The sequence below is a fragment of the Methanobrevibacter thaueri genome, from assembly GCF_015062915.1.
In the GTDB taxonomy this organism is placed as follows: domain Archaea; phylum Methanobacteriota; class Methanobacteria; order Methanobacteriales; family Methanobacteriaceae; genus Methanocatella; species Methanocatella thaueri_B.
On sequence record NZ_SUTJ01000005.1, the window covers coordinates 57,672 to 115,342 of the forward strand.

At 37.5% G+C, this 57,671-nt stretch carries 58 protein-coding genes, 1 pseudogene and 1 riboswitch (2 of these 60 cut by a window edge); of the genes and pseudogenes, 26 read left to right on the forward strand and 33 right to left on the reverse strand.

Annotated features, from left to right (window positions below; genetic code table 11):
• Positions 1–305, reverse strand: partial view of a histidinol dehydrogenase gene (hisD, locus tag E7Z78_RS04805; RefSeq protein ID WP_303724043.1) — the 5' end (the start) only. Its footprint begins 973 nt before the window's first position; 305 of the gene's 1,278 nt are visible here — the first part of the coding sequence; its start codon is at positions 303–305; the stop codon falls past the left edge of the window.
• A 7-nt stretch (positions 306–312) separates the two neighbouring features.
• On the reverse strand, positions 313–1,962 hold the full coding sequence (gene ilvD / locus E7Z78_RS04810; protein WP_303724044.1) for a dihydroxy-acid dehydratase: 1,650 nt from the start codon (positions 1,960–1,962) through the stop codon (positions 313–315).
• Between the two features lie 87 nt (positions 1,963–2,049).
• Between ilvD and E7Z78_RS04815 the strand changes: the two genes are divergently transcribed.
• Positions 2,050–3,162, forward strand: coding sequence for a radical SAM protein (locus E7Z78_RS04815; protein WP_303724045.1), 1,113 nt, complete (start codon positions 2,050–2,052; stop codon positions 3,160–3,162).
• 145 nt (positions 3,163–3,307) lie between these two features.
• Here E7Z78_RS04815 and E7Z78_RS04820 read toward each other — a convergent pair whose 3' ends face one another.
• From E7Z78_RS04820 to E7Z78_RS04830, 3 genes are all read right to left on the reverse strand, one after another.
• Positions 3,308–3,844 carry an AAA family ATPase gene (locus E7Z78_RS04820; protein WP_303724046.1) on the reverse strand — a complete coding sequence of 179 codons (537 nt, stop codon included), beginning with the start codon at positions 3,842–3,844 and terminating at the stop codon, positions 3,308–3,310.
• On the reverse strand, positions 3,844–4,623 hold the full coding sequence (locus tag E7Z78_RS04825; RefSeq protein ID WP_303724047.1) for a ParA family protein: 780 nt from the start codon (positions 4,621–4,623) through the stop codon (positions 3,844–3,846). The genes E7Z78_RS04820 and E7Z78_RS04825 overlap by 1 nt, the downstream gene beginning before the upstream one ends.
• A 397-nt stretch (positions 4,624–5,020) precedes the next feature.
• Complete coding sequence (locus tag E7Z78_RS04830; protein ID WP_303724048.1) at positions 5,021–6,322, reverse strand: TrpB-like pyridoxal phosphate-dependent enzyme; 1,302 nt, start codon at positions 6,320–6,322, stop codon at positions 5,021–5,023.
• A 91-nt stretch (positions 6,323–6,413) separates the two neighbouring features.
• Here E7Z78_RS04830 and E7Z78_RS04835 point away from each other — a divergent pair, with 91 nt between their 5' ends.
• A complete protein-coding gene (locus E7Z78_RS04835) occupies positions 6,414–7,445 on the forward strand; it encodes a DUF1786 domain-containing protein (protein WP_303724049.1) in 1,032 nt (343 codons plus the stop codon).
• 6 nt (positions 7,446–7,451) lie between these two features.
• Positions 7,452–8,111 (forward strand): PHP domain-containing protein, encoded by a 660-nt coding sequence (locus E7Z78_RS04840; RefSeq protein ID WP_303724050.1) that lies wholly within the window; start codon positions 7,452–7,454, stop codon positions 8,109–8,111.
• 6 nt (positions 8,112–8,117) lie between these two features.
• Here the strand turns inward: E7Z78_RS04840 and albA are convergent, their stop codons facing one another.
• From albA to E7Z78_RS04870, 6 genes are all read right to left on the reverse strand, one after another.
• The gene (albA, locus tag E7Z78_RS04845; RefSeq protein ID WP_303724051.1) at positions 8,118–8,393 is read right to left on the reverse strand and encodes a DNA-binding protein Alba; all 276 of its coding nucleotides are present in this window, start codon (positions 8,391–8,393) and stop codon (positions 8,118–8,120) included.
• Positions 8,394–8,591: 198 nt separating this feature from the next.
• Positions 8,592–10,130 carry a 2-isopropylmalate synthase gene (locus E7Z78_RS04850; RefSeq protein ID WP_303724052.1) on the reverse strand — a complete coding sequence of 513 codons (1,539 nt, stop codon included), beginning with the start codon at positions 10,128–10,130 and terminating at the stop codon, positions 8,592–8,594.
• Between the two features lie 76 nt (positions 10,131–10,206).
• A complete protein-coding gene (locus tag E7Z78_RS04855; RefSeq protein ID WP_303724053.1) occupies positions 10,207–11,409 on the reverse strand; it encodes a PQQ-binding-like beta-propeller repeat protein in 1,203 nt (400 codons plus the stop codon).
• A gap of 11 nt (positions 11,410–11,420) precedes the next feature.
• Positions 11,421–12,575 carry an ABC transporter permease gene (locus E7Z78_RS04860; RefSeq protein WP_303724054.1) on the reverse strand — a complete coding sequence of 385 codons (1,155 nt, stop codon included), beginning with the start codon at positions 12,573–12,575 and terminating at the stop codon, positions 11,421–11,423.
• Positions 12,562–13,611, reverse strand: a complete 1,050-nt coding sequence (locus tag E7Z78_RS04865) for an ATP-binding cassette domain-containing protein (protein ID WP_303724055.1) — start codon at positions 13,609–13,611, stop codon at positions 12,562–12,564. Before E7Z78_RS04865 ends, E7Z78_RS04860 begins: the two co-directional genes overlap by 14 nt.
• Positions 13,595–14,008: a PadR family transcriptional regulator gene (locus tag E7Z78_RS04870; RefSeq protein ID WP_303724056.1), complete on the reverse strand. Its 414-nt coding sequence runs from the start codon at positions 14,006–14,008 to the stop codon at positions 13,595–13,597. Before E7Z78_RS04870 ends, E7Z78_RS04865 begins: the two co-directional genes overlap by 17 nt.
• A gap of 67 nt (positions 14,009–14,075) precedes the next feature.
• Between E7Z78_RS04870 and E7Z78_RS04875 the strand changes: the two genes are divergently transcribed.
• Together E7Z78_RS04875 and E7Z78_RS04880 are read left to right on the forward strand one after the other, a co-directional pair.
• The gene (locus E7Z78_RS04875) at positions 14,076–14,789 is read left to right on the forward strand and encodes a sugar phosphate isomerase/epimerase (RefSeq protein WP_303724057.1); all 714 of its coding nucleotides are present in this window, start codon (positions 14,076–14,078) and stop codon (positions 14,787–14,789) included.
• 184 nt (positions 14,790–14,973) lie between these two features.
• On the forward strand, positions 14,974–15,669 hold the full coding sequence (locus E7Z78_RS04880) for a hypothetical protein (RefSeq protein ID WP_303724058.1): 696 nt from the start codon (positions 14,974–14,976) through the stop codon (positions 15,667–15,669).
• Between the two features lie 28 nt (positions 15,670–15,697).
• Here E7Z78_RS04880 and E7Z78_RS04885 read toward each other — a convergent pair whose 3' ends face one another.
• The gene (locus tag E7Z78_RS04885) at positions 15,698–16,492 is read right to left on the reverse strand and encodes an HAD family hydrolase (protein ID WP_303724059.1); all 795 of its coding nucleotides are present in this window, start codon (positions 16,490–16,492) and stop codon (positions 15,698–15,700) included.
• A gap of 110 nt (positions 16,493–16,602) precedes the next feature.
• On the opposite strand from E7Z78_RS04885, the gene gatA reads away from it, so the two are divergent.
• The 3 genes from gatA (at position 16,603) to E7Z78_RS04900 (ending at position 19,971) form a co-directional block, all read left to right on the forward strand.
• Positions 16,603–17,973 (forward strand): Asp-tRNA(Asn)/Glu-tRNA(Gln) amidotransferase subunit GatA, encoded by a 1,371-nt coding sequence (gatA, locus tag E7Z78_RS04890; protein ID WP_303724060.1) that lies wholly within the window; start codon positions 16,603–16,605, stop codon positions 17,971–17,973.
• A gap of 91 nt (positions 17,974–18,064) precedes the next feature.
• Complete coding sequence (locus E7Z78_RS04895) at positions 18,065–19,558, forward strand: DJ-1/PfpI family protein (RefSeq protein WP_303724061.1); 1,494 nt, start codon at positions 18,065–18,067, stop codon at positions 19,556–19,558.
• Positions 19,558–19,971, forward strand: a complete 414-nt coding sequence (locus E7Z78_RS04900) for a hypothetical protein (RefSeq protein WP_303724062.1) — start codon at positions 19,558–19,560, stop codon at positions 19,969–19,971. Before E7Z78_RS04895 ends, E7Z78_RS04900 begins: the two co-directional genes overlap by 1 nt.
• On the opposite strand, the gene ribB is transcribed toward E7Z78_RS04900, so the two are convergent.
• The 3 genes from ribB to E7Z78_RS04915 form a co-directional block, all read right to left on the reverse strand.
• Entirely contained in the window at positions 19,972–20,655 is a 684-nt protein-coding gene (gene ribB, locus E7Z78_RS04905; protein WP_303724063.1) for a 3,4-dihydroxy-2-butanone-4-phosphate synthase, read from the reverse strand.
• Positions 20,656–20,706: 51 nt separating this feature from the next.
• Positions 20,707–20,843, reverse strand: a riboswitch (FMN riboswitch).
• A gap of 92 nt (positions 20,844–20,935) precedes the next feature.
• Positions 20,936–22,174 (reverse strand): RNA-guided endonuclease IscB, encoded by a 1,239-nt coding sequence (gene iscB, locus E7Z78_RS04910; RefSeq protein WP_303724064.1) that lies wholly within the window; start codon positions 22,172–22,174, stop codon positions 20,936–20,938.
• A gap of 427 nt (positions 22,175–22,601) precedes the next feature.
• Complete coding sequence (locus E7Z78_RS04915) at positions 22,602–22,976, reverse strand: DUF120 domain-containing protein (protein WP_303724065.1); 375 nt, start codon at positions 22,974–22,976, stop codon at positions 22,602–22,604.
• A gap of 227 nt (positions 22,977–23,203) precedes the next feature.
• Here E7Z78_RS04915 and tfrA point away from each other — a divergent pair, with 227 nt between their 5' ends.
• Entirely contained in the window at positions 23,204–24,847 is a 1,644-nt protein-coding gene (tfrA, locus tag E7Z78_RS04920; protein WP_303724066.1) for a fumarate reductase (CoM/CoB) subunit TfrA, read from the forward strand.
• On the opposite strand, the gene E7Z78_RS04925 is transcribed toward tfrA, so the two are convergent.
• On the reverse strand, positions 24,840–26,144 hold the full coding sequence (locus E7Z78_RS04925) for an amidohydrolase family protein (protein ID WP_303724067.1): 1,305 nt from the start codon (positions 26,142–26,144) through the stop codon (positions 24,840–24,842). The genes tfrA and E7Z78_RS04925 overlap by 8 nt on opposite strands.
• A gap of 46 nt (positions 26,145–26,190) precedes the next feature.
• Positions 26,191–26,397, reverse strand: a complete 207-nt coding sequence (locus tag E7Z78_RS04930) for a histone family protein (protein ID WP_303724068.1) — start codon at positions 26,395–26,397, stop codon at positions 26,191–26,193.
• 242 nt (positions 26,398–26,639) lie between these two features.
• On the opposite strand from E7Z78_RS04930, the gene hisG reads away from it, so the two are divergent.
• Positions 26,640–27,500, forward strand: a complete 861-nt coding sequence (hisG, locus tag E7Z78_RS04935; RefSeq protein ID WP_303724069.1) for an ATP phosphoribosyltransferase — start codon at positions 26,640–26,642, stop codon at positions 27,498–27,500.
• An 11-nt stretch (positions 27,501–27,511) separates the two neighbouring features.
• Entirely contained in the window at positions 27,512–28,447 is a 936-nt protein-coding gene (pyrB, locus tag E7Z78_RS04940) for an aspartate carbamoyltransferase (RefSeq protein WP_303724070.1), read from the forward strand.
• On the opposite strand, the gene E7Z78_RS04945 is transcribed toward pyrB, so the two are convergent.
• From E7Z78_RS04945 to E7Z78_RS04955, 3 genes are all read right to left on the reverse strand, one after another.
• Positions 28,440–29,606 carry a Cdc6/Cdc18 family protein gene (locus E7Z78_RS04945; RefSeq protein WP_303724071.1) on the reverse strand — a complete coding sequence of 389 codons (1,167 nt, stop codon included), beginning with the start codon at positions 29,604–29,606 and terminating at the stop codon, positions 28,440–28,442. The genes pyrB and E7Z78_RS04945 overlap by 8 nt on opposite strands.
• Positions 29,607–30,265: 659 nt before the next feature.
• On the reverse strand, positions 30,266–30,748 hold the full coding sequence (locus tag E7Z78_RS04950) for a DUF2299 domain-containing protein (RefSeq protein ID WP_303724072.1): 483 nt from the start codon (positions 30,746–30,748) through the stop codon (positions 30,266–30,268).
• A gap of 75 nt (positions 30,749–30,823) precedes the next feature.
• Positions 30,824–31,015, reverse strand: a complete 192-nt coding sequence (locus tag E7Z78_RS04955; protein ID WP_303724135.1) for a hypothetical protein — start codon at positions 31,013–31,015, stop codon at positions 30,824–30,826.
• Between E7Z78_RS04955 and E7Z78_RS04960 the strand changes: the two genes are divergently transcribed.
• A complete protein-coding gene (locus E7Z78_RS04960; RefSeq protein ID WP_303724133.1) occupies positions 30,951–31,844 on the forward strand; it encodes a cobalamin biosynthesis protein in 894 nt (297 codons plus the stop codon). The two genes, E7Z78_RS04955 and E7Z78_RS04960, sit on opposite strands and share 65 nt — an antisense overlap.
• Positions 31,841–32,854: a cobalt-precorrin 5A hydrolase gene (locus E7Z78_RS04965; RefSeq protein WP_303724073.1), complete on the forward strand. Its 1,014-nt coding sequence runs from the start codon at positions 31,841–31,843 to the stop codon at positions 32,852–32,854. The genes E7Z78_RS04960 and E7Z78_RS04965 overlap by 4 nt, the downstream gene beginning before the upstream one ends.
• A gap of 21 nt (positions 32,855–32,875) precedes the next feature.
• Here the strand turns inward: E7Z78_RS04965 and E7Z78_RS04970 are convergent, their stop codons facing one another.
• Positions 32,876–33,124, reverse strand: a complete 249-nt coding sequence (locus E7Z78_RS04970; protein WP_303724074.1) for a UPF0147 family protein — start codon at positions 33,122–33,124, stop codon at positions 32,876–32,878.
• Positions 33,125–33,268: 144 nt separating this feature from the next.
• Here E7Z78_RS04970 and E7Z78_RS04975 point away from each other — a divergent pair, with 144 nt between their 5' ends.
• The gene (locus E7Z78_RS04975) at positions 33,269–33,433 is read left to right on the forward strand and encodes a Met repressor (RefSeq protein WP_303724075.1); all 165 of its coding nucleotides are present in this window, start codon (positions 33,269–33,271) and stop codon (positions 33,431–33,433) included.
• Here the strand turns inward: E7Z78_RS04975 and E7Z78_RS04980 are convergent.
• Both E7Z78_RS04980 and E7Z78_RS04985 read right to left on the reverse strand, forming a co-directional pair.
• Positions 33,430–34,005 carry a class II aldolase/adducin family protein gene (locus tag E7Z78_RS04980; protein ID WP_303724076.1) on the reverse strand — a complete coding sequence of 192 codons (576 nt, stop codon included), beginning with the start codon at positions 34,003–34,005 and terminating at the stop codon, positions 33,430–33,432. The two genes, E7Z78_RS04975 and E7Z78_RS04980, sit on opposite strands and share 4 nt — an antisense overlap.
• 10 nt (positions 34,006–34,015) lie before the next feature.
• Positions 34,016–35,788, reverse strand: a complete 1,773-nt coding sequence (locus E7Z78_RS04985; RefSeq protein WP_303724077.1) for a DNA-directed DNA polymerase II small subunit — start codon at positions 35,786–35,788, stop codon at positions 34,016–34,018.
• Between the two features lie 163 nt (positions 35,789–35,951).
• Between E7Z78_RS04985 and E7Z78_RS04990 the strand changes: the two genes are divergently transcribed.
• The 4 genes from E7Z78_RS04990 to E7Z78_RS05005 are packed head-to-tail and all read left to right on the forward strand — an operon-like array spanning position 35,952 to position 39,442.
• Positions 35,952–36,449, forward strand: coding sequence for a hypothetical protein (locus E7Z78_RS04990; RefSeq protein WP_303724078.1), 498 nt, complete (start codon positions 35,952–35,954; stop codon positions 36,447–36,449).
• Positions 36,450–36,457: 8 nt separating this feature from the next.
• Positions 36,458–37,531 carry a precorrin-3B C(17)-methyltransferase gene (gene cobJ / locus E7Z78_RS04995; RefSeq protein WP_303724079.1) on the forward strand — a complete coding sequence of 358 codons (1,074 nt, stop codon included), beginning with the start codon at positions 36,458–36,460 and terminating at the stop codon, positions 37,529–37,531.
• Between the two features lie 11 nt (positions 37,532–37,542).
• Positions 37,543–38,142 carry a potassium channel family protein gene (locus E7Z78_RS05000; RefSeq protein WP_303724080.1) on the forward strand — a complete coding sequence of 200 codons (600 nt, stop codon included), beginning with the start codon at positions 37,543–37,545 and terminating at the stop codon, positions 38,140–38,142.
• A 34-nt stretch (positions 38,143–38,176) separates the two neighbouring features.
• Positions 38,177–39,442, forward strand: a complete 1,266-nt coding sequence (locus tag E7Z78_RS05005; RefSeq protein WP_303724081.1) for a magnesium transporter — start codon at positions 38,177–38,179, stop codon at positions 39,440–39,442.
• A 6-nt stretch (positions 39,443–39,448) separates the two neighbouring features.
• On the opposite strand, the gene E7Z78_RS05010 is transcribed toward E7Z78_RS05005, so the two are convergent.
• Positions 39,449–40,306, reverse strand: a complete 858-nt coding sequence (locus tag E7Z78_RS05010) for a hypothetical protein (protein WP_303724082.1) — start codon at positions 40,304–40,306, stop codon at positions 39,449–39,451.
• On the reverse strand, positions 40,287–41,246 hold the full coding sequence (locus E7Z78_RS05015) for a hypothetical protein (RefSeq protein WP_303724083.1): 960 nt from the start codon (positions 41,244–41,246) through the stop codon (positions 40,287–40,289). Before E7Z78_RS05015 ends, E7Z78_RS05010 begins: the two co-directional genes overlap by 20 nt.
• 172 nt (positions 41,247–41,418) lie before the next feature.
• Between E7Z78_RS05015 and E7Z78_RS05020 the strand changes: the two genes are divergently transcribed.
• The 5 genes from E7Z78_RS05020 (at position 41,419) to amrS (ending at position 45,153) form a co-directional block, all read left to right on the forward strand.
• On the forward strand, positions 41,419–41,817 hold the full coding sequence (locus tag E7Z78_RS05020; RefSeq protein ID WP_303724084.1) for a Zn-ribbon domain-containing OB-fold protein: 399 nt from the start codon (positions 41,419–41,421) through the stop codon (positions 41,815–41,817).
• Positions 41,789–42,703, forward strand: a complete 915-nt coding sequence (gene cfbA / locus E7Z78_RS05025; RefSeq protein ID WP_303724085.1) for a sirohydrochlorin nickelochelatase — start codon at positions 41,789–41,791, stop codon at positions 42,701–42,703. Before E7Z78_RS05020 ends, cfbA (E7Z78_RS05025) begins: the two co-directional genes overlap by 29 nt.
• A 96-nt stretch (positions 42,704–42,799) precedes the next feature.
• Positions 42,800–43,306 carry a sirohydrochlorin nickelochelatase gene (gene cfbA, locus E7Z78_RS05030; protein ID WP_303724086.1) on the forward strand — a complete coding sequence of 169 codons (507 nt, stop codon included), beginning with the start codon at positions 42,800–42,802 and terminating at the stop codon, positions 43,304–43,306.
• Between the two features lie 64 nt (positions 43,307–43,370).
• Positions 43,371–44,294: a thiamine-phosphate kinase gene (thiL, locus tag E7Z78_RS05035; RefSeq protein ID WP_303724087.1), complete on the forward strand. Its 924-nt coding sequence runs from the start codon at positions 43,371–43,373 to the stop codon at positions 44,292–44,294.
• A complete protein-coding gene (gene amrS, locus E7Z78_RS05040) occupies positions 44,281–45,153 on the forward strand; it encodes an AmmeMemoRadiSam system radical SAM enzyme (RefSeq protein ID WP_303724088.1) in 873 nt (290 codons plus the stop codon). The genes thiL and amrS overlap by 14 nt, the downstream gene beginning before the upstream one ends.
• A gap of 46 nt (positions 45,154–45,199) precedes the next feature.
• Here amrS and E7Z78_RS05045 read toward each other — a convergent pair whose 3' ends face one another.
• From E7Z78_RS05045 to purE, 3 genes are all read right to left on the reverse strand, one after another.
• Entirely contained in the window at positions 45,200–47,719 is a 2,520-nt protein-coding gene (locus E7Z78_RS05045) for a right-handed parallel beta-helix repeat-containing protein (protein WP_303724089.1), read from the reverse strand.
• Positions 47,720–47,842: 123 nt separating this feature from the next.
• Positions 47,843–49,099 (reverse strand): UbiD family decarboxylase, encoded by a 1,257-nt coding sequence (locus E7Z78_RS05050; protein ID WP_303724090.1) that lies wholly within the window; start codon positions 49,097–49,099, stop codon positions 47,843–47,845.
• Between the two features lie 8 nt (positions 49,100–49,107).
• On the reverse strand, positions 49,108–50,130 hold the full coding sequence (gene purE, locus E7Z78_RS05055; RefSeq protein WP_303724091.1) for a 5-(carboxyamino)imidazole ribonucleotide mutase: 1,023 nt from the start codon (positions 50,128–50,130) through the stop codon (positions 49,108–49,110).
• A gap of 186 nt (positions 50,131–50,316) precedes the next feature.
• On the opposite strand from purE, the gene E7Z78_RS05060 reads away from it, so the two are divergent.
• Positions 50,317–50,592 carry a hypothetical protein gene (locus E7Z78_RS05060; protein ID WP_303724092.1) on the forward strand — a complete coding sequence of 92 codons (276 nt, stop codon included), beginning with the start codon at positions 50,317–50,319 and terminating at the stop codon, positions 50,590–50,592.
• Positions 50,589–51,011 (forward strand): MarR family transcriptional regulator, encoded by a 423-nt coding sequence (locus E7Z78_RS05065; RefSeq protein WP_303724093.1) that lies wholly within the window; start codon positions 50,589–50,591, stop codon positions 51,009–51,011. The genes E7Z78_RS05060 and E7Z78_RS05065 overlap by 4 nt, the downstream gene beginning before the upstream one ends.
• Here E7Z78_RS05065 and E7Z78_RS05070 read toward each other — a convergent pair.
• Positions 51,008–53,154: pseudogene (locus E7Z78_RS05070) on the reverse strand (Tex family protein). The gene E7Z78_RS05065 and the pseudogene E7Z78_RS05070 sit on opposite strands and share 4 nt — an antisense overlap.
• A 147-nt stretch (positions 53,155–53,301) precedes the next feature.
• Here E7Z78_RS05070 and E7Z78_RS05075 point away from each other — a divergent pair.
• Positions 53,302–54,993, forward strand: coding sequence for a glycosyltransferase (locus E7Z78_RS05075; RefSeq protein WP_303724094.1), 1,692 nt, complete (start codon positions 53,302–53,304; stop codon positions 54,991–54,993).
• A gap of 32 nt (positions 54,994–55,025) precedes the next feature.
• Here the strand turns inward: E7Z78_RS05075 and mmp11 are convergent, their stop codons facing one another.
• From mmp11 to E7Z78_RS05095, 4 genes are all read right to left on the reverse strand, one after another.
• On the reverse strand, positions 55,026–55,964 hold the full coding sequence (gene mmp11, locus E7Z78_RS05080) for a methanogenesis marker protein 11 (RefSeq protein WP_303724095.1): 939 nt from the start codon (positions 55,962–55,964) through the stop codon (positions 55,026–55,028).
• A gap of 8 nt (positions 55,965–55,972) precedes the next feature.
• On the reverse strand, positions 55,973–56,389 hold the full coding sequence (ribH, locus tag E7Z78_RS05085; protein WP_292802051.1) for a 6,7-dimethyl-8-ribityllumazine synthase: 417 nt from the start codon (positions 56,387–56,389) through the stop codon (positions 55,973–55,975).
• A 142-nt stretch (positions 56,390–56,531) separates the two neighbouring features.
• Positions 56,532–57,548 (reverse strand): isocitrate/isopropylmalate family dehydrogenase, encoded by a 1,017-nt coding sequence (locus E7Z78_RS05090; RefSeq protein ID WP_303724096.1) that lies wholly within the window; start codon positions 57,546–57,548, stop codon positions 56,532–56,534.
• A protein-coding gene (locus E7Z78_RS05095) for a 3-isopropylmalate dehydratase small subunit (protein WP_303724097.1) crosses the window boundary here: on the reverse strand, positions 57,523–57,671 show its 3' portion. It continues 331 nt past the right edge of the window; only the last 149 of its 480 coding nucleotides appear in the window; its start codon lies beyond the right edge, outside the window — the gene reads right to left on this strand; it ends in the stop codon at positions 57,523–57,525. Before E7Z78_RS05095 ends, E7Z78_RS05090 begins: the two co-directional genes overlap by 26 nt.

Sequence of the window (57,671 nt, forward strand, 5' to 3'; positions counted from 1 at the left end):
ATTTCCCAGCTTGAAGGAATTTGCCTTTCATGAAACTTGCGAATGTTACCTGCAGCATTTTTTAAAGCAGTTAACAATTCATCATCCAAAGTGTCATAAGCCTCTTTGATTTCATCTTTGGATACTTGCAGATTTTCTATTGAAACACCGTCAAACTTTTCTGTATATTCGCGTATTGCCTTGTCTTTTTCTATACGGACATTTTCCAAAATCTCAGACACGGTTCCTAAAACATTATTGACGTCCTGTTCTGAGCGTTTAATGGTTTCTTCTAAATCAATTTCAGAGTATTTTAAAATATCCATTATAACACTACCTTAAAATAGCTCCAGTGTCAGCTGAGTGAACCAATTTCTGATATAGGGCCAACCATCCGGACACTTCACTTTCAGGGTGTTTGACATCTTTCAATCTGGATTCGATTTCCTCATCGGATAACTCTACGTTAATGTATCTGTTTTCAATGTCAATTTCAATGATGTCACCGTTTTGGATTGCTGCAATCGGACCGTCTTCCCTTGCTTCAGGAGATACGTGTCCTATGCATGGTCCACGTGTTCCGCCTGAGAATCTTCCATCTGTTATAAGGCCAACATCCTTGATGTTCATTCCTGCAAGAGCTGAAGTTGGGTTGAGCATTTCACGCATTCCAGGACCTCCTTTCGGACCTTCATACCTGATTACGACAATATCGCCCTCTTCGATTTCATGGTCGAATATTGCTTTTGTGACGTCTTCTTCAGAGTCATAAACCTTTGCAGGTCCTTTAAGATGCATCAAGTGGTCTGCAACTGCACCTTTCTTAACTACACTTCCGTTAGGTGCAAGGTTACCCTTAAGTATTGCAATACCTCCATCCTCATGGACAGGACTGTCCAGTGTGTGGATAACGTCAGTGTTCTTGTTTTCAACATCCTCAAGGTTTTCAGCAATTGTCTTTCCGGTTACTGTCAATTGGTCAGTGTTGATTTTATCTCCTAATGTTTTCAATACAGCCTGGATACCTCCGGCCAAGTGTAAATCCATCATTGAATCCTCACCGGCAGGTGAAATCAGTGCAATGTGAGGAACATTTCTTGAAATCTCATCAAATAATTCCAAATCAACATCAACGCCTTCAACTTCACTAGCAATTGCAGGAATATGCAATGCAGTGTTTGAAGATCCACCTAAAGCCATGTCAACAGCGATTGCATTGTTGAATGCTTCCTGTGTCAATATATCTGAAGGTTTGATATCCTCTTCAACAAGCTTTAAAATTTGCTTACCAGACTCGAATGCAATCTGATTGTTTTCTTCAGTCCTTGCATGGGTTGTTGCACAGGTTGGAAGGGACAGACCGAATGTTTCGGTTATGCAAGCCATTGTGTTTGCTGTGAACAATCCTGAACAGCTTCCAGCTCCAGGACAGGCACATCTTTCAAGCTCATAAACTTCCTCATCACTCATTTTTCCAGCGGAATTGGCACCGACTGCCTCAAATACTGTAATCAAATCAGCAGGTTTACCGTTGTATTCACCGGATTGCATTGGTCCGCCTGTTACAACAATGGATGGGACGTTCACTCTGGCCGCACCCATAATCATTCCAGGAACAACCTTGTCACAGCTTGGAATCAATACAAGACCGTCAAAAGCATGTCCTTTGGTCATTGACTCTACGGTAGCTGCAATGATTTCACGGGAAGGAAGGGAGTATTTCATTCCTTCGTGGTTCATGCTTATTCCATCACAAACTGCCATGGTGTCAAATTCAAATGGAACACCGCCTGCAGCGATTATTCCTTCCTTGACGAATTCAACCAATTCCTTCAGGTGAATATGGCCAGGAACAATGTCTGTGAAACTGTTTGCTATACCGATGAACGGTTTTTTAAAGTCATCATCATCAAGCCCACAAGCTCTCAAAAGAGATCTGTGAGGAGCCCTTTGAATTCCTTTTTTTACATTATCACTTTTCATTTAATCACACAATTTAATCAAATCATTAATATATATTTATTTAATAACTTTTATAATATTAGTATAATAAGAAAAAAATTTGATATTATGACCACTTTGGAGAAAATGAAAATCCTGACTGACTCAGCACAGTATGATTTATGTGATTATGTTAGTCATAACAAGAGCTCTCAAATAAACTTGCCCGGAATTTATGAGGCAATAGGTCATAATGGATGTAAGGTTCCTCTTTTCAAGACATTACTTACAAATAAATGCAAAAACGACTGCAAATACTGCATAAACCAATCCAAAAGGAACTTTACCAGATTGGAACTGTCACCTGAAGAACTTGCAAAGGCATTTCTCGGATACTACAACAGGGGACTTGTAAACGGACTGTTTTTAAGCTCAGGAATTTCAGGTGATGTAGACTCTACAATGGAAAAACAGATAGAAACAGTGCATCTATTGAGAAACAAGTACGGCTATGACGATTATATCCATTTGAAAATAGTTCCCGGGGCAAGCAAGGACGACATCAAAAGGGCAATGGCACTGGCAAATAGGGTCAGCATCAATATTGAGGCCGCCACACCTTCCGGACTGGCTGAACTGTCCTCCACCAAGGACTACAACAAGGACATCCTGAAAAGGTTGTCATGGATCAACAGTCTACAGCATAAAAGCACAACATATCCAAATTCTACCCATACCACACAGCTCATTGTCGGTGCAAACGATGAAAGTGATAGGGAAATATTACAGAGAATGGAAAAAATATACAAGAACTCAGAATTGAAAAGGACATACTTTTCAGCATTCACCCCAATTGCGGAAACTGAATTCGGAAATAAGGAAGCCTGTTCAACTGACAGAACCGCTAAACTATATAATGCAGACAGCTTGCTTAATGATTACCATTATAATGTAAAGGAATTGGTTTTTGATGAAAATGACCAGCTTTCACTTGACCAGGATCCAAAAATAATGGCTGCAAAGAACATGGACATTTTCCCTGTAGAAATAAATTCAGCACCATTTGTCGAACTGGTGAGGGTTCCGGGAATAGGTGTGAAATCAGCACGTGAAATAATATCTATTCGTAAAAAAATGCCATTCTCCAATAAAGAGCAACTTAAAAAATTAGGGGTTGTAGTGGATAGGGCAGAGCCTTACATTAAAATAAGTGGAGAATATCAAACCACATTCGATTTTTAGAATGAAATGTCATTATATTGATGATTGAGTGATTTTAATTTAAAATAAATGGTGGGTTATTTCAGTATAATAATAGAAAAAATCTTATAACAAATATATTTTAATAGAATCTATTCACCATAATTTCAAGTGTAAATAGATTATATTATAAATCCTTAAATAGCTCCCAAATTTCAGGATATTTTTTGGCAACGGCTTCTTCAATCAGAACAGAAGCTTCCTTGGAAATACTGAATTCGGGTTCGGTTTTTCTTAAATATCTGAAAACTGCTGAAGATTTTGATGACCATAAAGTGATCCTTGGATTTTTCTCTACAATTTCAATGACTTCATCCACATGTTCCTGGTTCACTTGGATTTCTTGTGATGTTTGTACATCATCTTCAACGCTTTCATCGCTAGGTAGGTCTTCGGATGTGCTATCATCCTCTTCATCTTCTTCCGATTCCTCTTCCTCTGGGACCTCTTCTTGGACTTCTCCACTTCCATTGGAATCTGAATTAACGTCTTCAACATTTTCATCATCTTTAACTTCTTCAATAACTTCTTCCTCAGTTTCTTCAACAGGTTCATTCTCCTTGAGCATATCCTCCAGGGATTGAGGTGAATTGCTGTCGAAATCTTCGTTGTAAAAATCAGGTATTAAAGAATCTAATCCTTTACCGAGTCCTTTCCTAGCCATTATAAATCCTCTCCGTCACGTTTAAGAATTTCTTTAGCTAACTTTAAATAAGCCTTTGTACCTGTACTGTCCGGATCATAGATTAAACATGGTTTACCGAAACTAGGAGCTTCAGCCAATCTAATATTTCTAGGAATGATTGTCTTGAATAATAAGTCTGTTTCGCCAAAGTAATTTTTTAATTCCTTATGAACATCTTTACTAAGTCTGGTTCTTTTATCAAATAGAGTGAGGAGAATTCCTTTAATAGGTGTAGGGCTTCTTAGCCTTTTTTCAACTAATTTTATTGTATTAATTAAATCAGCTACTCCTTCAAGAGCATAATACTCAGCTTGGATAGGTATTAAAACACTATCTGAAGCTACTAATGCATTGACTGTTATGACTCCAAGAGAAGGAGGCAAATCAATGAATATGTAGTCGAATAATGGTACAACATCTTTAAGAGTTTCTTTTAAAATTATGTGGTAATTTTCACGTTTAGAAAGCTCCATTCCGGCGCCACTAAGGGATATATTACTTGGGATAATAAATAAATTTTTAATAAACGTAGGAATTGTTGCTTTTTTTACATTTATATCCCCAATGATAGCATCATATATTGTATTTTCTATCTTGGTCTTGTCAATGCCAAAACTTGTAGTGGCATTGGCCTGAGGATCCATATCCACGACCAAAACAGATTTACCCATTACTGCTAAGGATGTTGCAGTATTCACAACTGTTGTTGTTTTACCACAGCCTCCCTTTTGATTCATCACCGCAATTACTTCACTCATTAAAGAATTCTCCTATATTGATAAGTTTTAAGTTATCAGTTATGATTTATAACTTAAAATCAAAGTACTAAAGAATAACTTTTAAGCTATTCAGTATAAGTTAAAAGAATTAAGTTATATCTTTTAAATTAAAACTTAAAGGAAATAACTTATCAGTTCTAACTTCTAAGGGATAGGAATTAAGTTTTAAGTTAAAACTTCTAAATTATAAAAAATAAGTTTTAAGAAATAACTTATCATAACTAACTTTTAACAAATAAGTTATATTTTATAACTTCTATCTTATAAAGTATTCGTTTTCACAAATAAGTTATTAGTTAACACGTGTAAGTTAAATGTAATAAGTTATAACTTATAACTTATAATAAAAAAATATAAAAAAAATAAAGAAGAAGAATTATTTAGCATTTTGCATTGTTCCTTCAAAATAGCTAGCATATCCTTTTAAGTCCAACATACCATGACCTGAGAAGTTGATGACAATGGTTTTTTCCTCACCGGTTTGTTTGCATTTCAATGCCTCATCAATACCGACTTTGATAGCGTGAGTGGTTTCAGGAGCCGGAACAATACCTTCCTTACGAGCAAAAGTGATTCCTGCTTCGAAACAGTCTTTTTGATGTGCTGATCTTGGTTGGATGTAGCCTTCTTTGGTTAAAAGTGAAACAATAGGTGACATTCCGTGGTATCTTAATCCACCGGCGTGCACGGATGGTGCTACGAAGTCATGTCCTAATGTGAACATCTTAAGCATTGGAGTGAATCCATTGGAGTCTCCGAAGTCGTAATCATAGGTTCCTTCAGTCAATGTAGGACATGCACTAGGCTCTACAGCAATGAATTCTGTTTCGGAGTTTCCTGCAATCTTATCCTTGATGAATGGGAATAATGATCCTGCTAGGTTACTTCCTCCACCGGCACATGCAACCATAACATCAGGGGTTTCATCAGCGATTTCCAATTGTGTCTTGAGTTCCTGACCAATAATTGTCTGGTGAAGCATTACATGGTTCAATACACTACCTAATGAGTATTTAACTTCATCATTTTCTAAAGCTTCTTCCATAGCTTCAGAAATAGCCACTCCTAATGATCCTGGGTGGTCTGGGTTTTCTGCAAGCACTTGACGTCCGACTTTAGTGTTTTCACTAGGTGAAGCGTAAACGTTACTGTCATAGATGTGCATTATGTTTTTCCTGTCAGGTTTTTGGTTGAATGAGACTTTAACCATATATACTGTACATTCAATGTCTAATAGGTTACATGCAAGGGATAATGCAGTACCCCATTGACCTGCACCGGTTTCTGTGGTGAGTCTTTCTACACCTTCTTTTTTAGCAAAATAGGCTTGTGGAATAGCTGAGTTTAACTTATGTGAACCGGTTGGTGAGCTATCTTCTCTTTTGAAGAAGATTTTAGCGGGAGTATTTAAATATTCTTCAAGCTTGTTTGCTCTTACTAATGGAGTTGGCCTTCCCATTTCCATATACAATTCACGTACTTCCTTAGGTATCTTTATATATCTGTCAGTTGCAAACTCCTGTTCTAGACCTGCTTTAGTGAATGCCAGCTGCAATGAGGCTATTTGGTCTTTGCCTTCACTGTTTTTTGGAGCGGGAAGAGGAACCGGTAAATCTGCAAGCATGTTGTACCATTGTTTAGGCACGTCATCTGATGATAATTCTATTTTGTAAGTCATGAATATAATTATAAACAATGTACTATTTAAAGCTTTGTTGTACATAAAAGTACAATCAATATATTAATATTATAAGATACAATCTAAAATTATGAGAATTTTAGCTATTGATGTTGGTACTGGAACACAGGATATAATGATTTATGACACTGAAAAGGAATTGGAGAACTCAATAAAGATAGTTCTGCCGTCCCCACACTTGTATATCTCCCAACAGATAAGGGAAATTGAAAATGACATCTACTTTGAAGGGGAGATAATGGGTGGAGGAAAAATAAAAAGAAGTATCCTGGAGCATATGGAAAAGGGATACAATGTGGTAATGGAACCAACATGCGCTAAAACTATACGTGATGATATCGAACAGGTAAAGGCAATCGGAATAGAGATTGCTGATGATTCAAAGGACTATGATTCATATTCAAGAATAAAGTTAGGCGACATCAACATCACAAAGCTATCAGAATTTCTGTTAGGTTATGATTTGGAATTCGACTTCGATAAAATAGCAATAGCTGTTCAGGATCATGGATACAATGAGAACATGGGCGACAGGGATTTCAGATTTGAAAAGATCAGGGAAAAGGTATGCGAACCCATTTCCCCACTGGAATTCGGTTTTGAAGGCGATGACTTGCCTGATTACTTCACAAGGATGCAGGCCGTAAGAAGACAAGTTGCAGATGAGGGAATTGAGGAATTGCCTCTTGTCATGGACACAAAGTTCGCATCAATAGCTGGAATGTGCTATGACGAGCTAGCAAGCAAACTCAACAGCTACATCGTCATTGACATTGGAAACGGCCACACCACAGCAGCATCAATAGAGGACGGCAAAATCCAGGGAGTCTTTGAGCATCACACATCAAGCCTAACCGGCCAGTCACTTGAAAGATACATAAAAAGGTTGGCTTCAGGTGAAATAACCCATGAGGAAGTCTACAATGACCATGGACATGGAGCTCACGTGTTAAATCCAATATCAAAAATTGAAAAGGTAATTGTCAGCGGACCTAAAAGGGAACTGATTGAAAAGACCAATCTTGACTGGCACCATGCAGCTCCTGGAGGGGACGTGATGATGACCGGTACCGTAGGATTGATAAAAACAATTATGGGATAGATTCAAATGCTTAAGATGGACTCACACATTCACAGCGAATACTCACCAGACTCACAATCAAAAATCGATGACATTCTTGATGTGGCAAGAAGCAGGAACATTGACATCATTGCAATAAGCGACCACAATACCGTGGATGGAACAAGCGAAGTTATGGCAAAAACTAGAAACACAGATATATTAGCAATTCCATCAATAGAGATTTCTTCATCACTAGGCCATATCCTTGGATTTGGGTGTGAGGAAAACATACCTCGTGACCTATCACCTCAAGAAACAATAGATAGAATTCATGATTTAGGGGGTCTTGCAATAGTGCCCCATCCATACTGTTTCTACAGGCATGGCCTTCTTCACAAGACTGACTACAAGGATCTAAAAATCGATGCAATAGAAATAAGAAACGCAAGATTCATCGTTGGATACTGCAACAACAAGGCAAAAAAGCTGTCTGAAAAGGAAAACCTGCCTGCATTGGGTGCAAGCGACGCCCATTACTGGAAATTTGTCGGCGACTGCTACAGTATGATTGATTGTGAAAAAGATATTGACAGTGTTTTAAAGGCAATAAAAAAGAATAAAATAGAGGCTCATGGAAAGGGTACTTCAAACATATTACTTTCAAAATATCTTTTTGAAAAAAATGTTCTAAAGAAATTTGATTAAAAAGAGTTATTCGCTCTTTTCAATTAAAATTTCAATAATAGAAACATTTGTTTTTTCATTGTTATAGTTTTCAATTTCTTCAGTAGAAATCTTAATATCTGTAACGTCTGAATCAGGCACAAACCTATTTCTTACAATTTCAGCTGCATCTACGGCACGGCTTATAGCCTTACCCCTAGCTCTGAGTAATACACTATTTGAACCTTCGTTAAATTGTGTTACAACAGCTAAAACGTAATTCATAACAGGTTTACTACCAACAAAAATTGTATTATTTTCCATATTAACTCACCATTATAAACTTAGGTTATCAATGTATATAAAATTTTACATATTATTTTAATAGAATTTAAACGATACTGAAAAAAAAGATTATATTTAAAAGAATATGGACAATAAACACCTTAAAAAGATAAGATAATAAAATAAAGTAAAATAAAATAAAAAAATAAATAAAAAAAGTGAACAAAACAATAAATTTTATTCAAAATTTCTATTTTTAATCAACAATAATTTATTGATGGAATCCAAAACCGCTAAAATACTGGCCATCACAACGTCTTGATTGGTGGATCTGCCTGTGGACCTGTTGCCCTGTGAATCTGAAGTGATAACGAACACTTCAGCAAGAGCGTCAGTACCGCCAGTAATAGCTTCCAGATTGTATTCCTCAAGCTCCATGTCAATGTCATCATGAAGAAGGTCCTGGATAGCGTTCAATGCAGCATCAATAGGTCCGACACCAATGGCTGCCTTTTCCTTTTCAACACCATCAATCTCTAGCCTTACAGTGGCAGTTGGGGAAACACCATTTCCGGAAGATAATCCCAAACCCTTCAATACTATAGGAGTTTCACGAGCTGAAGCAAGTTCGGTTACCGCAATAGCTACCAAATCATCATCGGTGACGCATTTACCGCTGTCGCCCAATGCCTTGATTTCATCAAAAACCTTGCAGAACTGTTTCTCATCCAGGTCAATGTGATAATCCTTGAGCTTTGCCTTAAGCGCATTTGCACCGGTGTGCTTTCCTAAAACAATTCTTCTTGAATGTCCAACCATTTCAGGAGACATCGGCTCATAGGTTGAGGCATTATTCAAAATACCGTGAACATGAATACCGGATTCATGGGCAAATGCATTGTCTCCAACAATTGGCTTGTTGACAGGCATTTTAACCCCAGTCAGGCGTCCAACCAATGTAGACAAACTGTATAGTCTTGTAGTGTCAAGTCCCAAGTCAATTCCATATGATGCCTTAAGTGTCATCACCAGCTCCTCCAGGGAGCAGTTACCTGTTCTCTCACCAAGACCGTTTACTGTAACGTGGGCCTGGTTTGCTCCGCATTCGATAGCTGTCAGCGTATTAGCAGTTGCAAGTCCGAAATCATTGTGGAAATGAACGCTTATAGGAACAGTGAAATTGGCTTTTATGTCACTGATCAGTTCATGAGTGAGTATCGGTGTCAATACGCCAACGGTGTCCGGAACGTCCAAAAAGTCAACTCCCGCATCAACGACCTCATTGAAGACTTCAAAAAGGAAGTCCCTTTCGGTTCTTGTTCCGTCCTCAGCTGAAAATTCAACGGTAAGGCCATGGTCCTTTGCATATTCAACAGAACTGACTGCCTTTTCGATGATTTGCTCCTTTGACATCTTAAGCTTGTAGTCACGATGCAATGGTGAAGTTCCGATGAATGTGTGAATATAGTCCAAATCGGCATCCAATACCGCATCAATGTCACCGGGAAGTGAACGTGCCAAACCAACCAATGTGGAATCCAATCCCATTGAACTGATCTTTCTGGCTGATTCTATTTCACCTTTTGATGAAGCCGGAAAACCAACTTCGAGTTTATCGACACCTAGGTTATTGAGCTTTTGGGCAATTTGTATTTTTTCATCTACTGTCAGGGCGACTCCAGGGGTCTGTTCGCCGTCCCTTAGGGTTGTATCGAAAATATAAATCTTATCCTCTAAATTCATATTTTCTCGCTTTAATGTTTCTATGTCTTGCATTGCATCACCAATTAATTTCTAAATGACTATCCTATATATTGAATTTTATATTTAAATAGTTATTCAAAGGCAGAAATCATTTCCTGCCTTTAACCTTTCTAATCACTACAACGGCAATGATGAGGACTATTATCAGCACTGCTATTGAGTAGTACATCTGTGTTGAGCCCGGAACCTCATACTTGTCAATGTTCAAGGAGTATACATGGCCTGAGTCGTCACCGAAGAACAGGCTGTTTCCGTTAATGACCGGTGAGGATGTAATGGCGGAGTTGAAAAGAACTGTTCCCGGATTGTATGTGAACTCCTCTTCGCCAGTGTACTTGTTCAATACATAAAGGTATCCGTTGTTTGATCCGAACGCCACCAGATTGTCCTTTAAGGCGGCGGTTGTGCGGACCTTGTCCCCTACAGAATGGCTCCATTTCACTGTTCCGTCACGAACGTCAATGCAGGTGAGGTTTCCCTCATCGGAACCTATATAAACGCTGTTGTCATGCTCATCCACTGTCGGTGAGGATATAACCTTATTGTTCAGGTCAACCTTCCATTTCAAGTCCCCGTCGGCCTTGTCGAGACAATACACGTTGCCGTCGCTTGAGCCGAAAATCACGCTCTTGTTTACATATGAAGGGGATGAAAGTATCTCATCACCTGTTGTGAAGTCCCAGTTCTTCTCCTTGTCGGTGCCTACACTGTAGAGATTACCGTTTGAGGAGCCGATGTAGATATTGTCGCCGACTACAATCGGAGAGGACTTGAGCTCATCGCCCAATTTCTTGTTCAATTTGACCTTTCCGTCCTTATCCAATCCATAAAGATGGCCGTCGTCGCTTCCGAAGTAAATCACGTCATCATAAAAGAACGGTGTTGACTCGACATTTCCGGCATCATAGTCCCATGTGACCTTATGGGAGTTGATGTTGATTGCCTTAAGTCCGTCCTCACATCCTATGTAAAGCTTATTATCATGGACTATAGGTGAGGAATTTGTATTGGCTTCAAGGTCCAGGTCCCATTCCTCCTCACCGGTTTCCATGTCAATGGCCTTTAAAATACCATTTTCTGTAACAAAGTAAATGTAATCCTTATATATTGCAGGGGATGAATGGATAGGAGATTCCATGTTGAATGTCCAGAGATTTGTCACGAAATCTGAACCATCATCCCTATAAGCGTTATGGTCCACTCCACCTGCAAATGAGTTCCAGTTTTCAGCTGCAATTGGAGATAAACACAAGATACCGATTATCAATCCGATTAATATTTTCTTATACATTTTTAAACCTCCTACACATCCCTGTTAAATCGTTTCACACCGATTATGAAGAAGAGTAATGTGAAACCTAAAAGAACAACCAGATCAAGCCATACATCACCTAATGTCTGGCCCTTGAGCATTATTCCCCTCATTGCATCATTCAAATATGTCAATGGGAAAACGTATGCAAGTTTCTGTAAAATCCAAGGCATTGTCTCGATTGGATAGAATACTCCTGACACGAACATCATAGGCATTGAGAATGGAAGTGAAATCTGTGCATAGTCCTCCTGGGTTTGTGTTCTTGCAGAAAGCATGATACCAAATCCGACAAAGCACAATGCTCCAATTACAAGCACTATAAATGTCTGGAGGAATCCTCCCTTGATGCTTACGTTAAAGAGCAGTACCGCCATGAATATCAGTATCAATGCCCTTACCAATTCAATCAATAGCTTTGCCGCAATCTTTCCTCCGATTACAGTTGAAACTGATGTCGGTGTCATGAACAGTCTTGCAAGCTCACCGGTTTCCCTTTCACCTGCAATGGTTGCACCCATTCCCATCATACAGCTCATCATTATTGTCATACCAAGGATTGCCGGAACCAAAAAGTCAATGTATTTGATGTTTCCGTAAATTCTGTTTATGTGCAGGCTGATGTCGTCCTTGAAGTTGCTGAGTGAGTGCATTACTGACTCGTCAATGTCAGCGCTCTTTGTTGAGACGCTAGTCTGTGAAGCCACAACATTGGAAAGTCTGTAGAATATTCCCTGGGTTGATGACTCTAGAATCTGCGCTGCCATTTGGTCTGATGAGTCAAGATACAGCGTTACGCCCTTCTGCTGGGTCGAGTCGTCATCGTAATCTGACGGCAATATGATGGCCGCCTTTACCTCTCCCGTATCAACCCTCTCCTTGGCATCGCTTAGGCTGTCCATCACCTCAACCACATGGTATGTCTCGGTTGTCTTGATGGTGTCAAGGGTCAAATCTGTCAAGTCCCCATGGGACTGTGAAACTACCACTATAGGCAGGTCTGTCATTTCTCCACCCATTCCATATCCAAAGAGCAATATCATGATTATTGGAAATGCAAGAATTGATACAAGTCTTGCAGGGTGTCTTTTAAGTGAAATCAATTCCTTTTTAATCATCCACCAGAATTTCTTAGGCTCTATCATCTTCATTCACCTCAGCGGTTGATTTGATAAATACATCCTCAAGGGAAGGCTCTTCTGTAAATATTGATTTAACAATTCCGCCGGAAGCGTTGATTGTGTTCAATACATTCTGTACCGCCATGTCGTCAAAGCTGTCAATTCTTATGTTGATACGGCCGTTTCTTGCAATCTCAATGTTTTTAACATCATCGGATTGTTTAAGGGAATCAATAACATCCTCGTTATTGTCATTTAAAAGGATGGACATTCTCTTCATGCTCAACTTCTCAAGGTCCTCCATTGTGGAGGCAGAATCATCATTTTCCTCAGAAATCTTGCTCAATGCCTCAGTCATTTCAAGCTTGTTGCTCTCCAAAAGAGCATCCTTAAGGCCTTGAGGAGTGTCATAAGCTACCAGATTACCTGTATTGATGATTCCCACATTATCACAAAGCATGTCAACTTCATGCATGTCATGGGAACATAAAATTATAGTATGACCATTATCGTTCAACTCCCTAATCAAATCCCAAAGCGTACGTTTTGTAGTTGGATCAAGACCTATGGTAGGCTCATCCAAAAACAAAATGTCCGGCCTGTGAACCAAACTGGCCACAAGTGAGGCTTTCTGCTTTTGACCGCCAGAAAGCTGGCCAACTCTTTTGTCCTTAGCATATTTGATATCTACAAGTTCCATTAAATCTTCAATGCGTGAATCTCTCTCATCCTGTGGAACTCCATAGTAATCCGCACACATTTGAGAGTTTTCCATCACCGTCAAATCCTTGTATAAGCTGACCTGCTGAGGCACCATGCCCAAAAGGTTTCTGACCTCATCAGGGTTCTTTTGAACATCATATCCTCCAACAGTGGCCTGGCCTGAAGTGGGTTGAATCAAACATGTCAACATCTTGATTGTTGTTGTCTTGCCCGCTCCGTTAGGACCTAACATCCCAAAGATTGTCTTGTCTGGAATTTCTAGATTTAGGGAATTAACTGCTGTGAAGTTGTTGTTGTAAACCTTTGTGAGGTTCTTGGTCTCAATTGCGTTTTTCATAATTAATCACCAAACCGGTCATGTCTTCATAAAATGCTAACCATGATGGATTTTCTAAAATACTGCTCAGATGGGCCTGTAATTTATTTAGAACTTTTGCTCCATCATCAGTTATTGAGTAATATTTTGCACTCTTGTTTTTTTCATTGACTTTCCACTCACCGACAATCAATCCCTTATCCTCCATCTTAGACAATATCGGATACACTTTGCTGGAATTGATCTTCATTTCACATTCAGCACCTTCAAAGCTAAAGAATTCCTCCAGTTTCTTCATGATTCCATAGCCATGAATGCATTCCTTTGAAATTATCCATAAAATCAGGTTATGGGTTATTCCATTGGAAAAGTGCTTGAGAAACTTCCTGTGAATGTCGTCAAAATTTTCATCTGTCATAATTCACCATATGTCAAAAATTGATATATATTAACATTTATTATATATACGATACTTATATATAAATATGAAACTTGGATTTACAACATTAGCGGTATTCATGCACCCAAACAGCGAAATCATCAACCTGGCAAAAACACACGGATTTGAGATAATAGAAATACTGGGAGAGCAGATGATTATAGACCAGGACAACAGTGAATTCAAGGACTGCGGTCTCGACATAAGGATACATGCAGCAACGGTCGACATTAACATAGCAAGCCTGAATGAGGGAATAAGAAAGGAAAGCGTCAGGCAAATGATACATGCCGGCCAGGTTGCAGAAGAAATAGGGGCAAAGACAATAACCGTGCATCCGGGAATAATCGGCAGGAACGAGCCTCACCTTAGGGAAATGGCAATGGAACTGTCAATAGAAAGCTATGGGGAAATCATCGACAACACCAATGTCGAGGTTTCAGCCGAAAACATGCCTGTCAGAGGAAAATTCTTAGGAAACACTGTTGAAGAGATAGAAAGGATACAGGAGGCAACCGGCTGTAGCTTGACCATTGATACCGGACACGGCAACACCTGCGGAAACCTTGAGGAAATGCTTTCACTTAAAAACATCAGCTACTGTCATTTGAATGACAATGACGGTGTCAAGGATCAGCATATTACATTAGGTGAAGGTACTATGGACTTGAATCTACTTAAAAAGATTGACACTGCAATTATAGAGCTGAACAACTTTGACAATATCCTTAAAAGCAAAGAAGTCATTGAAAATCTATAATTATTATTTTTTTATAAGTTATTAGTTATAAGTTATAAGTGTTTTTTTATTTATTACTTATAAGTTATAAGTAAATTCGTGATGAAATAAAAAGATTTATTCGAGTTATATAGCTTATTCAACAAATTTAAAATAAATAAATGGATTTTAAATCATTTATTAACAATATTTGGAGGAATATATAATGAAAAAAAGCTATATAATAATATTAATAGCCATTCTAACCATTTTCAGTATTTCAACCGTGTCAGCTGGATTTTTTGATGGTCTAGTCGGTGGCGGAAATGTAAATTTCCTTGACTTGACCATGTCAGTTGATGGTGCAGACTTTGAAGATGGAGACAGCTCTGCAATTAGTGACAACTACAAGGTAAACCTATACAATATCAGTGATGACATTGACGGCAGGATTGGTTTCCTGGCAAAAGCTTTGAATAAAGGAGATTCCGCAAAACTTGACAAGAATAGCATATCTGATGCTTTCAGCGATGCTGACGGTCAAATTGCAAATACAGTATCATACACATATGACAAGCAAACCGATGCGCAAAAATGCGCTAAATCAATCATGTCCTTCAATAAGATTTCTGATTATAAAGAAATAGATATTGGTGATGCAAAAGGGGCAGATTTCATTGTTTCCGATTCCGTAATATATGACGATTCCGGAAGTAATAGTTTGATACCTGACTATATAACTAATCCTGATGCTGGAAAAACATCAAATGACTTGGCCAGATGGGTTTTAGTGTTTGATGAGAAAACTTCCACATTATATGGTATAGAAATCCAATCAACTACAACAAGCGTCGTTACAGACAAATCCGTACTCAACAATGATGAAGTACAATCAATGATAGACTCAATTACTTTAAAATAGGAATTACCATATTCCTTTTTTTCTTTTTTTAAAAGTCAATCATTGTCACTTCAAAAATATCCTCGATAATATGATCTGTCTTGTCCATCATCTTAGGAGATACTTCCTCTTGTTGTTCTATGGTTAGGACACTGACATCCGCCTTCTTAAAAGCCAATATATCGTTTAGCCCATCTCCGACCATCATGACCTTATATCCTGCATCCTTGAGTATTGATACGACTTCACATTTTCCTCTTGTGGAAACAGTGCCGTAGGCATTGTCCTCTGGAATGTCAAGCATATTGGCCAATCTGTTGATGGCTCCTTTCCTATCACCTGAAGCAATGTAAATCTCAATTCCACGGGATTTTAATGTCTCAACGGTTTCAAAAACCTTAGGGAAGAACTTGCCAGCGGAAGTGATTGTATATGCAACCAGACCCAAGTCCATATCCACTATCAGCGCTGAACCGTTGCACAGTTCAAAGTAAGGTATTTTTTCTTTTAAAACCTCAAAACCATCTGTGATGTCTGCGACTGTAGCGGTAGTTTCACCTTCTAGAATTTCCTTAACTTCTGCCTTTGACACCTGGCGTGTTGAAAAACTCACGTCAAAATCAATGTTATGCTCCTTGATTACATCTGAAATCAGCATGTTGGAATCAAGGTTTAGTAGTTTATTGGTATTGAACTGAAGCACTACCAAAGCCAGCGCATCGGCTGAGTCAATCAAATCTAGGGAATTGATATTTGTGAAAATATTGCCGTTCAAAACATCTTTAACAACCCTGTACCTCTCTATCAAGGTTCCTGAATTGTCAAACACGACTGCCTTTTTCATGATTAATAGTATATAAAGAAAGATAATTTAAAATTTTTGTAAAAAAACAAGTATATAAACATTGAAGAATAAAATAATAATATTATAATTTACGATTATTAGGTGTTTTAATGAACGTTATTGAAAAGTTAAACTCCATAAAAAGTGGAGAAATGACAGCTAAAGAAAATGTTGAAGGCTTCATTAAAGTTATCGATGAAAATAACGAAGAAATTAATGCATTCATTGAATTGAACTATGAAAATGCATTAAAACAAGCAGAAGCTATTGATGAAAAAATTGCAAACGGCGAAGATGTCGGTGCTTTAGCTGGTTTAGTATTTGGTATAAAAGCAAACATTAATGTTGAAGACTTAATCATTTCCGCAGCTTCCAAAACACTAGAAGACTACATTGGAAGCTATAACGCAACCGTTGTTGAAGAAATCCTTGCTGAAGACGGAATCATCATTGGAATATTGAACATGGATGAGTTCGCAGCAGGAAGCTCAACAGAAACATCATACTATGGACCAACCCAAAACCCTGCCGCAATGGGCAGAATCCCTGGAGGTTCATCAGGAGGATGTGCAGCAGCTGTTGCAGCAGAAATGTGTGACATTTCAATCGGATCAGACACTGGTGGATCCATCAGAAACCCTGCATCCCACTGTGGTGTAGTCGGATTCAAACCAACCTACGGTGCTGTTTCAAGACAAGGTCTTTTAGACTTATCCATGAGTCTTGACCAAATCGGACCATTGGCTAATGACGTCAGCGGAATCGCACTTGCATTGAATACCATTGCAAAATACGATGAAACCGAATGTACCACATTGAACTGGGACAAACCTGACTTCACTGAAGTTTTAGGGGAAACCTCCCTTGAAGGCATGAAAATTGCAGTATGTAAGGAATTCATTGACGTTACCGATGATGAAATCAACAAGACCGTGAACAAGGCAATTCAAAAACTGGTTGATGCCGGAGCAGAGCTTGTTGAAGTTAGCTTTGACTACATTGACTTATGTTTACCAACATACTACCTGATCAACTATGTGGAATTCTTCTCCGCAACCAGGAAATATGACGGAAGGGATTACGGTTCCAGAATTGAAGAAGTATGTGGAGACGAAGTGCTTAGAAGAATCAAAATCGGTTCCCACATTGCAGAAGCTGAATTCAGTGGTAAATACTACAAGCAAGCTTTAAAGGCAAGATCAGTCATCAGAGGAGAAATAACCTCAATGCTTGAGAATGTTGACTTGATTGTCGGACCAACCGTTCCTAAGCTTCCTCACGAAATCGGTGAAGAGCTTGAGCCAATGGAAATGTATGCATACGACATATTAACAGTAATAGCTAACCTTGCCGGTATTCCTGCAGCAAGCATTCCTGCCGGTGAAGTTGACGGAATTCCTGTCGGATTGCAGATTCAGGCAAAGCCATTGGATGATGAAAAAATTATCAAAGCAATGAGTGTTTTCGAAAACACTCAATAAACTCTTTTTTTACGAAACTTTTTACACTTGAAATGCACCTCTAAAATTTTATATTAGCTAAATTACAATAGAATAATCAAGAGGTAATATTATGACAAAAATAGGACTAGCTTACATTAATGGTGCAGTTCCTGGATTTGAAGACTTTGGATGTCTGCCAACTGACATCGTTAAGGAAAACGGACTTGTCAATGGTAATAAGGCCAGTGATGAACTTGATGCCTTAATCATTCCCGGCGGAACATTAATCGAATCAAATGACATTAACATGGGTCTCAACACTGAAATCAAAAAGATGGCCCGTGACGGAAAACCTATAATCGGAATATGTGCCGGATTTCAGCTATTGTCTAACCAGATAGATATCGGTAGAAAATCTCCCGTGCCTATTGTAAAACCAGGACTTGGACTGATCGATGTAAATTTCTCACCTTTAATAACAAGCGACCGTGTCAAGGCGAAAGTGTTTAAAAACTCATTTTTAGTGAAAAACCAGGATGAGGACGCCAACGGTTTTCACACCCACACCTACGGTAAGGTAGAGGGAGATGCAAAGCCGCTGTTCTATTCACAGGTTCAAAGGATGAACTATGGTGATACAAACAAGAAAGGAGATTACAACATCTTTTCAGGGGCATGCAACGATGACGGAAATGTTATCGGTACAATGATTCATGGTATCCTTGATGAAAATCCAATTATCAAAAACAATCTATTGGAACAAATAGACGCTACGGATATTGATGACATTTACACAAAAAACATGGAAGTGAAGAGGTTCCTAAGAAGCGAGGTTGGTATAAACACAGGAATAGAAATACCAAGCATTGACCCTATCAAAAAGCCTAAATACCTGATGATTGGAAGCAACGGTTCAGACTCCGGAAAAACATTCATAATAACCGGTCTGGCAGGTGCACTTACAAAAAGAGGATATAAAGTTGCGCTTTTAAAAGTGGGTCCTGACGTGCGTGACATCATCCCAGGATTATACTTGACCAAGGGAAAGATGGAGGATTTCGCATCAATCAAAATAGGACACCTTGGCTGGAGGGATATTGAGTCTACAATAAACACACTTAACAATTCAGACTATGATATCGTGCTTATTGAAGGCGTCATGAGCGTATTCACCGGTCTTTTAAATGAAAAGGTACCGTTTTCAGCTGCCGAGATTGCAATGTCCTCAAACATTCCGATGATATTGGCTTCAGGTGTAAACAAGGGAGGTATCGAATCAGCGGCAATTGATCTGGTATCACATGCCAACATGCTTGAGAAATTCGGCGTTGACGTTGAGGCAATCCTATTGAATAAGGTGTACAATGACGATATATTCGACAATGTGGTTCCATATATCAAGAATAATACAAGCGTGGAAAACGTGTTGAAGCTTCCAAAACTCAAATCAGCTGACATGCGCGGATTCATTCCAGAAGTAGAAATCCGTTACGAGCTTTTCACATCCCATGCAATGAATCTGATTGAAGAGAACTTGGACATTGACCTGATAATAGACATGGCACGTGAAGTTGAATTTAACAAGATCTACTCATTTGATGAAATAAAAAGCAAGGTGATTTAATGGCACTTAACCTAAGTCCCGAAAAGGGCGTAAAACTAACCAAAAAGGACAGGGCACATATCCTTAAAAAAATGAAACAGGGCTGGAAGGCGACTTGCCTCATTCCTGATTACGTGTTTGACGATGACGGAAACATCCAAGTCAACTCTGATATTAACCGTCGAGTCGTGAAGATTGTCAAGATATATGAGGACGGAATCCATATAGAAAAAGCGCTTAAAAGCAAGACCTTGAGAATAAAATGGAATAAGGTTTCTGCAATCGGTAAATCAAATGAGGTAAAAGAAGCTTTGGAAATAAAAATGAAAGATGGTAGGTACGTTGCTTTCAGTATTTACAATTCATACAAGATAAAGCAAATTACCCAATTCATTGCAGAATATATCGCTCAAAAAGCTAATGAGGAAAATTGATTATTCCTCTAAATATTTATTAATAATATCTTCGCCTCTAAGCAATACTAAGCCGTTTTCATCAGCATATTTGCGAACCTTTTCAAGTGATGTAGCTTGACCGGTTTCACCATCCATCATTTCACAAACTACACATACAGGAGTGACTCCTGCTAGTTCACATAATGCTAGGCCTATTTCAGTGTGTCCTTGCCTGTTTTTGACAAGTCCTTCTGCTCCTCTTAAAAGGCATACGTGACCAGGGGATCTGAATGTTGCACCGAATTCATCGAATCTTTCCTCTTTCATCATTAATGCAGATTCTGATATGGTCATTGCCCTGTCATGGTCTGTCACACCAGTGAATGATTTTCTGTGGTTAACCCATATTGAAAAAGAGGATCTTTCATCATATGGAATATCATTTGGAGCAAGTTTGGCAAGTTCTGGATATTTTTCAGTTGCCGCTTCCATGATATCGACCATGAACGGTAAATGAATTGCTTCACAATAATCAGGATGTAGACAATTGCATATTAAACCACCAGCGTCATTTCTCATGGTTGCAATTGATTTAGGGGTTACGAACTCGGAAGCGATGATCATATCAACTTCTCCTTCCCTATCATCATCATCGAAAACAAGTACGAATTCACCGTTTCTAATAGCTTCTAAAGCTTTATCTAATTCAGTTTCATGATTCATAGTAATAATCTCCAATTTTACTAGAACCAGGGCTAAAAATAACTAAATACTATTACTTCTCTTCCATCCGGACTTTTACCGTCGGTTTTGGAATTTCACCAAATCAACACGTTTCATTGTGCTCGTGGACTTATTTTATTATAAAAATCACCACCGGTGGGGAATTGCACCCCGCCCTGAGACGTATTAACAAATATATTTATCATGTATAAAATACTTTGTGGTAAATTTAAAATTTAATTTAAATAGTTTTTAAAAGGATATTATTAAATTTAAAGGGTTAATTAATAAATAATTGCCTTCTCGTTTCGATTAAATAACCTTTTCTTGGCAACAAAAATTTCAATTTTTTATAATTAATAGCATTATGTATTTTTGTCCCATCAAGTTTTTTTAATGAAAAAAAACCATTTCTCCGTCTACCCCATATGAAGCATTCAATTCCATTATATGATACATTATCATATAATCTAAATCCTTTAACCTTATAAGGTGCTTGATTTAATAGTCTTTTTCCTTTCTTAGGATTAGATTTATGAATTTGTCTATTATGGCATCTTACTTTTTTTTGATAGAAATAATAATCTAATGGTTCAGCTGAGGGATTACCGCTTATGCATCTTGCATCAACATAATGGTCTTTAGGAAGACCATGTTTAATCCTAATAAAATTAGTAATATAACCAAATGTCATAGAAACATTAGAATACAACTTGCTTAATTCATCATATAATCTCCACTTCATAAAATTCATAAAGGTAGCATCTCTAAAAGATTTTCTTCTTTTAAAATTTAAATTTATTTCACCTTTATGAAACTTAGTGTGGCAAGTTTTACATAAAGTTACGAGATTATCAGGTGAATTTCCTCCAGTTTTCTTTGATTCAATATGGTGAATATTCAAAATATTATCTTTTGATTTCCCTTTACAGCATTGACACGTATAACTATCCCTATGCAATATATATTGCCTTATATTCAAAAAACCTAGCTGTTTGCCCTTTTGATATTCACTACCAGATATATTTGGATTAATAATTTTTTGAATATCAAAATTTGCAACTTCAACAACCAAATTAGTAATAGGTAATATTTTATAAACATTATCTATTGATTTTAAATGAGTATCTATTTTATGTTTTACTGAAGGAGCAATCCAACCTTCACATTTTCTACGATTATCAAATCTAGGTTTTCGATGTCTTGTATTTCGTGATCTTCTACTTTTTCTATTTTGTCTCCTATCAGAATTAAGTTTAACAATATCATTTCTAAGTTCAACTGTTGAAGCATATAACTCTTTCTTTATAGTTGTTGCAGATAATCCAATAAATTTACTCCCAGTATCAACACCTAATGAAATTTCTTGTTTATATCCACTTGAACCATATAATAATTGGATAGTAAATGGTTTTCTTTGAATTACTATTGCTTTGTTATTTTTTAATAATTTTCTCGCCTTTGCAGGTTTACATGGCATTAAAGGTTTTTTATTTTTGTTTAGTACATAAACTAACAAGTAGTTTACCTCCTATTCCTGAGTTGTGAAGCCTTCGCCAATGTTATTCCAGAGTTTTATATACATGTAACACTGTTTCTACCTCTCAAAACTGTTTAATTACATGCCTTAGAGCTATAAACGAGGCTTTATATTTATAGGTAACTATATATTTCTGGATAACGTAATAGGCTAGTCAACTAGTGATTAATTTTAATCACCACATTAATAGTGGAGGTAGCTGACCCCGCCCTGAGAACATGTGTTATTTAGTGCATAGTTATTATTTAAATTCAATCAAAGAGCATTTGGAAAGTATTCACATGGCATTATTAATCAACACTTAATGAATTCTTCATATACAATAATAAAATAAAAAAAAATGCGGTAAAAAAGAAAAAGATATCTCTTTAATAATTTTTAATCGTGCAGTTACACCAGTAGCAAGTTAAAACTCTATGGAAACAATGTCCCCATCTTTTAAGTTTAATTCTTCCCTTAGCCTGTTTTCAGCTATGAATTCAAGATAATTTTCATCATGAGTTGTTTTTGCTGGAAATACTATGGCTCCATCAACTTCATCATTCAATTTTGCTTTAATGTATTTTACTGCTCCAAATTCGGTGTCAGGTTTGATGATGTTTTCACAGTTATCCTTTATATCGTTGATTTCATTGAGATGCTCGTTGTCAACGACGATGTTCAATGTTCCTGGATATGGAATGAATCCCAGGTTCTTGTTGAATTCCCTTGTGTAAAACTCTTGTGACAGGAAAAATGCAGCTTTCCCAAAACCAGTTGTAACTTCACCGTCGATTTTCATTGAATAACCTCTCATTAAATTAAATAGAACCAATACAACCATCAAAATTTTGAATGAAATTTCAATTTAAAAGAAGAATGCTATAATCCATTAATGTTTTGATTAGGAAATATAGATTCAATACTATAACTTAATTCCTTTTTATTAATAAATATTTTTAAGAAATTTATTTAACGATTGAAAAATATAGTAATACTAATAAAAAAAATTTATACAGGGTAATTGAAATGGAAATAAAAACTATCTCAACAGACGTATTGATTATCGGATCTGGTGGTGCAGGTTCAAGAGCTGCCATTGAAGTTGACGATGCAGGATTAAAGGCAACAATTGTGTCAAAAGGCCTTTCATTCCGTTCAGGCTGTACCGGAATGGCTGAAGGTGGATACAATGCCGTTTTTAAAACCGTTGACAAGGACGATTCAATTGAAGCTCACTTTAAGGACACCATGAAAGGCGGAAGCTTTTTGAATGACGAAAAGCTGGTGGAAATACTAGTAAAAGAGTCCCCAAAAAGGCTTGTTGACCTTGAAAACTATGGTGCACTATTTGACAGAAAGGAAAATGGTGAAATCGACCAAAGACCATTCGGAGGTCAAACCTACAGAAGAACCTGCTATCAAGGAGACAGAACCGGTGCGGAACTGTTGAATGCCCTTAAGGAAGAAATCATCAGAAGAGACATTGAATGCATCGAGGAAGTCATGATAACATCACTCATAACCGATGATGATCAAGTGATAGGTGCAACAGGTCTTGACCTTAAAGACTCAAGCCTAATCTATTTCAAAGCCAAATCCGTTATTCTTGCAAGTGGAGGAGCCGGACAACTATACCCTGTAACATCCAATACCTTCCAAAAGAACGGAGACGGATACGCCATTTCATACAGAGCCGGAGCAGACCTTGTAGATATGGAACAAATTCAATTCCACCCAACCGGAATGGTGGCACCAGAATCCAAGAAGGGAGTTCTTGTGACCGAAGCCGTAAGGGCTGAAGGTGGAAAGCTCATAAACAGCGAAGGCGAAAGGTTCATGAGCAAATACGCCCCTGAAAAGATGGAATTGGCAACACGTGATGTTGTTGCAAGATCAATCTATCAGGAAATCATCGAGGGTAGAGGAACCGAAAACGGTGGAGTATACCTTGACATTTCACACCTTGATGACGATTACATCGACGAGAAGCTGGAGACAATGGTTCTTCAATTCGAAAACGTTGGAGTGGACATTAAGCACGGTCCGATTGAAGTGGCTCCAACTGCACATCACTTCATGGGCGGATTGAAGATCAACACTGACGCATCAACCTCACTCAAAAACCTCTTCGGTGCCGGTGAAGTCTGCGGAGGAGTGCATGGTGCAAACCGTCTGGGCGGTAATGCATTGGCCGACACACAGGTGTTCGGTAAGATTTCAGGTGTAAGCGCATCCGAAGCTGCAAAAAGCACTGAATTGAAATCAAACGATGAGCAGGTTCAACTCGAGGCCGATAGAATCCAGAACCTGATTAAGGAAGGTTCAATCAAGCCACAGGAATTCAAGGAAAACATCAAAAGACTGATGTGGGAAAAAGTGGCCATTGTCCGTGAAGAAAAAACCCTAAACGAGGCCTTGAAAGAACTGCAGGAAATGCAGGAAGACCTTGTAAACCTTAATGTCAGCGATAAGAAACAATACAATACAGAGCTTGTAACAGCACTTGAAGTCATAAATATGGTTGAAATCTGTATCTTAACCGTAAAATCAGCAATATTGCGTAGGGAAAGTCGTGGTGCACACTTCAGAAGTGATTTCCCGCAAACAGATGACAATTGGAAAAAGAGTATTGTTATGAGTAAAAATAAAATAGAATTTGAAGCTAGATAGCTTCTTTTAATTCTTTTATAGCTTGTTTAGCTTTTGCGTAAATTTCCTGTTCATCCAGAACAGTCAATTTTTTATTTTCCATCAATATCTTACCGTTGCAGATGGTAGTGTCAACGTTTGAACCGTTTGCAGAGTAGATAATGTTGGAACTTACGGTTGAGCTGTCAGGAACCATGTTAGCCTGGTTGGTGTCGATTAATATGATGTCTGCTTTTTTGCCAACCTCAATGGAACCAATCTCATCACTCAATCCTAAAGCTTCAGCACCTTTTATTGTAGCCATCTCAATAGCCTCATCAGATGAGAGAACCTTAGGGTCAAGGGTTGATACCTTTTGAAGAAGGCTTGCTGTTTTAAGCTCCTCAATCAAGTCAAGATTGTTGTTTGAGGATGCTCCGTCAGTACCTATTGAAACGCAAACGCCATTTTCAATCAATTTGGATACTGGTGCTATTCCTGAAGCTAATTTCATGTTACTGCATGGGTTGTGTGAAACCTTTACACCATGCTTTTTAATGATTTCGATTTCCTCATCACTTAACCATACGCAATGAGCAGCAACAACATCCGGACCTAACAAGCCTATTTTTTCAAGATATTCAAATGGCCTGAGTCCTTTTTCCTCTGAAACATCATTGATTTCCTTTTGGGTTTCAGAAACGTGTATGTGTATTCCCATGTTGTATTCATCTGCAAGTTCACGTACCTTAATCAGCAATTCCTCTGATGCTGTGTATGGTGAGTGTGGACCGAGGAAGACTTTTATCCTTCCGTCTGCCATTCCATTGCATGAATTAAAGAGTTCCAGATTTTCCTTGATTTCAGCTTCCCTTTTCTCAGCATCGCCGAAATCAATCATTCCATAGGACAACACTGCCCTTATGCCTGAATCCTCTACTGCACGGGCAACATCCTCCATGTAAAAGTACATGTCGGAAAATGTGGTTGTTCCTGATTTTATAAGTTCCACAGCGCCTAAAAGGGCACCGATATAACAGTAATCTCCATTGAGATTGGCTTCCATCGGCCAGATATGATCATTGAGCCAGCTGTCAAGACTTAAGTCGTCTGCCAATCCCCTGAATAAAGTCATTGATAAATGAGTATGAGTGTTAATTAGTCCCGGAAGCAATATTTTTCCTTCCGCATCGATGATTTTATCTGCTTTTCCTTCATCAATATCGTCAGCAATCTGTGCGATTAAATCATCTTCTATTAACAAGGATTGTTTTTTGTTTTCAAAATTCTTAGGATTTAAAATTAATGCGTTCTTGATTAAAATAGTATTATCGCTCATAATAACACACCTTAAAAAAAATAAAAAAAAGTTAGCTAAAAACTACTTATAAGTTTTTGATAGCTAATTTAATATCTTCTGCTTTAACAGTTTTACGTTTTGCGATTTTAGCAACATTGTTAGCTTCTTTAGCAACATCACGAGCAACTTCTTCTAAGTATGCAGCTAATTCAGCTTTTGCATCTTCACTTACTCTTTCAGCACCAGATTCTTTGATGATTCTAGCGATAGGAGCTTTTGGTATTTCTGCCATGTTTTTCACCTCACATAAATCAGTTAAAAACTTATTATTAATCAACTTAATAATAAGTTAAATAACAATATAAGATATCCTAATATTTAAATATTTTGCAAAATTATGCCAAAAATCCGAAATAAGATAATAATATTATGAAGATTATGAAATAAAAGTATTAAAAATTACTATACATTAAAAAAGTATTTATTTATAAGATTTATAAATAATAATCAGAATAAAAAATTTGGGAAGATATGATGAAAATTAAAATTGCCATTCCATCAAAGGGAAGAATAAGCGAACCTTCAATAAACATCCTGGAAAAGGCAGGTCTGGGATTAATCGATAAAAACAACAGGAAACTAATTTCAAAGACATTCAACGATGATATAGAGGTTATGTTTGCAAGGGCATCAGACATTCCGGAATTTGTCAATGACGGCGTTGCCGATATGGGAATAACTGGTGTTGACCTCATTCAGGAAAGCGAGTCAGACGTTTGCGAACTTCTTGACTTGAGATTCGGACAGACAAAACTGGTTCTTGCAGCTCCTGAGGAGTCAAACATTAATTCAGTTAACGATATCACAAATGACATGAAAGTGGCTACAGAATTTCCGGTTTTAACCAAAAAATATCTGAAAGAAAAAGGCCTTGACTTAAAAATCGTTAAGCTTAGCGGTTCAACTGAAGCGGCACCCTTCATTGGAATAGCCGACCTGATTACTGATCTTACAAGTACAGGAACAACACTTAAGATGAATCATCTTGAAATCATTGATGTGATTTTGGAAAGCACAATCAAGCTTATTGCAAATCATGACAGTGTCAATGAGAAAAGGTCATTGATTGAGGCTGTAAGCACAAGCATTCAGGGTGTGCTTGATGCCGACAGGAAAAAGCTTATCATGATGAACGTCAATGAGGAGGATTTGGATAAGGTCAAGGAGGTCATGCCTTCAATGGGTGGTTTGACAATATCTGAAGTGCTGTCAGAAAAAAAAACTGTTGCAGCACAGGCTGTGATTGATGAAAAAGAAGTATTTGAATTGGTTAATGATTTAAGAAATGCCGGTGCTCGTGATATTCTTGTAGTGCCAATTGAAAGAATCATATGAATAAATAAGGGTTGATAAAAATGTTTAAATTGAAAAACATTATTTCAATAAAGGATTTTGAAAGGGAAGATGTTGAATATATTCTCGATGAAGCATCTAAATTGGAAAACATCGCTAAATCTAAGGAAGTTTCAGAAGAACTTAAAGGAAAAATATTAGGATTGATGTTTTTTGAGCCTTCAACAAGAACAAGAATGTCCTTTGAAACAGCCATGAAACGTTTGGGCGGAGATGGCATAGGATTTGAAAGCAGCGGATCAAGTTCCGTTTCCAAAGGAGAAAGTATTGCCGACACTGCAAAAATGTTTGAAGGATACAGTGACGCACTGGTAATCAGACACGAGCTTGAGGGAGTTTCAAAGTTCATCTCAGATATTGTGGATGTTCCGGTAATCAACGCAGGTGACGGTGCAGGACAGCACCCTACACAGACACTGCTTGACTTGTACACTATCAAAAATGAAATTGGAGAAATAGACAATCTTAAAATTGCACTTATCGGGGACTTGAAGTTCGGACGTACTGTGCACTCACTTTCCAACGCATTGGGTCTTTTTGAAAACATAACAATTTATCTGGTTTCACCGCCGGAACTCAGAATGCCTCAGGAAATCCTTCATGATCTTAACAAGACAAACATCTCATACATTGAAACAGACAATATTGAAGACATAATTGATGATGTTAACGTATTGTATGTTACCAGAATCCAAAAAGAGCGTTTCGGTGACATTGATGAGTATGAAAAAATAAAAGGGGCTTATGTAGTAAATAAAAAAATGTTGGAAGGAAAGGATTTGATTGTAATGCATCCTTTGCCTAGAATAGATGAGATAGACACCGATGTTGACAATACCAAGTACAACAAGTATTTCACTCAGGCTGCAAATGCTGTGCCTGTGCGGATGGCTATCCTAAAAACATTAATTAAAAACAACCCTAAATAGAGTATAAGGCTGTTTCCAATAGGTTTTCATCACATTGAAGTTTAATAATATTGGTTCTTCCTTTTCCACGTCCGCGTGAAACGGTGTTTGTTGAGATTATTCCAAGCAATTCCAAATCATTGATAAAGTCAAAGATTCTTCTGTAGGTTACAGCATCGCTTTTGGAAACATCAGTGTATTCCTCATAAAGCTTTCCGGAAGTAATTTCTTCACCCTGTTTTGACAATGTTAAAATGGCCTCAAGGAGTCTTTGCTGTTGAAGCGGTAATGTGGAAATGATTTCAGTGACCTTATTGTGCTCGATTCTGTCTTTTGCTCTTTTTACATGGTCACTTGTAACTTTTTGTGCATCTTCGTCAAATGCCAATTCACCTGCATTCTTGAGAAGGTCAAGAGCGTATCTCGCATCACCTTCCTCTTTAGCTGCCATTGCTGAGCACAATGGTATGACATCACTATCGAGAACATCATCATGGAATGAAAGTTGAGCCCTTTCGGATAGTATATCTGCCAATTGGTTAGCTCCATAAGGTGGAAAAACAATTTCTTTATCATTCAAACTGCTTGTTACTCTTGAATTGATCAATTTTTTAAAATCAAGATAGTTACTGATTGACAATACTGATATGTTATCTGTCCTTGTTAGTGTGTAGAGTATTCCGTCACCGTCCTTTTCAAGGAGAATATCGATTTCATCCAATATTACAATCAAGTGCAGTTTCTTTCCGAATGCGTTGGTTCTGAAGAGTTGTCTGAATGCATTGACAACTTCTGCCTTTGTCCATCCACGGTTTGGAACATCCCTTCCCAGCCTGTTACACAATTCAGCTATTACCTGATATTCTGTTGTGAAGTCAGTGCATCTTACGTATTCAATTTTCACGAATACATTTTCATTGTTTGCTGCTTCAATCAGTTGTTCACGTGCGAATTTTGATGCTGCTGTTTTTCCTGTTCCAGTTTTACCGTATAATGTTACATTTGATGGGGTTACATTATCGAGAACATCAACCCAATATTTTGCGATTTGTCTGATTTGCTCATCCCTGTGGACCAACTTGTCAGGCAAGAACCTGTGATCCAATGGTTTCTTGTCCTTGAATATTGTGTTTCGTCTACGGTTGCCCATGAGACTTGCATCTTCAAAAATATTTGACATGTCTTTTCACCTTATAAATATTATAAAATAACACGAAAAATTATAAAAAAGTAATAAGTATAATTTCCAGTGTTAATAATATAAAATAGATATTAAATAAAGGTTTTTATTACAATTTTGTAATTGAGTAATAAAATTGAGTATTTTGCTAAAAATTAACTTTCTTAAATTTCTTTAAAACAATAAAATCATAATAATTGAATGTAATTTTAACATAATATAAATTAATTGTATTTAAATTTAAAAAATAATCCTGATTTTCGATTTAAAATTTAAATATGAAATGATACTATTTCAAATATAAGATAACAATTTCAAGTGTAAAAATCAGATGAAAATATTGAAAAAAAATGCTTAAATCAGGATTTGGACATCACTTTTGAAAAAATTATCATAATTCATCACAAAGAGAGAGAGGTCTATTTCAAGTGTAAATGATTTTTGCCAAAAGCCCAAAATCAAGAGGTGGATTTCAAGTGTAAAAATTAGGATTTTTTGAAAAATTTCAAAACAAGTGATGAAAAACTATTCTGTGAGCTTAAAATTAAAAAATAAGAAACAAAAAGAGAGATTTATTTCAAGTGTTTACAGTTGAAATATACCCCTTCAATCTTAATATACCTTCGAAAACATTTCACTTGAAATGTACCTCTCCCTCTCTAAATGAACATGTCATTCTCATTTGAGGGTACGACATTAATGGAGGGATTGGTAAATATATGGTCAATCAGCCAAATGCAATGCAGTTTGGACTTAAAAACCCTTTTTATGGTTCTTACAAGTTCATTTTTAGTCAAACCATCTTCAAAAATCTGCTCTGTGATCACGAATTGCTGAAGGATATCATTTGAAACCTTAAGCTCATAATCAACAAGGAACTGATTCAATCCGAAGTTGAGTTGCATGATAAAATCCTTTTGTGTTTTTTTATCAGCAGACTCCATCAGACTTAAGTGCTGTGGCGCAACCTGAGTTGCACATGCAATAACAACACAGTCCTTGTCCTTTGGCTTAACAACATCCATTATATTATCATTTGGAAATTCAATGATAAAATGAAAATCAGCGTTCTCATCATATTTCATCTCTCTAATGAAATCCTCTTCACTTAACCATTGCTCTACTTTTTCTTCAATATTCATAATAATCAACTTATTTTATTAATAATAAATTATTTATTTTTTTATTATTATATAATAAATTATGTTTGAATATAATTATTTACTAAATGACATAACAACAAACATGAACAGTGTTGTTTCATTTGAATTGTTTTGTTTTGTTGTTTTTGCTTTTTTGCTGTCATTGGTGATTGATATTATATTTGGTGAACTTCCGACCAGAATCCATCCTGTTGTTATTGTTGGATCATTGATTAACTTTTTCAAGAATGTTTTTATTAAAATCAAAAATAAGATGTCAGGATTGCTTGTGATAATTGGTGTGTGTTGTGTTTCAAGTGTAATATTATTTATTATTTATTATATTTCATCATTAAATGTTATTTTATTGTTTATTGTATTTTCAATACTTCTATCATCGACATATTCCGTCAACATGCTTCTCCAGACTGCTGTTGATGTTGAGGATGCACTGAGAGAAAGCATAGACAAGGCACGTCAACTGGTGTCATACTTGGTGAGCAGGAACACTGATGAGCTGACAGAAAGTTTCATTGTTTCAGCGGCAATTGAAAGCTTGACTGAAAACATCACTGACTCATATGTTGCGCCAGTGTTCTACTACTTTGTTTTTGCATTGGTGATATTGTACTGTCCAGTAAATAATGGTCTGTTTTATCTGCTCTTGATTCCAATGTTTTACAGAATATTCAACACTCTTGATGCAATGCTTGGATATAAGAGTGAAGAGCTGATTGATATCGGTTTTTTCCCGGCCAAAATCGATGATGTCTTGAATTATATTCCGGCAAGAATTTCAGGAATCTTTGTTGTGATTTCAGCATACCTTTTAGGGTTGGACGGAAAAAACGCCTATAGGATTATGATGAGGGATGCCAGAAAATGTCCTTCTCCAAACTCTGGTTACACAATGGCCACAACAGCAGGAGCATTGAACATCCAGCTTGTCAAAAAGGAAACCTATATTTTAGGTGATGACAATAAAGATATTACAAAAGACGACATTTCAAAAGCCGTCAAATTATCCAAGTTAACAATGATATTGTTCACAATAACAATTATCTTATTATTTACATTAATTTATGTGATTTTATGAAAATAGCAATTATTTCAGTATCTGAGAAGGGCCAGGAAGTGGCTTGTGATTTAAAGGAAAAATTGGATATGGATTCAACTGTAATCAAAACAGACCTGTACCATAAGAATGTCAGGAAATATTTTCCAATTCTTTTTGATGAGTATGATGCTATAATCGCAATAATGGCATCAGGGATACTGATAAGATCAATTGCTCCTCTCATTGAATCAAAAGTCACAGACCCTGCAATATTAAATGTTGATGACAATGCCAATTTTGTCATATCAACCCTTTCAGGTCATCTAGGTGGTGCTAATGCCTTGACACATAAGATTGCGGGCTTGATTGATGCAACACCGGTTATTACTACATCAACTGATGTGAACCGTAAATTAGGCATTGATGTCATGGCCCGTGACTTGTATCTTTCAATTGACAATACCAAGGAGATACTCTTTTTCAATAAGGCCATTCTTGAAGGGCGTGAAATTTCATTGACAGTAAATCCGAACAGGAATTTCAATTATCTTTTTGAGTATTTGAACAACAATACACTTGAAATAGACCTTTCAATTAATTTCTCCTCAAGAATTCCTCCAGAGGAAATTCATGTCACATTGGACGAGCATGAAATCATATTGAGAGAAAGAAAAATTGTTGTCGGCATAGGCTGCAGACGTGGTAAGGAATGTGAAAAGATCCATCATGGACTTATCCAATCAATAGGTGAGCTGAACATCGACGTTTCACGTGTAAACATGCTGGCATCTGCTGAGATAAAAAAGGATGAAAAGGGAATTTTGGAATTGTCAGAGAAATTGAATATACCTGTTGAATTCGTTCCATTGGATAAACTGAAACTGTTTGAGTCAAAAGATGTCGCTAAATCCGAGTTTGTCAAATCAAAATTCGGAATATGGGGTGTCTGCGAACCGTCAGCGCTGATAATGGCAGGTTATGATTCAAGATTAATTTATAAAAAGACTTCCTATGATGGCGTTACAATATCAATAGCGGTTGAAAAATAAAATAAGTTATAGAAACTAAATTTAAATAGCTTCTAATTTTGAAAGAACTTCCCAAATTAAAGTTCTTGCGTGAACTGGTATATTAGGATCATTACTGATTTCATCTAATTTTCCTAAAACAGTACTGATTCTAACAGATTGGTCTTGTTCCTCATCGTTTAATAAGTCAACTGATTGACTTGCTGCTTCTCTGATGTTACGAGGAACAGTGTTATTGTCTGAAATATAGTTAAGTATGTCACATACTTCCTTAATTGCTTCATTACTCATAATACTCCCTCCAAATAAAATATTTAAAATAAGTAAAATATCTATTATATAAGATATTTATCATTATTTGATTTAAATAGTTTGTGGTAATTGAAATATTTATCATTAGAAAAATTTATATTAAATTAAATTGAATTATTATACATGTCAGACATAAGCAAAACAACTATAAACTTACCTAAAGACTTAAAAAAAGAATTAAAAAAGATGGCTATTGATGAAGATACTTCCTTATCAGGATTAATCATTAAAATGATTGAGGAAGGAATGCAATCAAGAAACAAAACTGTAATTTCAGATGAAGATTAATCACTATCTTCAGCTGAATTTAACATTAATGTAATGAATTGAGTTTTAGCAGTCTCCTCAACAAAAACTGCCAACAACATTGCTTCTTTTAAACTGTCGCTGACACAGATAACACCATGGTTTTTCAATATCAATACATCCTCATCGCCAATGCCTTCGCTGGCGCTTCTTGCAAGCTCATCAGTTCCAGGCTTTTCATATTCAATGTCTGATAGATATGGTGTTTTTATTTCCCCAAAACCTTCAAGCCTTTTGAGCTTTTTATTTGAAAATGCAAATCCTGTAGCGTAAGGTGAATGGGTGTGAACTATTGCCTTAACGTCAGGTCTTTTTTTATATATTTCCAAGTGCATATTAACCTCTGAAGAAGGCTTTCCTTTGGTCAGGACATTGCCATCCATGTCAACAAGCACAATATCCTCTTCATCAAGATTTGAAAGTGATGTCATAGTGGGTGTGATTGCAACCACATCACCGAATCTTGCGCTGATGTTACCGGCTTTTCCTGATACCAGTCCTTTATCATAAATCTCGTTTGAAACGTCAATAATCTCAGAAATATTCTTATTCATTATAATAACCTCATATAAATTTGAAATGTCTATATTTACCTTTATGTATAACTGGAACTTCAGCTGGGGTCGGATTGATGTTGTAGATTTTCTGGAACTCTGTCTGTGTCTGGAAGGTACCTGAGTTGATCAGGTGAACTCCCTTGAACCTCCTGTAGCTGTTAATGTGAATGTGTCCTGTGTGGAATATGTCAGGAACCTCATCAATAACAAGATAATCCTCAAGTTCTGAAGCTAATGGTGTTCTTTCACCGTAAATTGGAGCCAAATGTCTTTTCTGTAACATTTCCTCCATTATAACGTCACTTTTCTCATAGGTAAAGTCCTTGACTGCCATAACCAAATCGTCGAAGCTGCGTCCGTGGTAAATGAGTACGTTTATTCCGTCAAGGGACACGACACCAGGATTTGATATGAACTCTACATTGTCAAGCTCGTAAAGTGCCTTTGCATATTCTTCAGGAACTGCAGGCTGAGGTTCAGCAACCCTTGAAGCGTCGTGGTTTCCAGGAGCGATAATTATCTTGATGTCGCTTCTGATGTTTCCTAAAAATCTTGCGGCCTCATTGTACTGTTCGGTAATGTCCTTAATGGCAAGCTCCTTGTCCTGGTTAGGATATACACCGATACCGTCCACAATATCACCACCGATAATCAGGTATTTGACGTCTTCAGCAACTCTTCTTTGCTCCTCATCACCGTATTCACAGTTAATCCAGTCAATGAATCTCTGGAATGCATCTTCTAGGAATGTAAGGCTTCCAATGTGCACATCTGAAAGGAAAACTATACCGAAGTCCATTTCCTTATTAGGTATTCTTAAAACTCCAGGGTTAATGATCTCCTGACCGAATGCGAATTTAGGGTCATCACTCTTGTTTGCAATGACACCGACCACTTCATCCCTCACAAGCTTTTCTGCTTCGGCAAAAAGTTCCTCGTTCTTGTTGGAGAATAGAACTGAAATGTTTCCAGTGTCATCTTCAAACTCAACAATCTTGTGCCCGTTCTTACTGGATCTGATTTCCTTTACCATCAAAATCAGGCTTAAGCTGTCCTGACTTTCATCGATATCGGCTATTTTTGTGTAGCTTCTAAGCTCCGGCCTTTTGGAGAGGATATTTGCAAGCTTTTCATAACGGCTTTTGAAGTAGGCAATTAGGTTTTCAAGCTCACCGCTTGTGTATGATTTCTTACTTGTATCCTGTATGATTTTAAAGTCATATTGAACATTTGTTTTCTTCTCGTTTCTCTTGAACTTGATTTTAGTATCCTTAATTGTTTCTGATGCCTCTAAAATCTCTTTATTGACATATGTTTCGGGCTTGTCGCTTTCCTTTTTGAGACTGTCAAGTGATTTTGGCTTGTCAACACTTTTATCTTGTGGTGTTTCATCAATTTTAGCAGCTTTCTTTTCAAAGGCAGGCTTTGGTGTTTCTTTCACGGCCGGTGCCTTTTCAACTTTAGGCGCTTCCTTTTCAACAGCCGGTTTTGGAGATTCCCTTTTAACCGCAGGTTTTTCATCAACTTTAGGCTGACTGTCTTTAATTAAGGTTTCCTGATTATCACCCTTATCTTGTGGTTTTATGCCGGTCAGTTCGTCAATGGTTTGGCCACTGACTGAAACCAAATCCTTTGATGATAATTTACCGCTTTTTAATTTCACTATTAGATTAGATGCAAAATCCAAAGGGTTTTCAGCATTCCTAACTTTTTCATATGCTTCAGGTGATAGGTTAATTCCTTTTTTTGCAAATTTCAATAGAATCTTATTAGTTGACATATTGATAAAAATTTTATTTTTCTATATTAATAAACTTTGAGAATTTACATCTGCAATAATTATTTCTGCATGCGAAATTGGGTTATATTTATTATATATTAAACATAAAATTAAACATACTATAATATAATCTTTAATAATGATAGATTAAGTTTGTGATAATATGGCGAATAAAATACTTAGAATTGTTTTGATTATAGTATTATTTGTTGTATTTTTTGAATTAGGACTTTTCAGTTCATACACTATCGTTACAGCTGAAGCGCCTGATCCTCATGCCTTAATTGATATGCAGGTTTCAAAAATCACAGGATTTTTCAGTCCTGAAAAGGTTAATGAGGCATTGATTAAGGACCCAAGCCCAGTCAACATCACAAATAAGAAGGATGTTGCGCTTAAAATGGAGGATCTGTCCAAGGTGGACGGTGTTAATGTCGATTCAATGAATATAACCACTTACGATGATACAGATAATAAAAACTTAACAGTTAATATTGAAGCTTTAGGTTATGCTTCTCCTAATTCAACTTCAGGCCAAATCGTTATCAGCCAGACTCCTTCATACAAGGTAATTGCCTCAGGACAGGCTGAATATAAGGAAAATGGTTTGAGGGTTGACGAGAACACAATAACCATAAACTCAATTTTGAAATTGTACTAGTGATATAAATGATTAATGTAATAGGAATAGGTCAGAATAGGGAAAACATGACTTTGGGAGCCGTAAAGGCCATTGAAGAGTCAGATGTAATAATCGGTTACAAGAAGTATATTGAACAGATTGAAGATCTGATTCAGGATAAGGAAGTCATCAAAAAGGGAATGGGCGACGAGATAGCTAGAGCAGAGTTCGCCATTCAAAAAAGTCTTGAAGGCCAAACCGTTTCATTAATCAGTTCCGGAGACCCGGGTGTCTTTGGAATGGCAAATGTGTTATACCAGATTGTTAGCAAATACGAAGGTGTTGAAATCAAGGTTTATCCTGGAGTATCCGCACTTAACTATGCATCAAGCCACTTGGGCGCACCGTTGCATGATTTTGCGGCCATAAGCCTAAGCAACATCCTCACCCCAATGTCCGAGATTGAAAAGAAGTTGAGATACGCACTTGAGGCCAATCTCATAGTTGCAATCTACAATCCAATAAGCAAGACACGAAAGGAACCATTCAGAAGGTTCAAACAATGCGTATTGGAAATTAAGGGTGAAGATGCATTAATAGGTATTATAGACAGTACCTATGAACCTCCTAAAGCTACAATCGTTGAAGCGAAGGACCTGACAGAGGACATTGTCAACATGTCCTGCACACTATTAGTCGGAAACGACTTGACATATGTTCAGGATGGTAAGCTCATTACACCTAGAGGATATGTTATCAGGTCAAAGATACATCCTTTATCACAAAATCATTATGAGAAATTCCTGAACGGGGAAGTCCCACACGGACCGAACCGTGAATGTGAATTCTATCCATGCCACTGGGATGGTCAATACTGTGATTTCTGCTATTGTCCATTTTATCCATGTGGAGATTCTACAACCGGAGGGGAATGGATTAAAGGTAAAGGCGTTTGGAACTGTACAAACTGCCATTGGCTGCATGAAAAAGAAACAGTCGAATACTTGAGAGAGCCTTTGGAAAACATTCTTGAAGAGGTTGAAGACTTGAAAACCAAGAAGAAAACTTTATTGAAACTTAGAAAAGCATGCTTATTAAAAACAAATCCAAATGATCTTTAGGGGAATTTGAATTGTCAATCAAAAATCTTTTAATAGAAATGAAAAACATGTCGGAACTAATGGTCGATTTGGCTTATTCAGCTATTCTGTTCAACAGTAAGGCAGCAGCTGAAGAAGTTATTGCACTTGAAAATGAAGTCAATGCAATGAATTATGAAATCAAAAAGGAATCATTGGTTGCCGCCAGATCTTATGAAGATGCAGAAAAGTTAACTGCATTACTAGAAATTGCAGAAGCGGCGGAAAGTATAGCAAACGCAGCTAAAGATTTAGCAGATTTAGTAATAACCGGGTTTAAACCACACCCTGTATTCAAGATGGTTATGGAAGAGTCAGACAAAAGTATTGTTAGAGTGACAGTTGCTGAAAATTCAGACCTTGCAAACAATACTCTTGGTGATTTATTATTAGTAAATCGTACCGGTATGAGAGTTATTGCGATTAGAAGAGGTGTATCATGGATTTATGGTCCAGATAAGCACACCACATTACTGGCTGACGATACATTAATTTTAAAAGGAACAGATGAAGGAGCAGATTTACTTGAAAAATTGGCTGCCGGAACCTGTTCACTAGAAGATATTCCAGAAGAATTAGAAGACGAAGACTAGAGAGTGATTAAAATGATTATGGGTAGTGATATTTGTGAAAGATCAACAGAAGAAGATTCGCAGTCCACTATCTGTAATTTCAACATTTCCTGATTTTGTTGAAGAGCACAGTTCCATCATTAAGGAAAGCCTCATAGCATTATTGATCTGTGCTATAGGTGATTTATGCGCAGGTGTCATTTTAGGTAAGATGACCTTTTTCCTTGAAGCGTTTCCTGGATTACTTGTAATTATTCCTGGAGCCATTGGAATGAGAGGTAACATTTTCGGCTCTTTTGCCTCAAGATTATCAACCAATCTGCACATTGGTATAATATCAAAGAAATTCGAGTTTTCAGAACAATTGAATTATAATATATTCGCATCCTTTGTTTTGACATTGGTATTGTCCTTGTTTTTAGCAGTCATTGCTAAGGTATTGTGCATTCTTTTAAAACAACCTTCAATGAGCATAATCGATTTTGTATTGATTAGTGTCATTGCCGGTGTCATTTCCAACCTGATAATGCTTCCGATAACAATGCTTGTCTCATTCAAAAGCTTTGAGCATGGATGGGACCCGGACAACATTACCAGTCCAATAATCGCAGCATTCGGTGACCTCTTTACATTACCGGCTATTATTGCATCAGTATTCATTTTAAAGGCAATGAACTTCAACATCATATTTAAGGATGCTGTTCTTGTGGTGATATTGATTGCAGTTGTGATCAGTTTTGTTTACTGCTATAGGCTCTCTTATGAGACACAGACAATCCTAAAGCAATCAACTCCTGTTTTGCTTTTATGCTCACTTCTAGGAGGAGCGGCTGGAGGAATATTGAACTCTGCAGTCGAAACATTACTTACAAATCCAAGCTTATTGACATTGCTGCCATTATTCTCAGGTGAATGCGGAAGTTTAATCAGTATTCTAGGTGCAAGACTGTCATCAGGCCTTCACTCAGGGCTTGTTGAGCCATTCAAAAAACCGCAAGGCGAAGCAATTCACAACTTTATAATCAGCTTCATTCTGGCTGTTATAGTATTCCCATTGATAGGTCTTCTGGCTGAAGGCTCATCATACGGTCTTGGAGTTGCTGGAGTCGGATTTGACAAGATACTTGAGATTTCCACCCTTGCAGGCGTAATTCTAGTGGCAATAATGGTCATAATAGTATATTATGTTTCAATAACATCCTACAATAACAATCTGGATCCTGATAATATTGTTATTCCTATTTCAACAAGCATTACCGATTCAATTTCAAGTTTGACATTAATATCCGTCTCACTGCTTATTTTAGGCGTGTTAATATAGAATTCTCTAATACCACGCTTTTAATATCAATTCACACTCGTTTGTCCTGAAATAATCGTATTCAAGAAAATCCTTGTCAAAGTTTTTAGGTAAGGATATCAGCACTGCTTTTGGGTCTTTCTTGTTTAGATGAATGAACACAATAGCGCTGGTGTCATCGTAGAAATCGATTTCATCGTTTAAATGTATCACGTTTGATGGGCTTGATTGCCAATATTCATCATCACTCACCTTTGTTGTGTCTATCATGTATTTCAAATCATGGGTTTCGCTTTCATCGAATATCAGGTAGTAATCCGAATTTTTCAGGTTTCCCGGAAACACCTTAAAGTAATTGCAGCTGTTATCCTCCTGTGAATGGTGCATGTTGCATTTTCCATCATTTTTGAAGTCATTGAGAACATAGCTTTTGTAGAAGTCGCACTTCACAAGCCGATTCACTGAAAATACATCGTTTTTCCCGTCATATTCACCGATTTTTACACTTGAAATGCTACTCTTCTTAGGAATCAGTTCCATTGAGGTTTTTATTTTTGAATTGAATTGATTTTCATATATCAACTCATCATAATTTTCGCCCAATGCAACTAGCTTTAGATATGAAACGCTGTTTGAAATGACCTGTCCACCGTCATTAACTATTGCAAGTCCCGGCGTTCCCTTTCCATACTCATTCCAGTTGTCTGGAACTCCCGGATTGTTTATTAGATTATCCATGACTTCCGATGTCATTTTTTCCATATTATTGATTTCCTGAGCAGTGATTACCTTCTCGGTTGCATTTTCCATAGATGTGAGGACAACACCAAAAATCATCACAATCACAATCAACACGATTCCAATCTCAATCAGTTTCATTGCCATAGTAAGTCAACCCGTATTTCTTTCTGTGTGAGGAATCCAAAATCAGACTGTCCCAGTCATTCGGATCTATCTTTTCACCATTATAATGGTCTGCAAACACTACATGGTCAGAACAGGACAATGACTCATTGCCCAATGGCGTGTGGGTCTGTATGAACACTTCCATTCCATAATGGGGGCATTTTCCCTTGCCTTCCAAACGACATAAGTAACAGCTGCCGTCAGCGCTTTCATGAAAATACCCAGTATCAAGACAATCCTTCAACACGCCCGGGTCACCATGATGGACATAAGGGTCATATGGGCATTTCTTTATCGTCAATGGGGCGGTTGCCTCAATATATGATTCCGGTGAGTCGAAATTGTGAAGAATCATATAGGCTGATAGTGAGGTCTTGTAGTGGATCTTGTCGTCATAAGCCATTATTCCGGAAGCTATTGTGAGCTTGGCTATCGGCAATGGGTCTCGAAGACCCTCAATCGAGGAATTACTTTCAATAATTTGTGAAAACTCCTCACCATCCTTATTTCCATTCAGTTTTACTTTAAAAAGCACTTTCCAAGGCAAATCCGTTGGCTCTACAGACAGAACCTCTGAGGATAGCTCAACATCATACTTGTCCCTGAATTCATCGTTTTTCTCATCCAATCTCTTGTTCAAATTCTTTCTGATTTGGTCATCACTATCATGCACAGGCAGGCCATTGTAAACCTTTTGTGTTGCCTCTGCTATCGAATCCCTTCCAAGCACCTCCAAATTCCTTGAATAATCATCAATAATATATTTGAAGTTGTCATTCGCTTGAGATTCAATATTTTGGTTTTGAAAATAGTTTAATGAGGCCATTACAAAAATGCACATTAAAAGTAATACCACAATCAGAATAGCGGTCGTACCTACAATTATGTTGCCTTTTGAGTCTGGTTTTCTGATTTTCATTTTTAAGAATATGGTGTGGAATTTATAAGTTAATTGTTGAAGTGCGACTTGATGATTTTGTGAAAAAATGTTAATACGATTTCGTGAAAAATGTCAAAAATAGTAATAAAAAAAATAGTTATTTATATTATTGAGAATAAATTATACTTATTGAAAATTATGGAGGCATTACATGTCAGATACTGTAAGAACATGGCGTCATATTCAACAAAGATATAATCTTATAGGTTCTAAATGTAACACTTGTGGTGAATTGTTTTTCCCATCTCGTGTAGTTTGTCCTAACTGTAGAAGAAAAGGAGAACTTGAACCATTCCAGTTCTCAGGAAAAGGTAAGATTTACACTTATTCAGTAATTAGATCAGCACCTGATGATTTCAAGAAAGCAGCACCATATGCTGTGGCAGTAATTGAACTTGAAGAAGGTGCAAAACTAACCTCACAATTGGTAGATTGTGATGTGGAAAACTTAGAAATCGGCGACGATGTAGAAATGGTATTTAGAAGAATAAGAGAAGATGGAAAAGACGGAGTTATCTCTTATGGATATAAATTCAAAGTTATCAAATAATACCGGTGTAATTCTCGTAAGCCATGGAAGTACCTTGCCTTACGCAGAAGAGGTATTTGTTGAGATTAAAGATAAATTCATCAAAAAAACAGGACTTGCCGCTGAAATCGGTTACATGAAAGTGTCAGAACCAACAATTGCAGGTGCAGTGGAGATACTTAAAGACGAAGTGGATGATTTGGATAAAATCATTGCTTTACCTGTCTTTTTGGCTCCAGGTATTCATACCAACATTGACATTCCTCAACTATTGGGCCTTGAACCTCTTGAAGTCGATCCGAGATGTCCTGACGGCAACTATCCGCCAGAACATTACCTGTCAATCGCAGATGATGTAGACTTCGATGGTGAAATCGAACTTTTAGGTTCAATCGGACCAAGGGATGAGCTCTTAGATATCATTGATAAAAGAATTGAAGAAGCTTTGGCTGAATCCAAACTGGATGACAGTGCAAAAACCGGAATTTTACTTGTAACTCACGGTTCCAGATTAAACTACAACAAGGAATTCGCAACTGCTCTATACAATAAATTCGAGAAAACCTGCGAATTGCCGTCAAGCTTTGGTTTCATGGAATTGTGCGGTCCAAGCATACCGGAATCCATCAATAAACTGGTGGATGAAAACGATTTGGAAAGACTTGTTGTCGTACCGATTTTCATCGCACCGGGAATGCACACAACCCATGACATTCCTCACATCCTAGGATTTTTGGAAGAGCATGAGCACTCACACAGTCACGAATACTCACATGGACACGGTCATGACCACAGTCATGATTTGACCCCAGTGGACTTTGACGGTGAAATACTCTATCCTGAGCCTATTAAAGCCGATGATATTCTAATAGATATCCTAATCAGTATGATAGATGAAAAATTATAATTTTTCATATATTTTTTTGAAAAAATTTTTAATCAAGATAACTTAATTGAATTTAACTTAAAACTTAATTATAACTTAATTAACGGATGATAAAACATGTCTGATAAGAAAACAGGAATTTTACTTTTAAGCCACGGTTCCAGACTCGATGACGGTGAAGAAGTAATTAAAGCTTATAAAGAAATGTATGCAGAAGAATTTCCAGACATTCCAGTAGAATATGGATTTATGGAAATCAGAAAACCAGGAATCCCTGAAACAATCAACAAGTTAACAAGTGAAAACGATTTGGAAAGAATCATTGTAGTGCCTGTGTTTGTGGCACACGGTCTTCACACAAAAAGGGACATTCCAGGATTACTCGGCATAGAAAGCGACTTTGATCCAGAATCAATCTCAGGTGGTCATCATCACCACCATCATGGACACGGACACGACCATGGGCATGACCATGACCACCACGGTCACGGACATCATCACCACCATCATGACCATGATGATGAGGAGTTCGAATTCGATGGTGAAATCATATTGACCGATCCATTGGGTATTGATACACGTCTATACGACATTATCAAGGACAGAGTTTCAGAACACTTATAGTTCTGAATACTTTTTACTTTTTTTTACTTAAAACTTATTTAATTTAAAATTTATACTAATATTCATGACATTGAAAGTCTCAGATATTGGTGAAAAGGAATTGGTCAGATATATTATTGCCAATTCTAAGGATATCACACCCGATGACACCGCAATAACAAATTTTAATGACACTAATCTTATTTCCACCTGTGACATGCTTATTCAGTCAAGGCACTTTCCCGATAACATGTCCTATTTTGACATGGGATTCAAGTCAGTCACCGTTAATGTAAGCGACCTTGCAGCAATGGGAGCTGTACCATTGGGATTTTTACTTTCAATTGCAATACCTAAGGATTTGGGTGTCGATTCGTTTAAACAAATCATCGAGGGAGTCCTCAAAGCATGTGAATTTTATGAGATTCCACTCATTGGCGGAGACACCAACGAGGCGTCTGAAATAATCATCAACGGAACAGCATTGGGAACTGCAGACGATCCGCTGATGAAGGACACATATAACAAGGGAGACCTGATTGCCATCACAGGAAACATTGGCCTTGCGGCATTGGGATTCGAGCTTGAGACTTTAGACAACATCTACACCAAAAAGGCCTTGAAGCCATTGGCAAGGCTTAAGGAAGGATTAATATTAAAGGATTATGCCACATCCGCAACAGACATCACCGACGGGATTGCAAGCGAGCTGTACACAATCAAAAAGGATGATTTCGGCTTCATGATTTATGAGGAAATGCTTGACATCACTGACGAGTACAAGTCAGCTGCTGAAAAGCTGAACCTGGATTATTTGGATTTGATTCTTCATGTCGGAGAGGACTTTGAGCTATTGTTCACAATATCAAAGGACAATCTGGATAAATTACCGATTGATTGCATTGTAATAGGCGAGGTCACAGATTCTGATGTTGTTGAGCTTACACTTGAAAACGGCTTTGTAGAAAGAATTAAAAATGAGGGTTATGAGCATTATGTTAGTGAGTAGGGAGTTATACAAGAAGAGTTCCAAGACACAAAAAATCAGATGTGAAATATGTGCAAACTACTGCAAGATTGCCGATGGCAATGTCGGGATATGCGCACAGCACAAAAACATCAATGGAGAACTTTATGATGAGTCATATGGTATAGTGTCCTCTTTAAGTCCTGATCCTGTTGAAAAAAAGCCTTTGAATCATTTTTTACCTGGCACTTTGACATACTCAATAGGCGGTTTTGGTTGCAATATGGCATGTTTGCACTGCCAGAACTATATGATATCACAGGAATACTATAACTATTCAAGAGGTGTTGAAATAACACCAGAGGCAATCGTGGAAAATGCACTTAAACTAAATTGTAAGTCAATTGCTTGGACCTATAATGAACCTACGATACACTTGCCATTCAACAAGAAAACTTCCCTGTTGGCAAAGCAGAAAAACCTCAAGGTAATCTATGTAACCAACGGATACTTTTCAGACAAATCACTTAACGAGGTTTTAGGTTTTGTCGACGCATTCAACGTGGACTTGAAATCAATGTCTCAGGATTTCTACAAGAAGGTCTGCCGAGCGGATTTGGATGTGGTGCTGGACAATTTAAGAAGAATATACCTTGAAGGCAAACACTTGGAAGTGACCAATTTAATAATCAATGATTACAATGATTCAATTTCACAGATTTCAGCATTATGTGACTTTGTGGTTGAGGAACTTGGTCCTGAAGTTCCACTTCATTTCTCAAGGGCATTTCCATATTATAAAATGGAAGATATTGAACCGACAAGGGCAGAAATACTCTTCAAGGCAAAGGAGATTGCACTTGAAAAAGGTATTGAAAACGTTTATCTTGGTAATATTTAAGTGATGGTGTGGAGATGGCGAATCCACTCCATTAAGTTTTTGATTCTTATTTTAAGGTAATTTTCACTTTTTTGCTAGATCCTTTGTAAAGGGCAGTGCTTTTGAAAGTAATTTTTACAGTGTATTTACCTTTCTTGCTTAGTTTTTTAATTTTAAAGGTTGCTTTTCCTTTTGAATTTGTTTTTGCATAATATATTTTCTTTTTAATTTTAAGACGAACTTTCACTTTCTTAACCGCTTTTCCCTTGCTGTTCTTTAATTTAACAGTGTATTTTTTAGTCTTTTTTGACTTTTTAAATTTGGCCTTTTTAGCAACCAATTTGGTTTTTTCCTTATTGATTGTTATTTTTACGGTTTTTGTAACCTTATTGTAATTAACATCATCAAATGTGATTACCAGATTCTTTTTGCCATATTTTGCGGTTTTTAATATTTTTGCAGTTAACTGAATGCTTGCCATACCCTTACTGTCGGTCAATCTGTAACCGATGTTTTTACCGTTTAATGTAAATGACACTCTTCTACCTTCAATAGGATTTCCTATTCCGTCTTTAAGAGTAATTATGTATTTACCACTGTAATTGATGATATAGCTTGCACTTTTTGCGGTTATTGTTGGATTCAAACTCCCCATATTGTCAGGATTGTTGTTTGAAAATGTATTATTAATCATGGACAACTTGTTTGTGGTTCCTATTGCACCACCTTTTTTTGCGGTGTTGTTAATGAATCTGGAATTGGAGATAGTGTCATTTTCTCCCTTGATATAGATTGCCCCTCCTGTTTGTGTGGCAGTGTTGTTTGTAAATGTACAGTTGTCAATAAGTCCGTCATTTCCATAACTCCAGAATATTGCGCTGCCGTTATAGTTGGCGTAGTTGTTTGTGAATATTGAATTGAGGATTTTACCGTTCAAACCCTGATTCCAGAAAATTGCACCTCCTCCTTCGTCATGTGCAGAGTTATTTACAAATTTGCATTTGTCGATGATTCCGTTGTCTTTCTTTGCCCATCCGATGGCTCCCGCACTGATGTCTGCACGATTGTTCTCGAATGTTGAACCGATTACACTTGCATTGGCACTGTTCATATACACTGCGGCATTGTATACTGCAGTATTATTTATGAATCTTGAGTTTTCAATACTGGCATTAGGGGCTTTTAGAAAAATCGCTCCCCCTTCAACAGTCGCTTTACAGTTGATGAAGGTACAGTTGATTATTTTCACATTGTTGCCTGTAAGATACAATGCACCTCCATTTTTTGAATAGGCATTGATGAACTTAATGTTTTGGAAAGTGATGTTTGCTTTTGTAACATTAAAAATGCGCGCAAGACCCTTTGCATCAATGAAATGGCCTTGTCCGTCAATAATCAGATTTGCTCTGTGAATTCCAATACCATTTGTATAATTTGAATCATGTGTAGAGTTGAATGCGAAATCACGGTCTAAAAGGGCAAGATTTCTTGAGCATGAAATCAGATAATCAAGATTATTGAATGTTGTAAATTCATTTTCATCAATTGGCAGGTTAATGAAATCGATATTGTTACAGACACCATACCTGAATATGACCGCACCTGCTGAACCTCCCTCTTCGGAGGCCTTAATTTCAATGGCCATTTGTGATGATGGAGAATTGAAGATTACTTCCTCCTCAATGTCATTAACGGTGTATCCTTGAAGGCCTGTCCAAACTTTGGCATGCTTTGAATTTTCAACAAACCATTTTGTGATATTCTCAACCCATGTGGCATTTTGCCTGAAGTTTCCGGTATATATCATAGGTGTAATGACATCCATGCATTCGCTGATTACAGTGTAATTATAACCGTACCAGTCCTCCAGATGCTCTATTTCAGGCATTAAGGCGGCAGATAAAATTATATTTGGATTAATTTTGCGAAGCTTTTGTGTTGATTGCCTTACAAATTCGGATATTGCCTCGATTCCTCCAGGATTTTGAACTGCACTATTGTTGTGTTGCACTGATCCTGAAAATCTGAGATAATCAAAGTTGATTCCGGCAACACCGGAAGTGTTTGCATATTTTTCAAGTTCGAGAATTTTTTCATAAAAATATTCCTGATTAGGCAATCCATTGACAACAGGCTTAAACCAGTGTCCGGTTGAATAGAAAATCTGCGTCCAGATGTGGGTTTTGATTCCCAAATCATTGGCGTCGCTGATGAACACTTCAACATCGCTTTGATTGAATCTGTTATATGCGTAATAGTTAAGCAGTATATCGGTTACACCGTGTTCTTTCAGGTCAGTCAGGTTAAAATTTTTCATATCAACGCTGTTAACCCAGTACCCATACATTTTTTCAGACTCATCACCTTCCTTTAAAATGTCACTTTCAGATGACAAATCCTCTTCATCTGTGATGTCACTTGCACTCTCTTCGCTTTCCACATAATCTAAAAGCATATCCGGACTTTCAACCTCATCTGAGGTTTCCATTATACTTTCATCAATTTCATTGGCAATTGTTTCATTGTCATTAACATCACTTGCGAATGTTGCTGTAATTGACAGTAGCAATATGATTGAAATTGCCATTATAAATAAGCTTTTTTTCATATTTGCCTCTTGGTGCTATTGTGTTAATAAGTATAAGCGTATATAAGCTAATTATTTAGTTTTGATTCAATCTGAATAAAAAAAGGAATTTAAAAGTTAGTTTCATTCTCCAAAACTAACTCTTTCGAATTTTTCCAATGTCTTAAGTGATTTGGTAGCGTCCACTCCAATCTTTGTGGTTGTGCCGTCACTTTCAGCCACTGGGTCTAAAGATGATCCACGGACATTAGGAACAATCATTATGTCACGGTCACCTTTCACACGTGTAGATATGGCATACTCGACATCTTCAGCGTCAAATATGTTAACGTCAGTGTCCACTGCAACACAGTGCTTGAGTGAAGGGTGTGCGGACAATGCAGCCATTATTGCGTTTTTACCGTCACCTTCAGTCTGCTTGTTGATTGATACAACTGCATGCAGCCAGCAGCAGCCTCCTTCGGTTAGAACAACATTTTCAACTGTAGGAACTGCATTCTTAACAGCCTTAAATATCCTAGGTTCCTGTGGAAGACCTTGCAATAGCTTATGTTCAAATCCTGCAGGAACAATTGCATGGTAGCATGGATTGTCCTTTTTGATGTGCATCTTGCTTAAGTTGATTATTGGCTGGTCACGAATGATGTCGTAAGTGTCGGTCAAGTCCACGAATGGTCCTTCAGCAACTGTTTCTGTCACTGAAATCTTACCTTCAAGGATGATGTCGGCCTGTGGAACTTCAAGCTCTCCGCATTTGATCAATTCAAGCTCGCCGTTCTTGAATGCGTTTGCAACTTCCATCTCATTGTAGTCGATTGGTATTGAAGTTGTGCTTGCAAGAAGTATTGCTGGGTCCATTCCGATGGCTATTGCAATATCCAAGTCCTCACCAGCAGCCTGTGCATTCTGGAAGTATGTGTAGAGGTTTCTTGGAACTATACGAATAACCAGTCTTTTGTCGTCAAGAACCATCATACGGTGGATTGAAGCGTTCTGAATACCGGTTTTAGGGTCACGTGCAAACACGACACCAGCGGTAATGTATGCTCCTCCGTCACGTTTATAATGAGTTAAAATAGGGATTTTACTTAAGTCAATGTCTAAAGTGTCATATTCTGAAAAATCAGTGAATTTGGTAACTTCCAGTGGGTTTTCCATTGCATCAATGATTTTTTCGGTAATCTCGGACACTTCGCAGTTGATTGATTTTGCAATCTTGTCACGGGTATTGCAGATACCGGTAACAACAGGAATGTCGTATCCTTTCACGTTTTTGACGATAACGGTATCCTTAGGATATTCCCTTAAGATTTTAGAGATTTCATATTCACTGGATAATTCATCAGTGATTTCTATAATGTTTTCATCAGTAAGATTCATGTTATCACTTATAAGTTAATTTTTTTGTCTTTTAATTTATCAAGAAGCTGTACGATTTCAGGATTGTCAATTGAAAGGATTTCTCCGCATAAGACAGCTGCATTCTTACCGTTGTTGATGCCCACAGTTGCAACAGGAACTCCCGGTGGCATGCTGACAGTAGTGAGCCTGTAATCATCACCGTTTTCATTGGTACATGGAACACCTATAACCGGCCTTGCTGTAAGGCCAACGATTCCTCCAGTCACCTGTGAAGAGTTTGAGCTGACTCCAACGAAAATTTTTGCGTTTTTCATGGATTTAACATAATTTATGAATTTTTTATTTGACCTTATCGGACAGACAACCTTGGTGTCATGTGTAATTTTAAGCCTGTCAAGAATTATCGCCACTTTTTTGGCAACAGGAACATCAGTCTGTCTTCCAACAATTATTACCACTTCAGCATCCTTGTTTTTGCAGCCGCTGTTTTCCTCATCAACTTCAGCCTTGTTGATTTCCAAGTCCTTGATTCTTAAAAAGTCATTGTTGATGAATGGCCTGTCAATCGCCTGTACGATTTCCTCATTGCTTCTTATTACCTTTTGAGCATATTCCTTTCTCAATTCAATAACTCTCTTGTGGACTTCGTCATCATGCAGTCCGATGAACTGTGCAGCCAGTATTGCTGCATTGTCTCCCCTGTCAATTCCAACAGTGGCTATTGGGGAAGGATAAGGCATTTGAATAATTGAATCCAGTGCATCCAAACCGTCAGTCTTGACGTCCACCGGAACACCTATAACAGGTCTTGGTGTATATGCTGCAATTGAGCCCGGCAGGTGTGCTGCAAGACCAGCTATTCCAATGAAGACTTCAATTCCTGCATCGGTACCTTGCTGTACAATTTCACGCACAAGATTTGGAGTTCTGTGTGCGGATGCGATCTTTAAACTGTATGGTATTTCTAATTTATCCAATATGTCCATTGCCTTTTCTGCAATGGCTATGTCTGATCCACTTCCAAGAATTATCATTATCTTCGGTGTCATTAAAAATCCCTTCTAAAAATATTATATAAACATAGAATATTATATTTGAAGTGATTAATAAACTTATTAAAATTTTGCTGCCATTTCATGTAATTGCACTAGTATTATAAAATTTATATTATCTTATATAATTGTGTTGGTAAAAAACCAACTTATATATAAATACAATAAGAAGTATAATATAACATGTCAAGAAAAACTCAAGATAAAACTTCAATCGGTGATAAGATTCTTTACAAGGTAAAAACGCCCAATGGATGGTCGATTGTTATCATGCCCGACAATATATTAATTGACAATTATCATATCGGCAAGGCACATATTCATCCTGACCCTCAAAATCATGTTGTTAAAGTGGAGATTGGTTTTGATGATTGTGATAAAGTATTTGAAATAATTAAGGATTATTTAAACGTTTCAAAAGTATTTGATGTTGAAGAGTTACTGGAGATGTTAAAATGATTATAACATTGGTTAAAAAACAGACAGGTCTAGAATTCATTAGTGAAATGGAAGACATATATAAATCCATCAATGAGTTGGAAAAACTTTTTAAAAGAACAAATAATATGAAAATGTATGTTGATTTGGAAAATTGGAGATATTATAAAGAAAATCCTGATGAAACAATAGAAACTACTGAAAGCTTAGTGACAAACAAATTATCACTTTCTGATTTGGATTTAATCATATTAAATACCATTAAACATGAAAAACCAAGAAGCATTAGGGATTTGGCGAATAAAATCAATAAGGATGTAAGCAATATTCAGCCTAAGGTTAAAAAGCTGGAAAAGGAAGGTTTCATCAAATTTGAAGATGGAATAAAAAATAGTAAAATACCTTACCTTACATTTGATGAAATTAAATTAGAAATTTAGATTATCATTGTCAAGTTAATCCTGTTCCTTTTTATGTCAATATCTAATACTTTAACATCAACTATATCTCCAACACTGACAATATCCAAGGGGTGTTTGACGAACCTGTCTGCAACCAACTGTGAAATGTGAACCAATCCGTCCTGATGAACCCCAATATCAACAAAGGCACCAAAATCAACAATGTTTCTCACTGTTCCCTGCATTGTCATGCCAATTTCCAAATCATCAATTGTAAGAACATTTTTCCTTAAAATAGGTTTTGGCATGTCCTCACGAGGGTCACGGCCCGGTTTTTTAAGCTCATTGATTATGTCCTTCAAGGTTTCCTGACCGATATCCAGCTCCTTGGAGATTTCCTTAATGTCAATGTTGTCCAGTTTAAGATTTTTCGCTCCGATATCATTCACGTATAATTAAGCTTATCCAGCAGTTTGAATGTGGCGTCATATGACTCTGGATGTATTGTGGTATTGTCCAATGGGTATTCAGGATTGTCTATTTTAACAAAGCCCGCACATTGCTCATAAGTCTTTTTACCAAGCTTTTTAACATTCAATAATTCCTTTCTTGAGCTGAAGCTGCCGTTCTCCTCACGATATGCGATGATATTTTTAGCGGTTGTGTTTCCAATCCCTGAAACGTAGTTTAGAAGGCTTACAGAAGCAGTGTTGAGGTCAACTCCAACCTCATTAACTACCTTTTCAACAACACCGGCCAATGACTCTGACAATTGTTTCTGGTTCATGTCGTGCTGGTACTGTCCGACACCGATTGACTTGGGGTCGATTTTTACAAGTTCGGCCAATGGATCCTGCAGTCTTCTTGCAATTGACACGGCACTGCGCTCACCTTCACTGAAATCAGGAAATTCCTCATCAGCCAGTTTTGATGCTGAGTAAACTGACGCTCCAGCCTCATTGACTATAATGTATTCGACGTTTGTCCCCTTGATTATTTGGGCAACGATTTCCTCGGATTCCCTTGAAGCCGTACCGTTTCCAATGGCTATGACATTGATGTCATACTTTTCAATCAATTCCCTAACTGTTTTTATTGATTCTTTGATTTTCTTTTGAGGGGCTGTAGGATAGATTAAAGCGGTGTCAAGCACCTTTCCGGTCTCATCAATGATGGCCAGCTTGCAGCCTGTTCTGAAGGCCGGGTCCCATCCGAGAATGGTCTTGCCGACAAGCGGACTTTCCATGAGCAGCTGGTTCAAATTTTTAGCAAACACTTCAATTGACTTTTCCTCAGCCTTTTCAGTCAGGTAACTTCTGATTTCACGCTCGATTGCAGGTGAAATCAGTCTTTTATAGGCGTCGCTCACGGCATCCTTAATGATTGGAGTGGTGTACCTATTGTATTCAATCTTTTCAGGGATTTTTGAAATGTTTTTAAGCATGTGGCGATTGAGATACCTTAAAATCTCATCAGTGTCACAGGTTAGCTTGACCCTGATTACACCTTCGTTTTCCGCCCTGTTTATCGCAAGGATACGGTGTGGTGGAATTCTTTTTATTTTTTCTGAGTAATTGTAGTAAAGGTCATATTCCGTTGAGGTGTCCTTGTCCTTTGCTTTTGTCTCGATTTGGCCGGTATGGAAAGTGTTCTGTCTTATTTTTTTTCTGAAGCCTGAATTGTCGGATACGATTTCGGCAATGATGTCCTTTGCACCCTCAATTGCCTCCTCGGCTGTTTTAACTTCATCAGTAATATACTTTTCAGCTATTTTTTTAACGCTTTGCCTGACCTCCTGTGCCAATATTATTTCAGCCAATGGCTCAAGACCCTTGTCACGGGCCTTGGTTGCACGAGTCTGCTTTTTGCTTTTGAAAGGCCTGTAGAGATCCTCAAGCTCAACCAGGGTTTCGGCCTTTGTAATCCTGTTTTTCAAATCATCGTCAAGTTTTCCAAGCTCATCAATCCTTTTGATGATTTTTTCCTTCTTGTCCTCTAAATTTCTCAAGTATTTAAGTCTTTCATCGAATTTCCTTAATGTCTCGTCATTGAGTGAACCTGTAACGTCCTTTCTGTAACGTGCAATGAATGGGATTGTGTTGCCGTCATCAATCAATTTGATTACTTTTTTAACCTGCCATCCGGCAAGGTTCAATTCCTTTTCAAGTGTTTCATTAATCATTAAAATTACTACCTTATCTGAATTTTGCTTTTAATTCAATATTATTTGTTATCGATTAATAATTTTTTGTTTGAATTTATAAAAAAATTTATAACTATTTAATTTACAAAAGTATAAATGTAGAAACTTTTTAATGGTGAATTTAAATTGTATTGGTTTTTAGTAATTGTTGCATTTTTACTGGCTGGTATTAAAACTGAAAAATCTAAGAAATATCAAAAGGTTTCAGTAATCATTCCCGCTTATAATGAAGAGGAGACAGTGGCCAAGGTAATAGAAGTGGTCAAGAAGGTGTCCTTTGTCGATGAGATAATCGTTGTCAATGACGGATCATCCGACAATACCGAAGAGGAGGCCAGAAAGGCCGGTGCCATTGTCATAAATCATGAAGTCAACAAGGGTAAGGGGGAAGCCTTATATACTGGTTACAGTGAAGCGGAATGTGATATCATAGCATTCATCGATGCAGATATCTATAATTTAACCTCTAAAAAGGTTGAAGCGATGATAAAACCTATTTTAGATGGCAAGACAGATATTACAAAAACCAAGTTTTCACGTGCCAGTGGACGTGTTACTGAGCTTACTGCGAAGCCTTTGCTCAACTTTTTCTTCCCGGAAATCTCATTCGAGCAGCCTTTAAGCGGACAGTTTGCGGCACGTAAGGAAGTGTTGAAAAAGATTAATTTTGAAAAGGACTATGGTGTCGATGTGGGAATAGTCATTGACGCTGATGTTTTGGGAATCTCAATCACAGAAGTCGACATCGGTGCAATTGAGCACGACATGTCACCGCTGTCAGAATTGAACCTGATGGCAAATGAGGTTGTAAGGACAATCATAGGCCGTGCAAACAAGTACGGTCGTGTGGTGATGATAGATGATATAGGATATGACATCAGAATGTCCATTGTCGGATTGTCACTTGTTATATTGGGTTTATTCACAATATTCTTTGTTAAATTCGTGCCTTTGGCTGTTGGAGTGATTGTTTCAATAGTCGGTATTGTCATAGCAATATACTACATAGTGAAAGTGGTTGTAAAGTCAATCGACATGTTCAGAAAGACTCCACGGGGAAACCTGGTCAAGTCATTTATCAAGATTCATTTCCCGATGATCATTTCAATAATTGTCCTGCTCCTGATGATTTCAACATTCATTGGAGCCGCTCACTTCGAGCACGGAGTACTGTCAATCGAGCCGAACTCCAGAAACCTGATTATATATGCCGATGACACTCCAAGCGACAATTCAATTTCCGTAAGGGGACCATACACAATAGACACTGCAATTGAAAACGAGTCTGACATAATACGCATGCCATCGGATGCGATGATGACTTTGGGCATTGGCGTGAACGATACGATAAGAATAGACGGCGAGGCATATAAGATAAATGAGACAAGGCCTGGCGAACCAGATATATTGAGACTACCAATTAATGCTAAAAACGCATTGGGCGTTGAAACAGGGGATATTATTCAAAACAGTCGTTTGAATGAGATATTCGCCAAATCAAGCATAACCCACTCTCATGAGAATGGCAATAACACAATATATGAGAAGTTCTCAATTTCCGACAGGTACAGGAACGCCTCAAGCTTTGAAGTCCTTGTTAATAACGAGTCTGTACTCTATTCAAATGGAATATTCGCTGAGAATTCAACATATAATATTGCAATCGAAGGACAGTACGTTACAGCAGTGATGTTTCCAGAAAACAAGTCAATAACCTACCAGAACAACACCATAGACATAGTGTTCAATGATATAAATTCCACTTCAATCAAGCAGTACTCTTCAGGCAACAATTTCCTGAACTTCTACTTTGATTAAAAAAAGAAAAAAAAGAGTAACCTTAAATAAGGTTATTTTTTGTCATAAGCCTTAACGGCTTCTTCAACATCATCATAAAGACCTAGTGCAGCAAGCGCACCGACTTTACCCTGTTCGCCTGTAACGGCTATCAATGGAATGTTTAATTCTTCAGCTGTTTTTTCAGCGGTTTCAACATCCATCATTCCAGATTTGGTTGCAATGGAATATTCTCTTAACTTTTCAGGAATGTCCAAACCTTCCAAAATAGCTATTGCTGTCTTGTCGGATAATGTGTCCCTTTTAAGAATTTCAATGACTCTGTCAATCAATTCCTGTTTTTTCTCACTTTCAACAGCAAATGTAAGAGCGATTGAAACACAGTTCTGGGTCTTGTGAGGGTTGTGTGGATAAAGCTGAACGATAATGTGATCCAGATATTCAAAGCCTTCCTCTGCAAGCTCGACACCTAAATTATGTGCCATTGTCCATGTTGCTCCGGCATCCTTGGTATCGGTATCGTCAACACCGATTACAACTTTTTCAAGTTTAGGAGTCACTACAGTTGCCTTTCCAACTTTGGATCCTCCACCGACTTCAAGAAGTTCAATGTACTTGACGCCTTCACCCATTCCTCTGCACATTCCGGCTCCAACGCCTGCACCTGCCAAACCTGCATGGGTTACCTTAACTTCATCGCCGTCAACGACAATCTCATCGATTCCTGCCGCATTGAAACTGGCTTTCAGGTCAAGGGGTTTGCAGCCAACATGGCATTTGTAGACATGCTTGTTTCCATCACGATAAGCGGAATCAATAAGTTCTGAATTGTTCCTGTATTGATTCAATAGCCAATGGGACCCTGAAATGCAAGGGTGGTATTCAACAATCTCCACCTTATCGCCATCAACCATGGTCAAGACCTTTTCATAAGGTGCAATCCATGGGTCGGAAAATTTTTCTCTCAATTCGTTAGGTTTTAGAATTTCCATATAATCATCTAGATTTCTTTTAATCTGTCGCACATTTTAATAGCTGCTTCAACAGCGCTTTTTGCGTTTTTAACACGTCTGTGAGCATCCATTCTTGTCATTCCAGGACCGGTGATACCGAGTGCAACTGGAGTGTCGTATTCAAGTGCTAGGTCTGCAATTTTACGGGAAGCGTGTTGAGCCACGATTTGGTCGTGGTCGGTTGCTCCTTCAATAACTGCTCCAAGAGTAATGATTGCATCATATTCGTCTTTTTGCAATAATTTTTTGATAACGAGTGGCATATCGAATACGCCTGGTACTGCAACCACTTTTGTGATTTCACAGCCTCTGTTTTTTGCTTCTGCTTTTGCAAGTTCCAACATCATTTGTGTAATGTCATAGTTAAATTCTGCAACTACTGCTGCTATTTCATATTTTGCCATTTATATCAATCCTCTTTATTTTTTTTAAGCTCCGCCGCTAAATATCATGAGTAAAAATCCTGCTACCCCACTCACTACCATGATGAATATGATAAAAAGTGCTGCCATTTGCATTCTAGTCATTTTTTTGAAATTCATATTATTATTCTCCATTTAAGTTCTTTATAACTTCTCCGGCAACTTCCATTGTTGTGGCACTGCCACCCAAATCGCCGGTTAAAGTATTAGCGTCATTCAATAATTTTAGTATTGCAGCATCAAACTTGTCTGCCGCTTCGTTTTCGCCCAGGTATCTGAGCATCATCACTGCTGAAAGCATCATTGCTATTGGATTTGCAATTCCCTTTCCTGCAATGTCCGGTGCTGAACCGTGAACGGGTTCAAACAATGCACCATCCAAACCGATGTTTGCTGATGGAATAAGTCCAAGTCCTCCGACAAGGCCGGCTCCCTCATCGGATAGGATATCTCCGAAAAGGTTGGTAGTAACAATCACTTCAAAGCTTTCAGGCTGAGTGATTAGATACATTGCTGTTGCATCAACATAAAAGTCCTCGGTTGCAATGTCCGGGTAGTCCTCTGCAACTTCATAGAAAATTTCTTTAAACAAACCATCAGTCTTTTTCAATACATTAGCTTTATGAACCGCTGTTACTTTGCTTTTATCATTTTCAACAGCGTAATTAAATGCGTAATCGATTATGCGCCTTTCCGCTTCTCTTGTTATAATTCGTCTTGCTATTGCCCCTTCGTCAGTGTATTTTTCCTCATCGGCAATGTACATTCCTTCAGTATTTTCACGCACAATCATGAAATCAATGTCATCGGACAGTGAATTTGTATGTGGATAAGCCTTGACAGGCCTTAGATTAGCGAACATTTTCATCTCTTGGCGTATCTTGACGATCACATCTGCTGCAGTCTCTCCCGCTGCACCGAATAGGCATGCATCGGCATTTCTGATGATGTCTAATGTTTCGCTAGGAAGTGCGGTACCGTTCTTTTCAAGGCATTCGTCACCGGCTTCACCGTAAACGTATTCAAAGTCAATGTCAAGTGAATCCAAAACGTCAATTGTTGCCTTCATAACTTCACGGCCAATTCCATCACCTGGAACGACTGCAATCTGATATTTATCTTTTGTTCTTGAGGTACTCAATCAAACCACCTTGTTCTAATATTTCCAACATGAATGGAGGCAATTTCTTGAATTTGATTGTCTCTCCATTTTGGGATGTTATTGTAGCGTTTTCCATGTCAACGCTAATTTCATCTCCATTCT

Bases quoted from the DNA above. Each gene is read 5' to 3' on its own strand.
- E7Z78_RS04970 (WP_303724074.1), bottom strand. From the start codon at position 33,124: ATGAGTAATGAAGCAATTAAGGAAGTATGTGACATACTTAACTATATT.
- E7Z78_RS04880 (WP_303724058.1), top strand. From the start codon at position 14,974: ATGAAAAAAAGCTATATAATAATATTAATAGCCATTCTAACCATTTTC.
- E7Z78_RS04900 (WP_303724062.1), top strand. From the start codon at position 19,558: ATGGCACTTAACCTAAGTCCCGAAAAGGGCGTAAAACTAACCAAAAAG.
- E7Z78_RS05010 (WP_303724082.1), bottom strand. From the start codon at position 40,306: ATGGCAATGAAACTGATTGAGATTGGAATCGTGTTGATTGTGATTGTG.
- E7Z78_RS05050 (WP_303724090.1), bottom strand. From the start codon at position 49,099: ATGAATCTTACTGATGAAAACATTATAGAAATCACTGATGAATTATCC.
- E7Z78_RS04855 (WP_303724053.1), bottom strand. From the start codon at position 11,409: ATGTATAAGAAAATATTAATCGGATTGATAATCGGTATCTTGTGTTTA.
- E7Z78_RS04945 (WP_303724071.1), bottom strand. From the start codon at position 29,606: ATGTCAAATATTTTTGAAGATGCAAGTCTCATGGGCAACCGTAGACGA.
- E7Z78_RS04895 (WP_303724061.1), top strand. From the start codon at position 18,065: ATGACAAAAATAGGACTAGCTTACATTAATGGTGCAGTTCCTGGATTT.
- E7Z78_RS04950 (WP_303724072.1), bottom strand. From the start codon at position 30,748: ATGAATATTGAAGAAAAAGTAGAGCAATGGTTAAGTGAAGAGGATTTC.
- hisG (WP_303724069.1), top strand. From the start codon at position 26,640: ATGAAAATTAAAATTGCCATTCCATCAAAGGGAAGAATAAGCGAACCT.
- E7Z78_RS04975 (WP_303724075.1), top strand. From the start codon at position 33,269: ATGTCAGACATAAGCAAAACAACTATAAACTTACCTAAAGACTTAAAA.
- E7Z78_RS04925 (WP_303724067.1), bottom strand. From the start codon at position 26,144: ATGAGCGATAATACTATTTTAATCAAGAACGCATTAATTTTAAATCCT.
- E7Z78_RS04985 (WP_303724077.1), bottom strand. From the start codon at position 35,788: ATGTCAACTAATAAGATTCTATTGAAATTTGCAAAAAAAGGAATTAAC.
- mmp11 (WP_303724095.1), bottom strand. From the start codon at position 55,964: ATGGAAATTCTAAAACCTAACGAATTGAGAGAAAAATTTTCCGACCCA.
- E7Z78_RS04850 (WP_303724052.1), bottom strand. From the start codon at position 10,130: ATGCAAGACATAGAAACATTAAAGCGAGAAAATATGAATTTAGAGGAT.
- E7Z78_RS05045 (WP_303724089.1), bottom strand. From the start codon at position 47,719: ATGGCAATTTCAATCATATTGCTACTGTCAATTACAGCAACATTCGCA.
- ribB (WP_303724063.1), bottom strand. From the start codon at position 20,655: ATGAATCATGAAACTGAATTAGATAAAGCTTTAGAAGCTATTAGAAAC.
- albA (WP_303724051.1), bottom strand. From the start codon at position 8,393: ATGGAAAATAATACAATTTTTGTTGGTAGTAAACCTGTTATGAATTAC.
- cfbA (WP_303724086.1), top strand. From the start codon at position 42,800: ATGTCTGATAAGAAAACAGGAATTTTACTTTTAAGCCACGGTTCCAGA.
- E7Z78_RS04875 (WP_303724057.1), top strand. From the start codon at position 14,076: ATGAAACTTGGATTTACAACATTAGCGGTATTCATGCACCCAAACAGC.
- E7Z78_RS05020 (WP_303724084.1), top strand. From the start codon at position 41,419: ATGTCAGATACTGTAAGAACATGGCGTCATATTCAACAAAGATATAAT.
- E7Z78_RS04865 (WP_303724055.1), bottom strand. From the start codon at position 13,611: ATGAAAAACGCAATTGAGACCAAGAACCTCACAAAGGTTTACAACAAC.
- E7Z78_RS04965 (WP_303724073.1), top strand. From the start codon at position 31,841: ATGAAAATAGCAATTATTTCAGTATCTGAGAAGGGCCAGGAAGTGGCT.
- E7Z78_RS04885 (WP_303724059.1), bottom strand. From the start codon at position 16,492: ATGAAAAAGGCAGTCGTGTTTGACAATTCAGGAACCTTGATAGAGAGG.
- E7Z78_RS04980 (WP_303724076.1), bottom strand. From the start codon at position 34,005: ATGAATAAGAATATTTCTGAGATTATTGACGTTTCAAACGAGATTTAT.
- E7Z78_RS04915 (WP_303724065.1), bottom strand. From the start codon at position 22,976: ATGAAAATCGACGGTGAAGTTACAACTGGTTTTGGGAAAGCTGCATTT.
- cfbA (WP_303724085.1), top strand. From the start codon at position 41,789: ATGGATATAAATTCAAAGTTATCAAATAATACCGGTGTAATTCTCGTA.
- E7Z78_RS04830 (WP_303724048.1), bottom strand. From the start codon at position 6,322: ATGACTTACAAAATAGAATTATCATCAGATGACGTGCCTAAACAATGG.
- E7Z78_RS04860 (WP_303724054.1), bottom strand. From the start codon at position 12,575: ATGATAGAGCCTAAGAAATTCTGGTGGATGATTAAAAAGGAATTGATT.
- E7Z78_RS05060 (WP_303724092.1), top strand. From the start codon at position 50,317: ATGTCAAGAAAAACTCAAGATAAAACTTCAATCGGTGATAAGATTCTT.
- ilvD (WP_303724044.1), bottom strand. From the start codon at position 1,962: ATGAAAAGTGATAATGTAAAAAAAGGAATTCAAAGGGCTCCTCACAGA.
- amrS (WP_303724088.1), top strand. From the start codon at position 44,281: ATGTTAGTGAGTAGGGAGTTATACAAGAAGAGTTCCAAGACACAAAAA.
- tfrA (WP_303724066.1), top strand. From the start codon at position 23,204: ATGGAAATAAAAACTATCTCAACAGACGTATTGATTATCGGATCTGGT.
- E7Z78_RS04835 (WP_303724049.1), top strand. From the start codon at position 6,414: ATGAGAATTTTAGCTATTGATGTTGGTACTGGAACACAGGATATAATG.
- E7Z78_RS04820 (WP_303724046.1), bottom strand. From the start codon at position 3,844: ATGGCTAGGAAAGGACTCGGTAAAGGATTAGATTCTTTAATACCTGAT.
- E7Z78_RS04825 (WP_303724047.1), bottom strand. From the start codon at position 4,623: ATGAGTGAAGTAATTGCGGTGATGAATCAAAAGGGAGGCTGTGGTAAA.
- E7Z78_RS04990 (WP_303724078.1), top strand. From the start codon at position 35,952: ATGGCGAATAAAATACTTAGAATTGTTTTGATTATAGTATTATTTGTT.
- E7Z78_RS04815 (WP_303724045.1), top strand. From the start codon at position 2,050: ATGACCACTTTGGAGAAAATGAAAATCCTGACTGACTCAGCACAGTAT.
- purE (WP_303724091.1), bottom strand. From the start codon at position 50,130: ATGACACCGAAGATAATGATAATTCTTGGAAGTGGATCAGACATAGCC.
- E7Z78_RS04870 (WP_303724056.1), bottom strand. From the start codon at position 14,008: ATGACAGATGAAAATTTTGACGACATTCACAGGAAGTTTCTCAAGCAC.
- ribH (WP_292802051.1), bottom strand. From the start codon at position 56,389: ATGGCAAAATATGAAATAGCAGCAGTAGTTGCAGAATTTAACTATGAC.
- cobJ (WP_303724079.1), top strand. From the start codon at position 36,458: ATGATTAATGTAATAGGAATAGGTCAGAATAGGGAAAACATGACTTTG.
- E7Z78_RS04930 (WP_303724068.1), bottom strand. From the start codon at position 26,397: ATGGCAGAAATACCAAAAGCTCCTATCGCTAGAATCATCAAAGAATCT.
- E7Z78_RS05015 (WP_303724083.1), bottom strand. From the start codon at position 41,246: ATGAAAATCAGAAAACCAGACTCAAAAGGCAACATAATTGTAGGTACG.
- gatA (WP_303724060.1), top strand. From the start codon at position 16,603: ATGAACGTTATTGAAAAGTTAAACTCCATAAAAAGTGGAGAAATGACA.
- E7Z78_RS04840 (WP_303724050.1), top strand. From the start codon at position 7,452: ATGCTTAAGATGGACTCACACATTCACAGCGAATACTCACCAGACTCA.
- E7Z78_RS05065 (WP_303724093.1), top strand. From the start codon at position 50,589: ATGATTATAACATTGGTTAAAAAACAGACAGGTCTAGAATTCATTAGT.
- thiL (WP_303724087.1), top strand. From the start codon at position 43,371: ATGACATTGAAAGTCTCAGATATTGGTGAAAAGGAATTGGTCAGATAT.